Source organism: Pedobacter sp. (genome assembly GCF_041645105.1).
GTDB lineage: Bacteria > Bacteroidota > Bacteroidia > Sphingobacteriales > Sphingobacteriaceae > Pedobacter.
In genome coordinates this window covers 115,343-173,013 of sequence record NZ_JBAZQQ010000007.1, presented here as the reverse complement: position 1 = coordinate 173,013, position 57,671 = coordinate 115,343, and the positions used below count along the sequence as shown (strand labels likewise).

The 57,671-nt window shown below is 37.7% G+C and carries 39 protein-coding genes (2 of these 39 running past the window's edge); 17 read left to right on the top strand and 22 right to left on the bottom strand.

Annotation, left to right across the window (positions count from 1 at the left end; genetic code table 11):
* Together WC623_RS20425 and WC623_RS20420 are read left to right on the top strand one after the other, a co-directional pair.
* Positions 1-296: the end of a SusC/RagA family TonB-linked outer membrane protein gene (locus WC623_RS20425; protein ID WP_372854581.1), read on the top strand. It extends 3,022 nt beyond the left edge of the window; only the last 296 of its 3,318 coding nucleotides appear in the window; its start codon lies off the left edge, out of view; it ends in the stop codon at positions 294-296.
* A 61-nt stretch (positions 297-357) separates the two neighbouring features.
* Entirely contained in the window at positions 358-2,418 is a 2,061-nt protein-coding gene (locus WC623_RS20420) for a RagB/SusD family nutrient uptake outer membrane protein (RefSeq protein ID WP_372854579.1), read from the top strand.
* Between the two features lie 45 nt (positions 2,419-2,463).
* Here WC623_RS20420 and WC623_RS20415 read toward each other — a convergent pair whose 3' ends face one another.
* From WC623_RS20415 to WC623_RS20320, 20 genes are all read right to left on the bottom strand, one after another.
* Positions 2,464-3,477 carry a zinc-binding alcohol dehydrogenase family protein gene (locus WC623_RS20415; RefSeq protein WP_372854578.1) on the bottom strand — a complete coding sequence of 338 codons (1,014 nt, stop codon included), beginning with the start codon at positions 3,475-3,477 and terminating at the stop codon, positions 2,464-2,466.
* Positions 3,478-3,484: 7 nt separating this feature from the next.
* Positions 3,485-5,398 carry a glycoside hydrolase family 105 protein gene (locus WC623_RS20410; protein WP_372854576.1) on the bottom strand — a complete coding sequence of 638 codons (1,914 nt, stop codon included), beginning with the start codon at positions 5,396-5,398 and terminating at the stop codon, positions 3,485-3,487.
* A 98-nt stretch (positions 5,399-5,496) separates the two neighbouring features.
* A complete protein-coding gene (locus WC623_RS20405) occupies positions 5,497-7,803 on the bottom strand; it encodes a DUF5703 domain-containing protein (protein ID WP_372854574.1) in 2,307 nt (768 codons plus the stop codon).
* Between the two features lie 14 nt (positions 7,804-7,817).
* Complete coding sequence (locus WC623_RS20400) at positions 7,818-9,263, bottom strand: sialate O-acetylesterase (RefSeq protein ID WP_372854572.1); 1,446 nt, start codon at positions 9,261-9,263, stop codon at positions 7,818-7,820.
* A complete protein-coding gene (locus WC623_RS20395; RefSeq protein WP_372854570.1) occupies positions 9,250-10,563 on the bottom strand; it encodes a bile acid:sodium symporter family protein in 1,314 nt (437 codons plus the stop codon). Before WC623_RS20395 ends, WC623_RS20400 begins: the two co-directional genes overlap by 14 nt.
* A gap of 5 nt (positions 10,564-10,568) precedes the next feature.
* Positions 10,569-11,231: an aspartate/glutamate racemase family protein gene (locus WC623_RS20390; protein ID WP_372854568.1), complete on the bottom strand. Its 663-nt coding sequence runs from the start codon at positions 11,229-11,231 to the stop codon at positions 10,569-10,571.
* Positions 11,232-11,250: 19 nt separating this feature from the next.
* Complete coding sequence (locus WC623_RS20385; protein ID WP_372854566.1) at positions 11,251-12,648, bottom strand: four-carbon acid sugar kinase family protein; 1,398 nt, start codon at positions 12,646-12,648, stop codon at positions 11,251-11,253.
* A 5-nt stretch (positions 12,649-12,653) separates the two neighbouring features.
* On the bottom strand, positions 12,654-13,901 hold the full coding sequence (locus WC623_RS20380) for a ribulose-bisphosphate carboxylase large subunit family protein (protein ID WP_372854565.1): 1,248 nt from the start codon (positions 13,899-13,901) through the stop codon (positions 12,654-12,656).
* Positions 13,902-13,909: 8 nt separating this feature from the next.
* The gene (locus tag WC623_RS20375; protein WP_372854563.1) at positions 13,910-15,958 is read right to left on the bottom strand and encodes a glycoside hydrolase family 127 protein; all 2,049 of its coding nucleotides are present in this window, start codon (positions 15,956-15,958) and stop codon (positions 13,910-13,912) included.
* 46 nt (positions 15,959-16,004) lie between these two features.
* The gene (locus WC623_RS20370) at positions 16,005-19,397 is read right to left on the bottom strand and encodes a glycosyl hydrolase (protein ID WP_372854561.1); all 3,393 of its coding nucleotides are present in this window, start codon (positions 19,395-19,397) and stop codon (positions 16,005-16,007) included.
* A 9-nt stretch (positions 19,398-19,406) separates the two neighbouring features.
* Positions 19,407-20,699 carry an L-fucose:H+ symporter permease gene (gene fucP / locus WC623_RS20365; RefSeq protein WP_372854559.1) on the bottom strand — a complete coding sequence of 431 codons (1,293 nt, stop codon included), beginning with the start codon at positions 20,697-20,699 and terminating at the stop codon, positions 19,407-19,409.
* Between the two features lie 37 nt (positions 20,700-20,736).
* On the bottom strand, positions 20,737-21,180 hold the full coding sequence (locus tag WC623_RS20360; RefSeq protein WP_372854557.1) for a MaoC/PaaZ C-terminal domain-containing protein: 444 nt from the start codon (positions 21,178-21,180) through the stop codon (positions 20,737-20,739).
* Positions 21,181-21,217: 37 nt separating this feature from the next.
* Complete coding sequence (locus WC623_RS20355; RefSeq protein ID WP_372854555.1) at positions 21,218-22,297, bottom strand: Gfo/Idh/MocA family protein; 1,080 nt, start codon at positions 22,295-22,297, stop codon at positions 21,218-21,220.
* Positions 22,298-22,303: 6 nt separating this feature from the next.
* Positions 22,304-23,554: an extracellular solute-binding protein gene (locus WC623_RS20350; RefSeq protein ID WP_372854553.1), complete on the bottom strand. Its 1,251-nt coding sequence runs from the start codon at positions 23,552-23,554 to the stop codon at positions 22,304-22,306.
* On the bottom strand, positions 23,547-24,716 hold the full coding sequence (locus WC623_RS20345) for a CaiB/BaiF CoA transferase family protein (protein WP_372854551.1): 1,170 nt from the start codon (positions 24,714-24,716) through the stop codon (positions 23,547-23,549). Before WC623_RS20345 ends, WC623_RS20350 begins: the two co-directional genes overlap by 8 nt.
* 2 nt (positions 24,717-24,718) lie before the next feature.
* On the bottom strand, positions 24,719-25,870 hold the full coding sequence (locus WC623_RS20340) for a CaiB/BaiF CoA transferase family protein (RefSeq protein ID WP_372854549.1): 1,152 nt from the start codon (positions 25,868-25,870) through the stop codon (positions 24,719-24,721).
* Positions 25,867-27,027 carry an ABC transporter substrate-binding protein gene (locus tag WC623_RS20335; RefSeq protein WP_372854547.1) on the bottom strand — a complete coding sequence of 387 codons (1,161 nt, stop codon included), beginning with the start codon at positions 27,025-27,027 and terminating at the stop codon, positions 25,867-25,869. Before WC623_RS20335 ends, WC623_RS20340 begins: the two co-directional genes overlap by 4 nt.
* A 53-nt stretch (positions 27,028-27,080) precedes the next feature.
* A complete protein-coding gene (gene galB / locus WC623_RS20330) occupies positions 27,081-29,489 on the bottom strand; it encodes a beta-galactosidase GalB (protein WP_372854545.1) in 2,409 nt (802 codons plus the stop codon).
* Positions 29,490-29,504: 15 nt separating this feature from the next.
* A complete protein-coding gene (locus WC623_RS20325; RefSeq protein ID WP_372854543.1) occupies positions 29,505-30,620 on the bottom strand; it encodes a glycosylase in 1,116 nt (371 codons plus the stop codon).
* Positions 30,621-30,628: 8 nt separating this feature from the next.
* Positions 30,629-33,397 (bottom strand): glycoside hydrolase family 78 protein, encoded by a 2,769-nt coding sequence (locus WC623_RS20320; RefSeq protein WP_372854541.1) that lies wholly within the window; start codon positions 33,395-33,397, stop codon positions 30,629-30,631.
* Positions 33,398-33,608: 211 nt separating this feature from the next.
* Here WC623_RS20320 and WC623_RS20315 point away from each other — a divergent pair, with 211 nt between their 5' ends.
* From WC623_RS20315 to WC623_RS20265, 11 genes are all read left to right on the top strand, one after another.
* Positions 33,609-34,388 carry an IclR family transcriptional regulator gene (locus WC623_RS20315; RefSeq protein ID WP_372854539.1) on the top strand — a complete coding sequence of 260 codons (780 nt, stop codon included), beginning with the start codon at positions 33,609-33,611 and terminating at the stop codon, positions 34,386-34,388.
* A 323-nt stretch (positions 34,389-34,711) separates the two neighbouring features.
* Positions 34,712-36,892, top strand: coding sequence for a S46 family peptidase (locus WC623_RS20310; protein ID WP_372854537.1), 2,181 nt, complete (start codon positions 34,712-34,714; stop codon positions 36,890-36,892).
* A 55-nt stretch (positions 36,893-36,947) separates the two neighbouring features.
* Positions 36,948-37,199 carry a hypothetical protein gene (locus WC623_RS20305; RefSeq protein ID WP_372854535.1) on the top strand — a complete coding sequence of 84 codons (252 nt, stop codon included), beginning with the start codon at positions 36,948-36,950 and terminating at the stop codon, positions 37,197-37,199.
* A gap of 260 nt (positions 37,200-37,459) precedes the next feature.
* Complete coding sequence (locus WC623_RS20300; protein WP_372854533.1) at positions 37,460-38,038, top strand: hypothetical protein; 579 nt, start codon at positions 37,460-37,462, stop codon at positions 38,036-38,038.
* A 253-nt stretch (positions 38,039-38,291) separates the two neighbouring features.
* Positions 38,292-38,474, top strand: coding sequence for a hypothetical protein (locus WC623_RS20295; RefSeq protein ID WP_372854531.1), 183 nt, complete (start codon positions 38,292-38,294; stop codon positions 38,472-38,474).
* Between the two features lie 109 nt (positions 38,475-38,583).
* Positions 38,584-45,150, top strand: a complete 6,567-nt coding sequence (locus WC623_RS20290) for an amino acid adenylation domain-containing protein (protein ID WP_372854529.1) — start codon at positions 38,584-38,586, stop codon at positions 45,148-45,150.
* 17 nt (positions 45,151-45,167) lie between these two features.
* Positions 45,168-49,199, top strand: a complete 4,032-nt coding sequence (locus tag WC623_RS20285; RefSeq protein WP_372854527.1) for an amino acid adenylation domain-containing protein — start codon at positions 45,168-45,170, stop codon at positions 49,197-49,199.
* Positions 49,199-49,891, top strand: coding sequence for a 4'-phosphopantetheinyl transferase superfamily protein (locus WC623_RS20280; RefSeq protein WP_372854525.1), 693 nt, complete (start codon positions 49,199-49,201; stop codon positions 49,889-49,891). The genes WC623_RS20285 and WC623_RS20280 overlap by 1 nt, the downstream gene beginning before the upstream one ends.
* 168 nt (positions 49,892-50,059) lie before the next feature.
* Positions 50,060-50,893 (top strand): cupin-like domain-containing protein, encoded by an 834-nt coding sequence (locus WC623_RS20275; protein WP_372854523.1) that lies wholly within the window; start codon positions 50,060-50,062, stop codon positions 50,891-50,893.
* 31 nt (positions 50,894-50,924) lie between these two features.
* Complete coding sequence (locus WC623_RS20270; protein WP_372854521.1) at positions 50,925-51,827, top strand: cupin-like domain-containing protein; 903 nt, start codon at positions 50,925-50,927, stop codon at positions 51,825-51,827.
* A 35-nt stretch (positions 51,828-51,862) separates the two neighbouring features.
* The gene (locus WC623_RS20265) at positions 51,863-52,648 is read left to right on the top strand and encodes an FkbM family methyltransferase (RefSeq protein ID WP_372854519.1); all 786 of its coding nucleotides are present in this window, start codon (positions 51,863-51,865) and stop codon (positions 52,646-52,648) included.
* Positions 52,649-52,658: 10 nt separating this feature from the next.
* Here the strand turns inward: WC623_RS20265 and WC623_RS20260 are convergent, their stop codons facing one another.
* Together WC623_RS20260 and WC623_RS20255 are read right to left on the bottom strand one after the other, a co-directional pair.
* Positions 52,659-53,828 carry a glycosyltransferase family 2 protein gene (locus WC623_RS20260; RefSeq protein WP_372854517.1) on the bottom strand — a complete coding sequence of 390 codons (1,170 nt, stop codon included), beginning with the start codon at positions 53,826-53,828 and terminating at the stop codon, positions 52,659-52,661.
* 6 nt (positions 53,829-53,834) lie between these two features.
* A complete protein-coding gene (locus WC623_RS20255) occupies positions 53,835-54,746 on the bottom strand; it encodes a glycosyltransferase family 2 protein (RefSeq protein ID WP_372854515.1) in 912 nt (303 codons plus the stop codon).
* A gap of 172 nt (positions 54,747-54,918) precedes the next feature.
* Here WC623_RS20255 and WC623_RS20250 point away from each other — a divergent pair, with 172 nt between their 5' ends.
* The 4 genes in view from WC623_RS20250 to WC623_RS20235 are tightly spaced (at most 25 nt apart) and all read left to right on the top strand, a layout consistent with a single transcriptional unit that may run on beyond the window.
* On the top strand, positions 54,919-55,320 hold the full coding sequence (locus WC623_RS20250) for a hypothetical protein (protein WP_372854513.1): 402 nt from the start codon (positions 54,919-54,921) through the stop codon (positions 55,318-55,320).
* 4 nt (positions 55,321-55,324) lie between these two features.
* On the top strand, positions 55,325-56,074 hold the full coding sequence (locus WC623_RS20245) for a class I SAM-dependent methyltransferase (protein WP_372854511.1): 750 nt from the start codon (positions 55,325-55,327) through the stop codon (positions 56,072-56,074).
* Between the two features lie 25 nt (positions 56,075-56,099).
* The gene (locus WC623_RS20240; protein ID WP_372854509.1) at positions 56,100-57,215 is read left to right on the top strand and encodes a DegT/DnrJ/EryC1/StrS family aminotransferase; all 1,116 of its coding nucleotides are present in this window, start codon (positions 56,100-56,102) and stop codon (positions 57,213-57,215) included.
* Positions 57,208-57,671: the start of a glycosyltransferase family 4 protein gene (locus WC623_RS20235; RefSeq protein WP_372854507.1), read on the top strand. Its footprint extends 820 nt past the window's final position; the window shows 464 of its 1,284 coding nt (coding positions 1-464); its start codon is at positions 57,208-57,210; its stop codon lies off the right edge, out of view. Before WC623_RS20240 ends, WC623_RS20235 begins: the two co-directional genes overlap by 8 nt.

Genomic DNA, 57,671 nt, shown 5'->3' with positions numbered 1-57,671 from the left:
ATGACTTTCCTGTAATGAATATTCTTTCATCTCCTACAAGTATGACAGGATTTTCAGGATTGAGTTATGTAGACGGATCGTTCTTTAAAATCAAAAATATCACTGTGGGTTATACATTGCCTGAAAGTATTGCAAAAAAGATTGCTATGCAGAAAGTACGCTTTTACAGCACCCTGACCAATCCATTGGTGATTACTAAAAGTCATTTATTAAAAGACTATGATCCGGAAATGAATGGAGTGATGGATTATCCATTGACCAAACAGTTTGTGTTTGGCTTGAATGTGTCATTTTAATCGTTAAATAATAAATAGCGAGGAACTTTTTTCCTTAGCCATAACAAATAAAAAATTAGAGATGAAAAATCAATTTATAAAGAGAGTATTTTGTACATGTGGATTAGGCTTATTTATGATATTGAGCGTACCATCATGTAAGGTAGACGAATATAACCCTAATGCGCTGTCGGAAGAGGAGGTAATCAGAGATTTTAATGGTTTCAGATCATTTCAGTCTAACATTTATACAGGCCTTTGGGGTACATTGATCAGTATGCCTTACGGGGTCGTATCTGAAGCTGGCACCGATTTGTGGACATCACCTACAAATTCTGTAAGTAACAGACAGGTTATGGCCTATGAAGAATTTACCAATAATTTTAACCTGGTAACCAATGTTTGGGACTACGGCTGGGGTTCAATAAAGGATTGTAATAAAACCATACAGCTTGCACCACTGATAAAAGATGGAAATGCGGCAGATATTAAAATTCTGGTAGCAGAAGCACAGGTAATGAGGGCTTATTATTATTCGGTATTGGTAGCTCAATTTGGTCCAATTCCATTAATTACAACAGATGATCCGGTAAAAAACTTAAATCCTGTACGTAATAGCGTTGCTGAGATCTATACACAGATAATCGCTGATTTAACAACTGCGGCCCAGAATTTACCAGTGACACCTTACCAGGGCAATCTTCAACGCGTAACGAAAAAATCTGCACTCGGCCTGCTTGCCAGAGCTTATGCACAAGGAGGTGGCGAAGGATTAATGGAGGGAACAAAAAGTTACTGGTTGAGGGCAAAAGAAGTTGCTGAAGATCTGATTATAAATAAAGGAGCTTATGGTGCCAGCATGTATCCTGATTTTGCCCAGGTATTTGCTGCTGCTAACAATAGAAATAATGCTGAAGTTTTATTTACTGCATACGGATTAAATCCTTACAACGCTTCATACGATGCATTTACCGGTAATAATAAGCCCAACCTTTATTTGCTTTATTATCCTTCACTTGATAATACATTTGGTGCAGGCACAGATCTTTTCAGGAGAGCTGCCGGCTCAAATACATCCAATGCTTATTACGGACGCTTGAACCAATCGTTTAATGCACCTACAAAATACCTGATCAACTGCTTTAATGCCACTTACGATAAGCGCTGGGAAAATTCATTTGTTACAGCATTTACAAACTATTCAGGTGTACAGGCAAAAACAAGTATACCAGCAGGGCCGCCAAATCCTGCAAATGTAGCTTATGCTGATGCTACGGTTACACTTACGGCTGCAATATGTACCAAGTATGGTATTAATCCAGCATTCATTGGACAAAAGATCTATCCTTATGTGGATGTGGATGCCAAAAATGCTTCACAAAATGCAACCTGGCAATACATTCCTAAAATATGGCCAAAAGGCATAACAACGGGGTTAACATCAGCGTTGGTTGCTCCTGTCTCAAATGCCAATGTCCATCCATACCCGCTGGACGTTGATGAAGACAGATTTTTCGCCTTTTTAAGTAAAGACCCACTAACCCCTGCAGAGAAAGCGCTTCGCAAATATGCAGTGGTAAATATTGACGATCTTTTTGATCCCACAGATCCGACAGGTGCCAAATACAAAGATCCTACAGGTAATGGACTAACCCCTATCAGTATGGCAAACCTTTTCCCGGCTTTAAGTAAGTTTAATCACAATTTTGATGGTGGATGGTTAGGTGGTAACTTCCAACAAAAACTTGGTAATATCATGGTAATGCGTATGGCAGAGGTTTATTTGCTTGCGGCTGAAGCGACGCTTAAATCGGGTGGAAGTGGAGCTACTGCTGCCGAATATTTAAATGAATTGCGCAAGCGTGCTTGCCGTAATCCCTCAGACTTTAATGCTGGAACGGGAATGATGTTAGCATCAGCAACAATGAATGATGTATTTGATGAGTATGCTAGAGAGCTTTGTGGTGAGTTTAATCGCTGGGCACTTTTGAAACGTCATAAAGCATTCGAGACACGCCTAGCGCAATACAATCGTAGGGCTGCTGCAAGTTTTAACCCAGCAAAACATTATAACAGACCAATTCCTTTCTCTTTCCTGAATACAATTCAAAATGGAAATGATTTTGGAAACAATGGTTATTAAAATTAATGATCTTATTATTCCCCGCCTGAGCGCGGGGAATAATATTTATAATTCAACCATCGCCTTGATCACTCCATTCTTAGGATCTAACCAGCTTTGAAATTCATCTTTCACTTCTTCAAACTGAACTTTATGTGTAATGTAGGTTGTAGGTTCTACCTGTCCAGCTTTCATGGAAGCGATCACATGTTCAAAATCCTGTCTGGTCGCATTCCTGCTACTCATTAATGTAGCTTCACGTTTATGAAATTCGGGGTGACTAAAAGATATATTTTCTTTTTGTAATCCAATTAAAACAAACCTGGCGCCATGTGCCATATATTGAAACGCATTATTGATCGCTTTTAAGCTACCAGTAGCATCAATTACAACTGAAGGCATATCACCACCCGTGATGTCTTTTAATTGCTCTAACACATCCGGAGCCATAGCATTTACTACATATGGCACATTCAACTTATCCTTACAAAAAGTTAAGCGTTCATTATTAATATCTAGTGCGATTACCTTTGCACCGGCAATTCTCGCAAACTCCATTGTACCAAGGCCTATAGGCCCTGCACCAATCACTAATACAAACTCATCTTTTTGGATGTCAGCACGACGAACACCATGGGCACCAATTGCAAGTGGCTCAACTAATGCCAGTTCATCAAAGCTTAAGCCTTCTCCATGAATCAACATATGCGAAGGAACAGAAAGATATTCGACCATTCCGCCATCTACATGTACACCACAAACTTTAATATCGGTACAGCAATTTGGTTTACCACTACGACAAGCGATACATACGCCACAGTTAAAATACGGGATAAACGTAACGTTTTCTCCTTTTTCAAAACCTTCCGCCCCATCAAATTCCAGCAACTCACCAGAAAGTTCATGTCCTAATACCCTTGGATAGCTAAAAAATGGTTGAGTTCCTTCAAAAGCATGTAAATCGGTGCCGCAAATGCCTATTCTTTTGATCTTTATAATTGCGTTACCGGGAGTTAATACAGGCTTCTCCCCTGTGATATAATCAAATGTTCCCGGTGTAGTGCAAACTAATGTCTTCATTTTAATATTATTTCTTCAATTGTTTGCTGATCCAATAGATCAGATCCTGACCTGCATTAAAGTTATCGTATACTGCAGGCAATTTTCTTCCATTTACATACTCATCGTACAACCATGGATCGCCGATTGCAAACACCGTACCCTTGCCAATTTTAGCAACAGCCATCATGTTATCACCATCCTTATCTTTAAATACAGCTTTTGCTGGCGCTGCCAGTTTTAGAGTACTGTATTCCTTGATGTATAGTTGTTTTGCCGTCTTAAAAATCTCGTTATCTGCAGGAACTATCGCTTTCCCCATTTCAAACTGATTCCCCACTACCCTTCCTTTGCTGTCTTTATTGAACACTATTCCAAAGTTGGTAGCCAGTTGATTAAAATGATCAAATTCTGAGTTCCCTATGTCATTACCCATCAACACCAATACACCACCAGCTTTAACCCAGTTAGTGATATTTTTAATATCATTAGCCCCAATAAAATTAGGTTTTGGTGTTTCCTTTTCCGTATCAGGATCTACAATAATGTATACATCAGCATTTTTAAGATTTGAAGCAGTTGGAGCAGCATATAATGTTGAAGTTTTAAAACCTGCATTGTCAAATTGCTCTCCCCACATGGCAAAACCTGGGTTAGACTTTTCTTCCCATTTATAGTGCCATGAAACTTCATTTCCACTTTGGTCTTTTTTCATCTCATTGTTGAAATAAGAATCCAACATTACAGTTTTACCCAAACCCGGTTTAGGCATAGCTGCAATCTCCATTTCATTAATTGCTTTTAAAAATGCTCCAACACCTTTTGGATCATTGGTGATCACCTTTTCACTCATATAATAAGCAAAACTACCATCACGATATGGCTTACCACCTAAACCAGATACACTAACTGTACCTTTAAGGTTAATCATATTTTCAGCACGCTGTTCAACAAACTCCTGCTGCATTCCTTTATACGCTTTATCAGCCACTGCAAAAAAAGAAGCTGGTAAATACTGTTTTCTCACACCTTTAGCAATTGAATAAACAAACATGGCAGATGCCGATGATTCAAAATAATTCCCTTTCTCATTTGGAAGATCCAGAATATCATACCATACCCCTGTTTTGTTGTTCTGTACACTTTTAATGGCAACAGCTAAACGATTTAAAATATTAATCAGCTCTTTTCTCTTTGGATGATCTTTAGGAAAATAGTCAAGGGCATCAACCAATCCCATGGCATACCAGCCCATTGCTCTTGCCCAGATATGCGGTGACAATCCTGTTTTAGGATTAGCCCATTTTTGTTCTTTTGATTCGTCCCATCCATGATAAAGCAATCCGGTTTTAGGATCTCTGGAATGCTTTTCCATGTAGATAAACTGATTGGCAATATCATCAAAAGCGGCTTCGTTTTTGATCAATTTAGCGTACTCAGCATAAAATGGCTGTCCCATATATAAACCATCCAACCACATTTGATATGGATAAATTTGCTTATGCCAGAAACCACCCTCTTTTGTACGTGGATGTTTTTTCAACTGATCATAAAGCGAAGTTGCTGCTTTAAAATACTTAGGCTGTCCTGTCACTTTATAAAGCGACAATAATACAGTACCATTTTTTAAATGGTCAATATTATAATGATCCGTACTATAGGTATCAATTACACCATCATCAGAAATAAACTTATCCATTTGTCTCTGGACATATTTAAAATAATCTGCATTTCCGGTTCTTCTCCATATTTCAGTCATTCCATCCTGAACTACACCATCATCATAAGACCATTTTTTTGACCTTTCCTTCCACACTTCCATAACAGTTGCAGCCATTTGATCTGATAAAGGCTTTACATTAGTCGCAGGCGCTTGTGCATTAGACTGAAATACAGTTGTGAGCGCGAACAAGCTTAATATTAGGGATTTCGTTTTCATCATACTCGTTGTCTTATATTGGTTTAAATACAATTCTACACAGTTTTAAACAGTGTTTTTAGTAAAACGGACAAAATAAATACGCAATCGTTGCCGTAAATCTATTTCAATAGGTTTATTACATCTTTTCTTCTTGATTCCGGGCTTACCTTTAAACTTTCCAGCGTACCATTCTTAAATACCCCTTCAATCACCGTTTGTTGTGGGGCATGTAGTTTAAAATGTACGTCCCATTCCTTTGGCCATGCAGGAAACAAATAGACTTTATCCTCATGACTCTGTAAAAGCATTTCCTGTAATCCTATCATTCCAGATCCACCCCAGTTGTGATCAGGCACCCAGTCAAAACCTGGTCCCCAGAATGCTGGAAATCTCCTACCTGAATCTTTTAACTTCATTAAAATCAATTCTTTAGCGTCTTTAATTAAACCTAATCTTGCAGCAAAAATATTGTCCTGCTTCCAGCCCACATGGCTTCTAAATTTAAGTACATCCGTATCGTAATTGAAGGTATTGATAGCCGTATCCAATCCTGGTCTTCCTATCCCATATATTCCCCAGGGATAAACAGGATATAACTGCGGACTTTCGGTATTGTTTATTCTTTCCCAAAGCTTTGCCGGCGCAATTGTGGTATGCCCATTAAACTCCTGAAAACTCATTGGTGGAATCCGTTTCAGCATCGCTGTCCAGTTTTCCTTTTGACTTTGTGTGATATCCTTTTGTTTTAGTAAGCTACCTAATACTGTGTTTAAAGCTGCAATAGTTGAAGTTGCATTATAAGTCATTTTATAGGTTTCTGCAGCCGAACCTGGATACAAAACCAAATGACCATTAGCATCCAATGCTTTGCTTCCCCTCTTTTTTGCGAGGTAGGTATAATGTTCATCAAAGAAGCTTAAACAGCTTTCTATAAAGGGAATATACTCCTTCACTTCTTTACCTGCATAACTTCCAGTTTCCAGCATCATCTGACAAAACTCCAATACCGTATCCCACTCATATTCCAGCCAGGCATTGTATTCCATGCCCTTATCGTAATCAGCAGGTCTTTTCCAATTGTATTCTGCAGGATTAGGCAAAGCGAAATTTTCTAACTGCTCAGTAAAACTTGCACCCTTATGTCCCCAGTAAAACTCGCTTCTGATCTCTGCATTGCGCATTAAACGCGTGTAAAAATCGAACTGCGGACGCATCATATCGGTATCGCCACTCTTTAACATCGGCCAATACACCAGTCGTTGGTTCTGGGCAGTATGCGTACCACCACCCCAATTTCTAAAATCAGGTGTAAATTTTAAAGTAGAGTCTACATACACGGGATCATAGGTAAACAACCCTCCATTAAATTTAGTAGGGTAAGTACCAAAAGCATTTGCTCCTAACATGTATCGAAATAACTGGTAATTGCGACTAATTTCTGCTGCTAATGGTTCTTCAGTACTTTTGATATTGATAAAACTGCGGTTCCAATAGTTTTTCCACCAGTTTTTACTCTCTTCAAATGCATTCTTATTTTTAGCGGCAAGGGATGCAGATTGAAATAATTTGTGCTCCCAGTCTGCCAGACTAACCGTTTGCTCAGTATGCAGTGTGATAGAAAAAGCTGTTGTTTTTTCTGCTTTTTCAGTTTTAAACTTCCATCCTTTAAAAGGAGTTCCTGCGTAATTTCCAGTATAAGCGCCTGCTGGTACCAGACCTGTTCCTTGTAGCAAGCCTCCAAAAATCAAATGGCGTAAGGGATTAAACAATTCTCCTTTACGTTCTTCCAGACCTTGCTGCTTTACTGTAACATCAAATACACTATATTCTTTATTCTGATGAAAAAACACCAGCGCATTGTTTTTAACTGCAATACTATCCTTAAAGGTTTTTACTTCCCCCTGTGGAGCCCATTTATAAGAATTCTGATTGTTTTCTTTACCCTTGGTCAACCTGTCTTCATATCTCCAGGTTTCAAATCCAACTTCAGCAAAGGTCTTCTGATTACTCTTTATATCTAAGTGAACTAACGGGTTAAATACATCAACCCATACCTTTACTTCAGTATTCAATCCAGCTTTATTACCAGTAATTTTAACATAACCTTCTTTTAAAACCAGTTCTTGTTTAAAGTTACTTCCTTCTTCAAAAGGATTCGGACTCAGTTTTAATCTTACACGTCCAAGCTTCAATAAAGTATTGTTTTCATCAAAGGTTCCACTCCGAGAAATGTAAAACAAGACCTCTCCTTTTTCCACCCAAACATTTAACCCAATATCCCCCGCACCACAAGGCATAGATCCTGATGAATTCTCACTCTGACTTGTCCATACCACGTTCGCATCAAAATGCTTGTCCTGTCCAACTGCAGTCAACAAACAACCTGATAACAAAATGGCACAAAAACCGATAAACTTTTTCTTCAAAATATTCAAATTAACTACCAGTCATCCGTTCTAAAAGACGATACTGGTAAACCTTCACTGCTATACAAGTCACCTATTACAAAATCCTTAAAGGCATATCGCACTGCAACCGGAGTAGTTACTGCTTCAGCCGAAACGGTAATACTACTTCCTTTAATCACTGCTTTTGCTGGATGAAACACTTTATCGGCACCTGCAACTTCAAATAAAGTCAGTGGTTTCCCGAATGATGTTAATCCGTTCGGTACATGGTTAAACCTGATTTCAGCAACACCATCTTTCAGGTTCATCGACAAATAATCCGGACTGTTAAAGCTAAACCCTTTTATGCCATAAGTATTTCCTAATGCCAGATAAGCCAATCGATGTCCACCTTCAGCTTTATGAGATGGATGAATGTTATAGCTTTCGCCTATGTCCATTAATACCGCCATACCCGAGTTTGCAATTTTGGCTAAAGACTTTCTTTGTGCATCCCTGATATAAGCAGAATTTGACTTACCTGCAGTGGCTTCATCTTCAGGCTTTACATATATAAAAGGAGCAATTTGCGCATAGTAAAATGGAAAGTTGCCTATTCCCCATACGCTACGCCATTCCTTCACCATTGCCGGAAATAAATCCTCATAACGATCAGGACGATTCCGATTGCTTTCTCCCTGGTACCAGATGGCCCCACGGATCCCATACCCCATTACCGGATACAACATCCCATTGTATAAAGTAGTGGGTGTACGGCTTAGTTCTTTGATGGTATCCGTTTTCGCAGGGACTTTTACCTCTGGAAATGATTTCAGTAATTCTGGCGACATCCATGCTTCTATATTTGAACCTCCATAGCTATCATTGATCAATCCCACAGGAACATTTAGCATTTCAGTCAATAGCTTACCAAAGTAATAAGCAGTAGCGCTAAAATTAGCAACCGCTTCAGGTCCGGCAACTTTCCAATCTGAAGGCTTACTGTTGTCTTGTCTCTCTGTAATAGACGAACGTGGAACAGTATACAATCTAATCTGTGAATTGGCAGATTTTAAAATGGCTTCATTTGAACCCATAACCGGCTGACTTTTAAACCCTTTCATTGGCATTTCCATATTAGACTGCCCACCACAAAACCATACCTCACCAATCAAAATATCTTTTAGCGTCATGGCCTGGCCATCACTGATTGTAATTTCGTATGGACCGCCAGCCTTAGGTGTAGCTATCTTCAACTTCCACCGGCCAGTTTTGTCAGCTTTAATGCTGTATTTCTTTTTGTCCCATGAAGCGGTTAAACTAACCACACTATTTTTTTTAGCCCAACCCCATATCGCAACATCGGTTTGTTGCTGCAGTACCATATGATCCGTAAAAATAGAAGCTGGCTTGACTTCTGCAAAGGAATTACCTGTACAGAAAGCTATCAACAGTCCAGTTGCTATTGATCTTGAAATGATAGTTTTAAACTTCTTCATTTATTTTTTGAGTTGATTTTTCAAGTTCCTCTTCTTTTAATGCTTGCTTTCTCCAGTAGTTTGCCAGAATAGAGCCTGAAATGTTCATCCATGGACTAAACACAGCAGCAGCGAGACCTACAGTACCAAGTTTACCCATTGAACCGGCTAAACCAGAAGCCATCCCGCCATTTTGTAAACCTACCTCAAAAGCAATTGTTCTGGCCGAACGTTTATCTAAACCAAATACCCGACTCAGCACATATCCAAAAAAGTAACCAGCTCCATTGTGAATAACAGATGCAAGAAACAAAATAAATCCGACTTTTAACAGGTTATCCCTTCCTGCAGCAGTAGTAACTGTGGTAAAGTACACAATCCCAAACATAGAAATATACGGCATCATCTGATCCAGATTGGTAAACTTTGTGGCCAATAAGTGATAAATCAAACCAACCAGAAATGCACCAATAAAGAAACTAAAAATCTCTACCGATTCCATCCCATTCGTACTAAACACTTTTTCAAAACCAGACCATAAACCCAAAGGTAAGGCAAGCAGCCAAAGTATAGCTATTGTAGCAATCAATTTTGTAATCTTCCATCCTTTTGGTGATGCACTTTTCAGGTAATCATGTACCAGCGCTGCTCCAATAGGCACAATCATAATCTTGATGATTTCCATCATCATATTGAAAAACTTAATTTCTATCAATGTACCAGCCAGTAGTTTCATCAGCAATGGTGTCATAAAAGGCGCAACCAATGTGGCTAAAGCTGTAACAGCGACCGACAAAACCAGGTTTGCACGAGCTATATAGGTCATCACATTGGAAGCCAATCCACTCGAACAAGAGCCGATTAAAATAATTCCAGCAGCAATTTCGGTTTCAAAATGAAATACTCTGGTGAGCAGATACCCCATTAGAGGCATGATAGAAAAATGGCATAATAAACCAATGATTACCCCTTTTCCCGAACTTCCCAATCCTGTGAAATCGCGCATACTCATTTGTATTCCCATACCGAACATGACAAACTGTACGACTACCAGGATCAGCCATTTATTACGAAGATCAACACTTCCCCATTTCAAAAAGGCTGCTGGATATACCATGCCAGCAACCACCGCTGCAATAATCCAAGCGGTATATTGATAATTTTTTAAGGCGTCTAATGCACCTATTCCAATGGCCATCGTAACTGCCATCGCTACTGCTGCGGGTTGCCATAATGCTGCATCTGAAGTGAAAATTCCGATCAACAACACCACAAAAGCAATTAGCGCCAACAGCAGGCAAAACCTGCGTAACTTATACATAAAGCTTATTTAAGAAGGTCTGCAATATGATGAATAGCTAGCATTGGACTCGCAAGAATTGGAACCCTTTTCTCTGCTTCTGGCAAACTATCTACCACACGTGACATCGAAGCCTGTGCCAAAACAATCACATCTACTTCTGTCGATAGTTCAATAAGCGCTTTACTAACCATTTCATCGTGCTTTTCAGGTTGTCCACCCATCAATGCTTCAAAAGCACCTTCACACAATCTAGAGGTCAATTCAATTTCTTTTCCTGCAACTATAGCACGACGCTTTACCAAATCACTTGTCGGTCCCAATGTCGTTGGTAAGGTGGCTATTACACCAATCCTTTTTCCAGTTTGAACTGCCAAATCGGCCATCGGCTGATCAACCCTTAAAACAGGAACACTGGTTAAATCTGCTGCAGCCTCAATTGCTGCACCTATTGATGAACAGGTTACCAAAATAAAGTCTGCACCTGCAGCCTCAGCTGAAGATACATGATCTACCACCCTCTTTGAGGTTAACTTAGTTAATTCATTACGTGCGATAACATCTTTAATTAAACTGTCATCCACAATGTTAAATACATTTATACCCGGCAGATAATCACTACAAAGTTTTTGAAAAACGGGTACTAATGTTGCTGATGTATGGACAAGTCCGAGTGTTTTTGCTTTCATAATATGGATTATAGTTTGGTTATATAAGATTGTTATTAAAAAATTCTTCTTTTCCTACCTGCCCTCCTTTAAAGACAACTTGCAGATGGTTTATTGCAGATCCAGGTGCATAAGCAAGGCATAAAGGTGCACCAGGCGTTAAAGGAGCGATCATTTCTACGGCTTCAATACCCATTGCCCTTGCTGCGTAGCTAGAGGTATCTCCCCCAGCAATAATGATTCTTTTAAGCTCAGTTGCCTCTGCCGTTTGCTTCACAATCTGGCCCAATAACTGACCGTACAACTGTGCGGTAGCGGCTTTACCAAAACCTTTTGCTTTAAATATCAGATCCGTTTCGGCTACGCGTGGATCGTCATTACCCAAACTGGTATGAATTAAGGGATGTTTTCCCTCATTGATCAAGGCAATAGTTTGTTCGGCATATGTTTTAGCAGCTAAATGAATCAGTTCACTATCTGATAAAAGATCTGCTTCAGACACCTGATTAGCTAATAGTACTGTATCGATCGGCAATTCAGTAAAGCCATTAGACAAAGCATAACTGATTTGTCCTGCCGTTACAGCAGAACAACTTCCTGAGGCCACCAATACTGGTCCATCAGCTTTAATCGCTTTCCAGTCTGTCGCTCCTTGCAATACGCCTTTTTCTTTCCAATGATCACCTAAAGCCTTTTCAATGGCAGAGGAACCTGCAGAAAAGACAATCTGATCAATTTTAGCTTGTCCATCAATCAACTCCCCAATGCTTTTAAGTTCTTCAGCTGTCAACGCGTCAAAAAGTACAATTTCATGCGCTGAAAAATCAGGAATAAAAGATTGCTGCTGGTATTGATGTAATTCAAGAATATTGAACAATCCTATTTTCTTAGTCGTCTGCTTTCCCAGGTGCAAACGAATATCACTTTCATCTGCAGGTGTTGTAGGATGAAAGCGCATGGAAGGATGCCTGTCCAGGCGATAAATCTCACCCTCGCTTCCAATCCCCATGCGGGCAAAAAGGTTCCCAAATAAGCCATAACGTCCCAGATGAGGTGCCGCAGCCAGTAAAGGAACTGGTTTAGTTTTAAATATAGACACCCCTATATCAATCGCTTTACCTATACTACCTATAGTAGGAGATGAATCAAAAGTAGAACAAACTTTATAATGAACATGTCTCGGATTTAACTTCTTTAGAGCTATAAAAGTGGGGGTCAATGCTTCCTCCATTTCATCAGGAGAAAGTGCGCGACTCTTACCGGCCACACCTATTGCTTGCAAATCAGGATAACGCGCCAGCTGTTCTGCCGATGGGGATTCAATAAATAAAACCGTTTTAATTCCCGCTCTGCTTAAAAACTCAAGCGCATCTGTAGATCCAGTGAAATCATCTCCGTAAAAAGCAATCAGTAAGCGGTTATTATTCATGCTTTCCATAGCTGTTATTTAGGTTTTCCAAATACAGTTACCGAACGACCAAATTGAGGGTATTTAGCCGCTGCTTCCTCAACAGACAAACCGTCAACTGCCGCTTCCCAGGCTTGCTGTAAAGCATTAACACCTCCAGCGGGCCCATCGGGATGCGCCATAATCCCACCACCAGCCATATAAAGCAGGTCGACCGTTTTGGTTCTTCTATAAGTTTCCGGTGCTTGTCCACCCCATTGTCCGGATGACACCACTGGTAATACTGAGTAACCACCCAAAAGAGGTGTTAAGCAAGCTTCGATAGACTTTACTACCGAATCATCAGACTCCCAGAACTTGTTCTGAATACCATTTACATGAATCTGGTCTACCCCTGCCAGTCTCCATAATTTTTGATAGGCAGGAAATTCAATCCCCAACAAAGGATGACGGTTCAGCATCCCCCAACCATTACGGTGACCATGGATCGCCAATTCGCCCATATCACCTATTTTTTTAACGCCTGAAAGGCCTACACTATTCAAACTGATCATGACCGAAGTACCACCAGACTTTAGTACTTTTTCATAATTACGCTGCATCTGATCTATATCATCGCTGATGTTAAAAGCATACATCACCTTTTTACCTGTACGATCTGCATGTTTGTTAATCACCTCCATCACCGCATCAACACGCTTATCAAATGGAGAATTGGCAGATGAACCCAATAACTCATCATCCTTTACAAAGTCGATCCCCGCTGTAGCAAGTGTATCAACCAGGGCAGCTGTCTGCTCTGGTGTCATCCCAATACTTGGTTTGATGATCGTTCCGATCAATGGTCTGCCATATACACCAGTCAATTTCCTACAGCCTTCAATACCAAATGCGGGTCCTTTAAATGCCTTTGCATAAGATGCAGGCAGTTCCAGGTCCATTAACTTTAAACCTGTAAACTGGGTTAACTCATACAAGTTTCCTTGTAAGGTCGATACCAATACCGGTAAGTTATACCCAAAATTCTCGACCGACCATGATACTTCTATCATGGCACGTTGGTATTTTCCTCCAGATGAAACTACACCTGGAATAGCAGGAGCATCAGCTACATCTAAAGTCGTAATATTTTCTACTCTGGCAGCGAAACGCTTTTTCAGTTCGGCTGTTTCACCGGGAACAGCAATAAACGTTCCCGACGACTGTTCACCAGCCAATACCTGCGCTGACTTTTCAAGGTCAAGTGGTGTTTCTATATAATATTTTGCTGTTACTCTTTCCATTTCTATACTTATCTGCTAACTGGTAACCAAACTGACATTTCTGAATGCCCACGATTGCCCCAGGCAAAATAAGGTACCAATCTGATTGGTGTAACTGTATTTACCTGGTTAAGCGGACGATAAAGCACATTCTTCCAATCCTTATTTTCAATCAGCTGTGCATTACCTTCCAGACTCATCATATCTGCACCATCAATTTTTATCGGACTTGCCTTTAAACTGATTTGTGAAGGGATTAATACGTTAAAGATGCGCTTACCTGGCAAATCAGGAGATTCCAGACAATAAACTACCGGACCACGTTTAACTGCAACCTGGTTTCTGTTTTCTTCTACAAGTGGATTTGATTCCAATAACTGAGCATCCATCGGTAATACCAATTCAATTTGATCACCCGATTTCCACTTACGGTTCAGTTCAGCATACGTACCCGGTGTTGCCACTACATTTTCAACTTTTCCATTTACTTTTATAACTGCACTTGATGCCCATCCAGGAATACGTAGGAACATCGAATAAGGCTTATTACCTGTTGATTTAATACTGATTTTAATGTTGCCATCCCATGGATAATTAGTTTCCTGAGCAAGGCTAACTTTCGATCCATCCTCTAAAGTAGTCTGAATAGTATTGCCACCATACAAATTGAACCACAAACCTTTATCAGAAATGCTATAAGCATAATCACTCACCTCAGCAATGGTACGTACTACATTAGGTGGACAACAGTTTGACAAGCCGATATAAGGAACACGGTCTTTAGACCAGCGTTGCTGAAATGGTAGGTCATCCGAATAACTTAAAGGATTGGTATATAAGAAATTCTTCCCATCCAGACTAATGCCTGAAAGCACACTATTATACAATGCCAGCTCCATCACATCAGCATACTTTGCATTACCACTGATCTGCAACATTCTCCAGTTCCATAAAACGTTACCGATGTTGGCACAAGTTTCATTATGAGCTGTAAAGTTTGGCAACTGAAAATCTCTGCCAAAGGCCTGGTGTATCTTCTGAACATCTGCCGGATTGTATGATGTACCATCAGGAGACGTACCATCATATAAAGAACCACAACCACCTGTTACATACATTTTATGTTGGTTCACATCATCCCACATCAAATTGAGTGTGTTCATTAATGAATCATTCCCTGTTTCAGCATATAAGTCAGCTACACCTGCATATAAATAATTAGCTCTTACAGCATGCCCCATAGCTTTTGTTTGCTGTAAAAAAGGAATTCTGTCCTGGTTATCATCAGTTCCATCGTCAATTTTACCTTTGATAGCGATCAGGTGTTTGGCCAATTCCAGATAACGAGGTTCTTTTGTAGTACGGTACATTTCTATTGTACCCATATAGTGAGAAGGACAAATTGCATTTCTGGCTAATGCAGGTGATGCTTTCTGGTAAAAGTTATACAGGTATTCAGTAGCTCTTTTAGCCACATCCAGCAAATTGGTTTTACCAGTAGCCCTATAATGAACACATGCAGCCGTCATCAGGTGACCAATATTATAAGCTTCAAAGCTCAGCCGATCCTGGAATTGATTGTTTGAACCGGTTTTACGCTGCTCAATCATTGCTTTAGTATAGATGTAACCATCTTCACGCTGTGATTTTGCAATCACTCCAATGGCCTGATCCATCTTCACCAATAATTTCTTATCATTTGTAGAGGCATAAATGCTGGCCATTGCCTCTAATGTTTTATAATAATCACCATCATGAAAAGAAGGGCCTTTATGTGATCCTGTATCAAGTCCGGCAGCAATTTCAAAGTTTTTGAAAGCATGGCTGATGTGTTCATCATTATAGATATTCCACATATTCGGCACCATAGTTTCCTTTGCCACTTTAAAGCGGTCTGCCCAAAAACCCTTTGTCCAGTTAACATCTTTCATATTCGGGCTATGCAATTTAGCATGACTACTTTCTTTTGTGTTTACCAAACTTTTCTCCTGCGCACTGGTATTCAACACTGGAAAAAGCAATGCCGTGCATGTACTATAAAATAAAGCTCTACCCAGATGTACTTTGATCCTTTTCATGTTTATATGTGGTTTTATTAGTTTTAGTTAATGCTGTTTTTTTGGTTTACTTTATAGTTTGAATGCTTACTGGTCCCAATAGACCTGCTTCCAGTAGAGGCTTTCCTTCTAAGCGGAAAGGTGCATTGGTTTGGGTGATTCGTTTATCTTGTGGTAAACGCTGATCACCAATAATTCTATTTGCCCAGGTATTACTCACTTCAATACTTAACTCATTGTCTCCCGATTTAAGCGCTTTGGTAATGTCTACCCTGTAAGGCGCAGTCCATACCGTTCCACAATCCACTCCGTTTACTTTTACAGTGGCCATGTTGGCTACTTTAGCCAGATCCAAAAAGATTTGCTCTTGTCCATTCTCTTTTACTTTTTTTCCTTTATGCTTAAAAGTCTTGGTATAGATAGCTGTTCCTGAATAATATTTAACCAAAGTATCAGTGCTCTTGCTCCAATCCTGCAATACTGGAAAAATTAATGGTTTTGTTGGCCCACCATAGCTGGCATCAAAGCTAACTTTCCAATCACCGGTTAAGACTTGAGCAGTACTGAATGACTCATAGTTTGCTTTACCCGCAATTGGAGTTGCAACCGGCGCATTGCGGTTAAAGGTTACAAATACGGAAGCATTAGCTTCTAATTTTATTTGCATTTCCAATCGGCCATCCTTTAATTTCCAATCGTTCGCTTTCCAGCTTTTCCCTGTAACCGCATCATAAAACTCGGGGGCAGACTTCAGATCATTTACTCGGAATGAAAAGTTTAACAAACGATCATTATCCAATTGATTTGCAATGAAATAAATATCTTTATCATTAGTTAACCGATGAGTATAAGCTATGTATTTGGCATAAGAATCCTTTCCTGCATCTGCGATAATCAAATCCCTTTCCAGTCCCAGTTCATCAAACGATTCTGCTTGATATGGGCCTATAACGACCCTTCCTTCACCTAATTTACCTGGCTTCCACAACTCCTCTACTAAAGTTTTAAATTCAGCTTCTGAAACTTGTTTCAATCCAGATTGATAAAGTGGCTTTTCGTTCAACAATACTGTTGCACCTGATTTCACCAATGTCAGTAATTGCTTTAAAGTCTCGAAATTCATATACTGATAATTCGGATTCATTGCAGTTTTACCAGGAATTACCAGTATAGCATAACTAGCACCGCTACTAAACACTACTCTTTTATCCTTTACAACAGCCGTACTCAATACATCCGGATTAAAAGAATCATAAGCATAACCACGTAAAGGGTTTACCCAATTTTCCGGATCAGCCATATTTGCAGAGTGATTCACTCCCATTGGCTTAATTCTTAGTGGTTGCCCTTCATTTAACAGCCTGATACGCTCAGCTTCTACCACATCTTTTCCGAATATCCCAGGTAAAAATGGCACCAAACGATCAGGGAGTATAGATCTTCTTGGGATTTCATCACCAATAAATACTGCTACATCAGCTACAGGTTTCCCTTGTTGCAATAAGCCTTGTGCACGTTCAGCATATTCAACCCAGGCCTTACCCGGCTTCCACCAGGTCTGGTCACGTTGGAAATAAAGTCCTATACCGTCTAAGGTCATTCCAGGCTTTCTGTCCATCCATGGGTTATGAACATATACGTGGTAAACCAATTTATTGATCCCTAATGCATAGTTCCTGTCTTGCAGCGTTTTCATATTACCAGGATGTTCCGCCCAGTCCATACGTATGGATGTAAAAGCTTCGGCCTGTACAATATTCTTCCCGTAAATATGTGCACCTGAAATCGCATCCAGGATATCATTCAGCTTATCATGGGTAGGACTATTCAACCAGAATTCGCCCATTGGAACATCTACGGCTTTAAAGTGTAACAAACCATCACTAGTCATGGTTGGTGCTACACTTTCTGCTACTAGTGTGATACCTTTTTCTTTAGTAAGTCGTGCCAGTGTATTATAAAACTGATCTATAATCAGTTCTGAAACAGTTTTACGCAGATCATATAAAAAGCCTTCTGAAGCAGCAGCACTTTGCACAGGTATGCCGATTATAGCAGGTAAATAAGGCATCATATCATAACCCCTGCGTTTTTTAAACTCAGCTGCAATTAATGGCGACCAATTTTGGCTACCACATTCCCAACTTTCCACAAACATATCAGCCAATACTTTGGAAGCAATTTCTGGCCCTCCACGTTTTAAAGCTTCACCATACCAGCTATCAAACTGTAATTTTACGGCCGCAGGATTAAACTTATCAATTTCAAGTCCCTTACCACCACCACCAGTAGCATTGGTATGTCCTGTTGAAGTATGTCCGATTCTTAATATTGTCCAGTTTCCCTTTGGCGCTTTCCAGTTTAGACTACCATCAGAATTTAATTTAGCCGTCAGATCTATCATTTTGTGTACAGGTATACAAAACTGATCAGGTATCTCTGTGGCTGTACTGCGCGGACTGATACGCCATACAGCAGCTGATTTTCCTTCAAACTGATTGATTCTGGCTTCAGAAGACAGTTCCAGGCCAGCCAGTTTTAAAGAAGGCTTCCATTTGGCAGCATCTAAATCTTCAGCTCCAGGTTCTGTTCCTGTTTTATAGTATACAAAACGGTAATACTTTGCTGTTACCGCTTTAATAGAATGCGTCACAGCAGCATCAGAATCCTGCCATCCATGGCGTGGCGGTACAAGACGACCAATAGAACGGAATACCTTTCCATCATCACTCACTTGTATTTCCAAACGATGTGCCTGGTAATTGTTACCTTCAATTCTAATGGTTATGCTCCTGGTGGTAAAAGGCTGGTCAAAAGCGTATTGAATCCAGCAAGGCTCATTACTACCAAAATTCTTTTTATTTCCAGGAACGACCAGTACACTTGCATCGTTACCATTACTACTGCTTACTTTAGGTACAACACTACGGGTAGAAATGCCTGCACCTTCAACCGAAGGGTAAGCATATACTGCAATATCTTTATAATAATTCTCTAATGCATGAGGCTGTTGCAGTTTCACTACCGCAGATGTTCCACCTTTGATATTCAACTGTGTAGACACCACCTTTTGCATAGATATGTCGGGTGTAACCCAAGGACCGCCAGCTAAAGCAAAGCCATCACTAACGTGCATGCCTAGCTTTAAATCCAATCGCTTAGCTTCCTGCATGGCAAAGGTTACCATATCCCACCAATATGGAGTTAATTGTTGTGCAGGCGGACTAAATAATGGAGGATTATCTGCACCTTTAATTGACATCAGGTAAGCACCTCCAATACCAGAGGCTTTCATGGCTTCAAGATCGGCAGTAATACCAGGTTTAGAAACACCAGCTTTCACCCAGTGCCATAATACCCATGGTTTAGTGGTATCATATTGCTGAGCACGTGCAGGCAATGCTAAAATGCTGTAACAAATCATTAAACCTAATAAAACCCCTTTTCCTTTAAAACTCATAATCAATCTTTATTTGTGGGCAACTTTATAACCCCTCAATCCGAAATATAAAATGATGAGATAGCACACCAATGGAATGCTATAACCAATCTGAATGTTATCGTTATTTAAATCAATCAATGTACCCATTGCGTATGGAAGGATCGCTCCACCAACAATAGACATGATCAACCATGATGAGCCTGGTTTGGTGTCATCACCAATTCCTTCAATTCCTAATGCAAATATTGTAGGGAACATGATCGACATGAAGAAGCCAATAGCACCTAAAGCATATACCACATAAGCACCGTTACCAAAAATAGCCACCATACTCAACAACACTGCTATAGCTGCATAAATAGACAATAATTTATGAGATGAAATGAATTGCAATATCGCTGTTCCGGCAAAACGACCAACTGTAAATAATAAACCATAAATCGCCAAATAATAAGCTGCGGTCTTTTCGTCAAAACCACCCCCCTGCTGAGCCATCCTGATAAAGAAACTGGTTACACAAACCTGTGCTCCAACATAAAAGAATTGTGCAATTACGGCCCATCTTAAATGCTTGTGGCGCAAAGCACCGAAAAAACTACCTTTAGCTTCACCATCCGTACTTTTGGTCTTTACTTCTGGAAGGTTTACAAAATAAAAAATGATGGCAATCACCAACAATACCACTCCTAAAATGATGTAAGGCATCTTTACAGAAGCCGCTTCTTCCATAAAATAGCTATTACGAGAAACATCTGTCATTGCTGCCAGTTCTTCCTGCGTATATGATTTCCCTGAAAGGATAAACATGGAACCAATAAAGGGAGCAACCATTGCCGCTAGTCCATTAAAAGATGCAGCGAGATTTAATCTGCTGGTTGCCTTTGCAGGATCTCCTAAAACCGCAGCGTATGGATTGGCTGAGGTTTCCAAAATGGTTAATCCGCATCCAATAATGAACAATGCAACCAGAAAAGTAGTATAAGACAACTGATTTGCAGCCGGAACAAATAAGAATGCACCAATTGCAAATACCAATAAACCAATGATCATACTCGCTTTATAACCCCATTTTTTAAGGATTATCCCAGCAGGAATGGCCATTAGAAAATAAGCCATAAATACAGAAGTGTCGATTAAAGTAGACTGTCTGTTGTTGAGATCACAAGCTTTTTTCAAATGTGGGATCAATATCGAATCCAGGTTATGCGCCATTCCCCAAAGGAAAAATAAGCACACCACCAAAATAAATGGCACTAAATATTTTTTACCCGCTGAAGGATCTCCACTGTTGATTACTTCCGGCTCTGTTGTATGGTTCATACGAAATGTGTATTAGGTTTTGGTCAATACTTTATTTTTATACTTTCTTCTTTACCAGTAGCAAATGATCACATACCAAAACGACTTCACCATGTTGGTTTTTTATTTCTACATGCTCAGTCACCGTCCCGTATTCTGGTTTCTTCGCTTCCCCTTTTTCTGAAATGGTAATTTCAGAATGAATGGTATCACCAATAAATACTGGCTTAACAAAACGTAAACGGTCATAACCTTTTGAAAAAGCTTCTGGATTGATTTCAGAAGCGGTTAAACCGATCCCTATACTAAAAATCATCGTTCCATGTGCTATCCTCTGCTTAAAAGGTTGTGTTTTACACCATTCTGCGTCCATATGATGAGGAAAGAAATCACCTGTATGACCTGCATGAACTACAAAATCTGTTTCTGTAATGGTTCTTCCCAATGTTACTCGTTTTTCTTCTAACAGGTAATCTTCAAAAAATATCGATCTGAAATACATATGTTAAATGTGTTCTTTTATGTTTATTATAGGTATACTAATTATTTTTCAACTGTTCGCTAACTTTTATGCCACCTTTATCGCTGGAGATGTAAGCGCTCTCCACCACAGCCATTGTCTTAATCACATCTTCAACACTTGTATACAAGACATCCGATGATCCTTCCCTATAACGCATTAAATTGGCCATTGTACCAATAAATGCTTCAGGAAACCAGGAACCTTCCAATTCAACCTGCTTCCATTGCGGAAGTGATTTTTCATCTGTCAGACAGTACTCAAACACATCTGGTATACCATGCGGATAATCCATCAATAAACCGACATTGGCTTTTATTGCTCCTTTTGTCCCTTCCCATTTGATGAAACACTCTTGATTATGAGCACCAAAATCATGGTCATGATTGGTATTGATTACTGCGTGCATAGTATCTCCGTAATCCAGTAAAATAGTTGAGCGAGACGATGACAAAGTTTTTGCCGGGTGTTTTAATGTTTTGGCCATCACTGTTTCCGGGTCGCCTAAAAACGAACGTAACATGTCTACATAATGGATGCTATGGTAAAGTATTTCCAATCTTGGATGCACCATCACATGCGGAAATATCTCCCAGGGTGTTTTAATCGTTACCCGCACTTCCATATCGTACAATTCACCAATCATTCCCTGGTCAATCATATACCTCGCTGCACTTACAAATGGTGCAAAACGCAATTGAAAGTTAATGGCAGCTACTAATTTCTTCTTCCTGCAGAGTTGCAAAATCTCTTTTGCCTCTTCAAAGGAATCGCCCATAGGTTTTTGAATCAATACTGCGACCCCATCTGGCAGTTGCTCCAACGTCTCAATGTATTGCTCTGGCATAATGGTTAAATCATACACTGCATTTTCAGGTGCTTTGGCTACTGCTTCAGCAACTGATTCATAAACATTTGGAATATTGAATGCTGCAGCTAATTTCTCTGCCTTTGCTTTAGTACGGTTTACAATCCCATGCACCATAAAACCTGCTTTTTTATATGCAGGAAGATGGGCATCAGCAACGATACCACCAGCTCCGATTATAATAATGGGTTGTATGGTTTCTGGTAAAGTGGGTTTATATATAATATCCATAAAGCTCTACTTATCAATTAAATTAATCTTATCCTGTGCTGCTTTTACAATAACCTCGACCTCAATTTCTGAATGTAATGCAGTCAACACCATCTCATCGATTAGCGTTGCAATTTCTGCCCAGTTACTTTTTTGAGGTAAGGTCTTGGCACCTTCATGTAATTGCTCCAACTTGTGGTAATAAGGTACGATCTGATTAATCTCCTCATCTTTCCAGGTTGAAATACGACAACCGATACCGCCTTCAAGTGTTAGCAGTTTATCATTAGCTTCATTTACTGCAAAACGGATAAAGTCGTATGCTGTTTGTTTGTGTAGACTCCCCGCACCAATTGTGTACAGCCAATAAACATTTAATGAGGCAGACTTACAGCCTTGTGATGCGGGTAATAAGGCGACTTCTACTTTCCCTTTTACCTTTGATGAAGAGTCAACCTCACAGACTGAAGCAAAACCAAACCAATTGATCATCATAGCTGCTTCTCCATTTGCAAATGCTGCACCTGCCCTTACCGAATCGAAATCAGCCGAATCAGGATGTACTGCTTTTTGATCTTTAACAGCTGTTCTATAAAACTCAAGTCCTTCGATAGCAGCAGCAGAATTTACCTTCACTTTTCCTGTCTCATCTGTCAATGTGCCACCACGACTCCACAATTGCAAACAAAAATCAAATACAGTATTGTGTCCATCTGGATAGCAGGCAAATACAGTTCCGTACAAATTCTGCTCTGGACGGTTAAAAAACCGTGCTACCTGTATAAAATCTTCCCATGTTTGGGGAACAGTAAGTGCTTTTCCGTATTGCGCAAAATAGCGCTCCTGCTCTGTTTGATCTTCAAATAAATCTTTCCTGTAAATCAGGCATTCCGGTCCATCATGGAAAGGCAAACCTATAATCTGATCAGTAAACTGTTGTGAAGCCAAAAGAGAATTGCTCCATCCCTCCGGGAAAGCAACAGGAGCTTCTTTGTTGATCAAGGGTTTCAAATCCTCAAATGCGGCGTCGGTATAACCTTCAAATAACCAATCGGTATTGATATGAGCAACATCCCAGTCACCATTTTTGAGTCCTTTTTTGATCAGTGTACTTTCATGAAGCTCATGCAAATCCATAGGCACCATCTCCGCTTTTAAGCTACAGCCTGATGTAAGACAGTATTGATCCCATATCTTTTGCATAGCAGATTCGAAAGGACCAAACTTTCGTACAGCTATTCTGAATACTTCATTTTTATCCACTGGCTTATTATCCATCGACATTTGATTTTAGTTTGATAAACTGGCTCATGATTTTTTCATTATCCTGCCCTAATTTAGGGGAACCTTTGGAAGAAACCATCAATTCTCCGTCAATCCTTATTGGACAACGGGTAGTCTGATAACGATAACCATCTGTCATTTCTACTTCCTGGATCATGTTTAAGGCTTTAAATCCATCATGGTCCATCAGTTGTTTCCAGTTGAGCACATCAGAACACCAGATATCCGCTGGTTCCAATACTGCCAACCAGCTTTCTGTTGTTCTGGTCAATAAATGATCGGCCAGGATCGCTTTGATCTCGTCTCTTTTATCAAATGCTTCTGCAGGATCGGAAAAATGTTCCATAGCAGTACATTCCAACAAGCGTGCAAGTACAGGAATTGAACCCATGGCTAAGGCAATATGGCCATTGTCCGTTTGATAAATACCATAAGGTGCACCTAAATAAGCATTTGCATTATTTTGTACGGTACGTTCCGGAAGTGCTCCACCATCATTCATAAAAGTAGTGATGGTTTCAAATTGAAAATCATAAGCCGATTCGATCATACTGACCTGTACCAATGCACTTTCGGTCTGCTCTCCCATCGTGACTTTACGAAACAGGCAGGCAAGAATCCCTTGTGCCAAATGCGAACCAGCTAGCATATCAACAATGGAAAGTCCCATTGCTACCGGACCGCCAGCATTTCCTGTTAGCCAGGTTAACCCTGTTACCGACTGTAAAAGTAAATCCTGACCAGGTTTACCTTTTCCTTCTCCTTCTGTACCATAGCCTGAAAGCTCGGCATAGATAATATTTTTGTTTAATTCTTGTACTGTCTCGTAATCGAAACCTAGTCTTTCCATTACACCAGGGCGAAAATTATGGATCATCACGTCTGCCTTTTTTAACAGCTCACGTACCATTTTACAATCATCCTCATTTTTAAGGTCTACCTCAAAGCTCTCCTTATTTCTGTTGATGGCGTGAAAAACGGAAGATTCTCCGTTCATAATCACATTGGAAGTGTACAGCGTGCGACAAATATCGCCAGTCCCTGTACGCTCTATTTTAATCACCCTTGCGCCCATGTCGGCCAACCGCAAACTTGCCGAAGGACCTGACAAAAACTGGCTAAAATCTACCACTAAATAATCTTCCAGGGGCCTCATATCTATTTCAAATCAAATTCTTTATTAATCTTTTCATTATCTGCACCTATTTTTGGTGCTGCTTTAGTGGCATAAAGTTTATGTCCATCTATACGGATTGGCGCTCTTGTAGTATCTATAGTACGTCCATTACCTAAATCCAATTGTTGTCTGATCTTCTGATTTTTAAAAACATCCAGCTCAATAGCTTCTTTATAGTTTAACACCTCGGTACACCATATTTCTGCTGGTTCCAACAGATCTAACCAGTATTGGGTAGTCTGGTTAATAAAAGTTTGTCCTAATAATTTCAGTATAACATCTCTATTATCAAAAGAAGCAGAAGAATCCGTATAGTATTCAGAAATATCACAACCGATCAACTGGCTAATTTTACTCAGGTTCCCCATGGCCAATGCCAGAAAACCATCTTTAGTCTGATAGGTGCCATAAGGTGCACTCAAATAAGCATGTGCACTTCCCTTTACCTCACTTCTTTGAGGTAATTGCCCACCATCATTAAAATAAGTAGTCAAAACCTCAAATTGTATGTCCAAGGCTGATTCCAGTAAACTCACTTCAATCAGCACACTCTTTTTTGTTTTAGCACGCTTTATTAATGCGGCTATAATTCCTTGCGTAAGATGATTACCACACATGATATCAGTAACCGAAAGTCCGAAAGGCACGGGGCCGTCTTCATTACTTCCCGAAAGTTGCGTTAAACCCGAAACAGACTGTACCAGTAAATCTTGTCCTGGTTTCGCAGCCCACGGTCCTTCATTTCCATATCCCGTAACCGCGGCATATACAATTTTTGAATTGATGCTTTGTACCGATCCATAATCCAACCCAATTTTCTCCATTACTCCTGGTCTGAAATTATGGGTCATCACATCAGCTTTTGCAATAAGTTTTTTAAGCAGTTCCAGATCTTCTGGATTCTTCAGATCTGCTGCATAAGATTCCTTATTCCTATTGATGGTATGAAAAAGTAAACTATCTCCATCTACAAATAGGTTTTTAATAGCTAATTGTCTGCAAGCATCTCCTTTTATGGGACGCTCAATTTTAATGACACGTGCACCGAGGTCAGCTAGTTTTAAACCCGCAGAAGGTCCCGCCAGAAACTGGCAAAACTCTAAGACCAATATTCCTTCCAGTGGTTTCCTCATGACAGTACCAGACTTCTTGATTCAAGGTATAAACTATTCATTTTTTCCAGAACCGCTAATTCGTTTCCACCATTCATCAGGTAATCCCTTACGATATCACCAGCATGATCCTGAAAAAACATATGTCCGTGGTAACGAGGGCGCAGAAATGCACGTTGTAAGGCAGGTAAAGTATTAGCAAAGAAATTGCTTGATTTTCGATTTACCTCAGCATCCTTCCAGGCCTTTAAATGCCCTGGCTGACCACCATTTTCAAAGAATACAGTCTGCTGACAAGCAGCAGATCCTACATAATCTGCATATTTTACTGCCATATCGATATGAGCAGAACTAGATGATATAGCCAGACCTGTTCCACCTAAAGTACTGCGTAGGTTCGTTTTTCCATCTAAAGAAATCATATCATGGAAATGCAAAAGTTTAGCTGCATATCCAGGTCTTGAATAATTAGAGTAACCATAAGCAAAAGGACAATAAGCGATATCATCAGTTAAAGTCATCGCTTCATAAACCTGTATCGGATTCCTTTTAAAATTATCCTGATGAATTTTCGCAGCCAGTTCACGGTACATCTGTAATGCCTTTACACCAGTTTCTTTAGAAATAACAGCATCTTCCTGCTGGCATGGATCTTCTCCTAATGAACAGCAAAAAGTATAGAAGTTCATCAATACATCAATTGGAATACCAGCAAAAGCAACCAAACCTTTATCTGCAAGCAACAACAAATCCTCGAAACTTGCAGGCAATCGAGTTTCATTCTTTTCTAACAAATCCGGTCTGCTAGAGGCTACAGGAGTTGCTGCATCAATAGGTAAAGCCCATTGATGACCATCATATGAATAACTTTCAAACGAATGACCTACAGTATTTAACCGCTGATCTTCTATATAAAATTCAGATAAATAATGATCTAATGGAAGTATAGATTTCGTTTTAGCTGCAAATCCAGCCCATGGATGATCTATCACCAGTAAATCAAAACGCGCCGCCAATTCCTGAATAGAAAAATCAGCAAATTGTTGTAAACTTCTTTTTTCCCAGGTTATTTCTACCTGTGGATTTAATTCTGAAAATCTTTGTGCGGTGGCCACCATAGGAACAAAACCCCTACTGTGGTTCCATGTTATGCCTTTTAAAATTATTTTGTCACTCATGACCTATATCTCTGTCTTAATATTCGCTTTTCTCTTTCCTTTATTGACTCAGATCACTTCACGGTAATCACTATCGAAGCTTCCTTTAAACCTTCAGCTGTAGCTGTCAGTTTTAATTTACCAGCTTTGTCTTTTGCTTGTATAATGGCCAAACACAAGCCACGGTATGCTTTACGGTAATCTGCTTTAAATGGCTCAAGGCTTGCCTGAAAACCGTTATCTACCCCTGCGATTGTACCAGCTCCCTCTAATTTAAATTGAACCAGGTTATCAGCATTGGGTACTAAATTCCCATCTTCATCTAAAATCCTAACGGTTACAAAAGAGAGATCCTTAGCATCCGCCCTAATCTTTGATCTATCAGCTAACAGTTCAATTTTAGCCGGTTTACCAGCAGTTTTAATTTCCCTGGTTAAAACAACCTGCCCATTTTTCTTTGAAACTGCTTTTAAAACACCTGGCTCATATTTTACAGGCCATTCTATATGTAGTTCCTCACCTTTTCTGGCTTTTGTACCTAATGATTTACCATTCAGGAACAACTCAACTTCATCAGCATTGTTATAGTAAACCCAAACGTCTACGATTTTACCAGCCTCCCAGTTCCAATGAGGAAATACATGCAATACGGGTTTATTGGTCCACTCGCTCTGATACATGTAATAAGCATCCTTAGGAAAACCTGCTAAATCTACAATTCCGAAGTACGAACTTCTTGCTGGCCACGGATATGGTAATGGCTCGCCTAAATAATCAAAACCAGTCCACACAAACAAACCTGATACATGTGGATATTTTTTAGCCTCTTTCCAGGTTTCTGCATGTGTAGACCCCCAATAAGCAGAAACATTATCATAAGAAGATGCTGCAAATTCTGCGTTACCTCCTGTAAATTTGGTTCTGCCGTCTTTTGGCCAGCGACGAATACTATCGGCTTTATCATAGAAACCTCTTGTATCTAAAGAAGAAGTTGTTTCTGTGGCCAGGAACTTTTGTCCGGGATAATTTTTTGGAAAGTCTTTATACAGTTTATGTTTGTAATTCTGGCCATAGATATCCAATACCCCCGCCTTATATATGTTATTCTTTGTCGAATCAGTTTCTGTCAATGCAGATGAAACCAGACGTGATGTATCCAGGTCTTTTACAAGTTTTACCAATTCTTTGGTAAGGGCAATACCGCTAGGGTCAAACTGCTCAGGAATCTCGTTTCCGATGCTCCATAAAATAATAGAGGGATGGTTCCTGTCGCGCTTCACCATATCCTGTAAATCTGCAACATGCCATTCTTCGAAATTCAAATGATAATCTTTTGAGTTTTTCTTTTTCTTCCACATATCAAAAGCCTCATCCATAACCAAAAATCCCATTTTATCACATAAATCAAGCAGTTCTGGTGCAGGTGGGTTATGCGCAGTACGGATTGCATTACAGCCCATTTCTTTTAAGATTTCCAACTGACGCTCCATAGCTCTGATATTGATGGCTGCACCTAAAGCACCTAAATCATGGTGCATACATACCCCGAGAATTTTCATGTAATCGCCATTCAAAGTAAAGCCCTTTGCCGCATCAAAATTAAAATAACGAATGCCCAGTGGAGTTTCATAGCTATCTACCAATTTTTTATTGGAATAGATATTGGTTACAACTTTATAAAGATGAGGATTGTTAACCGACCATAGTTCCGGTTGGTTAACAGTGGCCGACTGCTCTACCTCAAAAACATTTGTTTTTAAACTGATCTGGTTGGTTCTAACTGAAGTGATCAACTTTCCTTTAGCATTATACACTTGCGACTGAACATCTATTTGTCCATTCAATCCAGTTTTATTTCTGATCTGCGCTTTAATGTTCACCTTTGCAGATGATTTGGTTACAGATGGTGTACTTACAAAAGTTCCCCATTGATCTATGGCTATATTATTGGTTGATGTTAACCATACATTTCTGTAAATCCCTGATCCAGAATACCAACGTGAATCTGGTTGAGCAGAATTGTCGACCCTTACAGCGATTACGTTTTTACCAGGCTTTAAATATTTTGTAAGCTCATAATGAAAAGAAGAATAGCCAAATGGACGCAAGCCCAATAACTGACCATTGATCCATACTTCAGAATTTTTATATACTCCATCAAACTCAATATATACGGTCTTTTTCTGTAAGGAAGTGGGAAGTATAAATGTCTTTCTGTACCAGGCTACACCTGTAGGTAATCCTCCACCTTCTGGTTTAGCAGGATTTTTAATATCAAATTTCCCCTCGATACTCCAATCGTGAGGTAAAGAAAGTGATCTCCAATTTGCATCATTAAAGTCTGCCGACTTTGCAGCAGCAGCATCTCCCAAATAGAATTTCCATCCATTGTTAAAACTCTGACGTAAACGTGGTTGGGTGTAAGCAGATTGTATACCTACCCATATTAACAACAATAAAACCAAGCTCTTTTTTAAAATCATAACGGTATCTTTATCTTATTTACTTGCCGGTGTTACAAATCCGACATTACTTTTTCCTAAATCTTTTGATGTAGCTACAGCAATACCACGTTGGTCTTTCTTATTTACTGCACAATAAAAATGATACACTATCCCCTTATGCTTTATAACAAATGACTTATGTGCATACAATTCATCATAAGGTTCAGATGATTCAATCAGGTTATCACCAGTCCAATCTGTCCAGTTCACTAAATCTTTTGATGCTGCAAACCGGTTAAAGCCTCCTTTTCTATCCTGCCAAAAGGCACCAAAATAAAACATTACCCATGTATCCTTAATTTTCTGAATTACCCCATCACCAGTAATACCTACTGGTTGGTGTACTACAGGTTCCGTTTTAAATCGCTTCCAATGTTGCATATCATCAGAAACTGCCATACCGATCCGTTCATACCATCTTGTTTTTTTATTGTTTTCCAAAGAATCGCCTACAGCATTATAATACATCACAAATCTATGCCCCGTAAGCTTCTTTTTATCTTCTATTACAGAACTTTTAAAAAGCTTATGCCGATTTTCCCACCATCTTACATCTTTATCAAGTGCACTTAACACAGGTTCAGGCATTCTTGTCCACTCATGTACAACCCACGGTTGTTTATCAGTATATGCCATACCGATCGACAGAGGTTCCGTTTCATATCCCTTTTCTTTACCTCCGAAATAAGACATCCAGTATTTACCGTCAAATTTGCCTAGTTTATAATTACCTCCCCATTTCATGGAAGTTAAAGCATTATATCCAGCCTTTTGGTTGTCATCCCATTTTCCTGCGTCGCCGAAAGACATCAAACGGCCCATATTTTCCCAGTTCAGCAAGTCTTTGCTTTTAGATAACCAGGTTTCATATCCCCTCCCACTATAAATCAAATAGGTCATGTACCAATACTTACCTTCTCGGAATACAGTTGGACAATCCATTTTATGTTGCTCATCCTGAGGCACCATGACCAAACCATATTTATAGGGCGTTTTTACCTCTTCATATATTTCCTGCATTTTAGCTACCGAAATACCAGTATTCTTCGATTGCGCAAACACAGCCGATGAAAAAAAGAAAGTAAAACTCAAAACCTTTATCAATCTCATGTTTAATTCTATTGAACTTTAAATGTATAATCCCCTGAACCTATTTGTAATATTGCTCTTCCATCATCATATCCCATTAATTTAATTCCGGTTTTATCCTTAACCGAAATGTTACCTTCAGTAAGCTCTTGTTTTTCAGTAGCAGGAATATAAACCGTTGCATTCGTATTTACAGGTATAGATACAGACAAGTCAAATGATTGACCCGACTTTTTCCATGCTGAGCTAATCAAGCCATACGGTGAAGCATAGCTGCCTTTTGCTGCAGTCAAATCACCAACAGGTTGTGGATAAATCTTTATATTTTTAAAAGCTACTGAACTTTCTTCCTGTCGGATTCCAGCAAGACCACTATAAAACCATTCCATAATATGTCCCAGCATGAAGTGGTTATTTGACACTTCCGGTAATGCTGCCCATGATTCTGTTAATGCTGTGGCACCGTGTGCCAATTGATAGCCGTAACCCGGAACATCACTCCGGCTATTCATATCAAATATGACATCAGATTGGTTCTCCTGTTCCAAGACTCTTAAAACATAACGATAACCAATATCTCCGGCAGTCAAACTATTATTCCTATCACGGATGTCCTTGATCAGATTAGCCAACACTTTAGCCTTATTTTCTGGCTCTACTAATTCCATATAAATTGCCATTGCGTTTGCTGCCTGACTACCAGTAGCATACTGTCCGCTTTCCTTGTTATAGAAACTAGCATTGAATGCTTGCTTAACAGTTACAGCAAGCTTAGCATAATCATCAGCATCTTCAGGTTTTCCTAACAATGCTGCCATCTTCTGCATCAGCCTCAAGTTATAGTAATAGATAGCCGTCCCAGTAACCCCTTTAGGAGTTTGCTGCGAAACTCCTGGACGCTCAGGACCTATATCGTACCAATCACCCAAACCTTGTTTTAATATATTATTTTCAGCTTTAGTTTGCAAATAAGCAATATAACGCTGCATAGTTGGATAAGCTGTTTTAATCACTTCTGAATTCCCATACCATTTGTATAAATACCATGGCAGGATAATCCCTGTACTTCCCCATTCTGGTGAATCACGAAACATCTCGCCACCCCAGGTAAACTGAATATACTCAGGTGCAATTTCAGGAATTAACCCATTATCAAGTTGTGAAGTAATTACATCATTAACTACTTTATTTGCTAATGTTGCTACATCATAATTATACATTACTGAGGAAATCATTAAATGAGATTGTTCTAACCATCCCAGTTTCTCACGATGTGGACAATCAGTAAATACACTTGCCATATTACTTTTTATCGCCCAATCGATCAGTACATCTGTTTTATTAAAAAGCTCATTCGAAGATGTGAATTCACCAACCCTCTTTGCGGCATTCCGAGTATGAAGGCCTTTCAATTCCAATAACTCTGGCAAATTACCATCTGTACTTTTTCCGGATGGCACAGCACCTCTTACTTCAAGATATCTGAAGCCATAATAAGTAAAACGTGGCTGCCAGATTTCCGTACCTTCACCATTTAATACATATTCGAAATAAAACGGACTACCTGTGGGCTTTTGATTAACTTTTCCATTTTTAAGCAGCTCCCCAGGATATACTCTTATCGTATCCCCCTTCTTCCCCTTTACCTTGAGGCTAATAATCCCAGAAGCATTTTGCCCCAAGTCATAAACCCAATCTTTCTCAGACAGCTTACTAATATTTATTGCACTAAAATTTTCAAATACTTTTAGCGGCTCAGCCTGTTGAGATCTTATTGCCGGAGGCCCACTTACTATTAACACGTTTTTCCATTGCTTATCATCAAAAGACGAAGAATCCCAACCTTTCTGAACTAAACGCGCATCATAATCTTCTCCACCATATATACTTGAAAAAGTAATCGGTCCGGAAGACGTTTTCCAACTTTTATCACTGATTATATTTTCTGTTGTACCATCTTTATATTCAATAAGCAGTCTACATATCATTTTTGGCAAACCAAAAGCTGGTTTTGATTTTCTAAACCGCCCCTTTACTGGTGGTACATAATAAAATCCATTACCAAGCATTACTCCAATCGTGTTTTCACCGCTCAGCAAGCTCTCCGTTACATCAAAACTTACATACAAACCTTCTTTATCATATTTTACCCAACCTGCATCTAAAAAATGATCACCCTGTTTTTTTCCGTTCAAACTTAATTCAAAATGACCTAATCCGCTGATAAACATGCTGGCTTTAGCTATCGCTTTCTTTACTGTAAAATCTTTACGCAAAAGAGGTAACACATTACTCCCTACATAAGTATCCTTTTTATTGTCTTTAGGTAAAACATTTACATTTGAATCTGCTAGTTTCTCATACGCAATCCAACTTGCATTTTTCCAGTCGGCACTTGTTAACAATCCCATTTGCCAGTTTGATACCGTTGCCCATTTTGATGCTTTACCTTTATTATCCCATACCCTTACTTTCCAGTAATAAGTTTTCCCTCCAACCAGAGTCTGACCTTTATAAGAAACCTGGATAGATTTACCTGAAGGAGTTTTTTTAGAGTCCCATATGTTACCTGTGTTTTTTGATAAATCCTTTAAGTTATCTGCAACCAGAATCTGATAGGCAGATTGAAATACATTTCTTTCAGTTGATTTCAACTCCCAACTAAGCACGGGTGAGACAGACTCTACTCCTCGTGGGTTTGTTTTATACTCGCAACGCAATGCATCCACATTTAATCCCTGGGAGTACACAGGGACTGTAAGTAGTAATAAACCAAATAAATATAGTAGTTTGCTCATTTAAATTGATAGATTAACACCTCCTTATAACTAAATTAGTTCTTAGTTTAAAATAACGAGGTATCTCGGTTTACAAATGGTTGTTAATTCAAATATAAATATTTATTTCAAATATGAAAGTATATCTTTAGGTAAATTCATACATCAATTTATTGAATGATGATTAAAAAGCATTTAGTATGTTTGTTTAATAAACCATGTTTAAGTTTTTATGAAGGATAAAGAAGTGAAATATCAAGCACCTGCATTAGACAAAGGTCTTGATATTCTTGAATACCTGTCTTCCCAATCGATACCACTTTCTCAAACAGAGATCGCTACAGGAATAGACAAAAGCCCAAATGAGATTTACCGTATGCTGATGAGCCTTGAAAGTAGAGGTTATATTTTACGTGATGAAGTTTCTGGGAAATACAGACTTTCACTAAAACTCTTTCATCTATCTCACCGTCACTCTCCTGTTGATGAACTTCGTAAGGCTTCACAATATCCACTGGAAGAACTGGCTAATACAATAATGCAATCCTGTCACCTCAGTATATTATATATGAACCAGGTAATGGTAGTTCTTCATGCCAAAAGTCCGGGTCCCATCGCCCTATCTATTGAAGAAGGAAATCTTTTCCCTTTACCTTTAACTGCTTCTGGCAAGGTTTTACTATCTTATTTACCTGATATAGAACAAACTATAGCCCTAAACGGGAATACCATTTTTCAAGCTTTCAGCGATAAGGAAAAGGCTAAATTCATGAAATCTTTAATAGAAATTAAAGATAAGGGAGCTTATATCCGCACAAGTGACCTTGCTGCCGGAGTAATTGATATTTCTGTACCAATCGGTAAAGGAAGTACGGGAATTATTGCCTGTCTAACAGTCTCTAGCTTAACAGCATTAAATATCAATAAGGATATTAATAACGAAGACATTCTTGCAGAAGCAATCAAATGTGCTGAGAAAATAGAACAAAGAATAGGGATCAGCAAAAATTGATAAAACTCATATTGTCACCAATTCCTTTAGTGTTACAAAAACGCACTTTAAATGCATTTTAAATGACTTTTACTCATACAGAGTCATACAAGACTCATAAGAGACTCATAGGAGACTCATATAAGTCGTAGACCAACACACCACTACACACTGACTATCAATAAGTTAAAATCAAAAAAAAATCCACAAATCAACAGTAACAGCTATACTTAAGCTTTTTCTGCTTCAAACAACTTATTTGCTTAAATTTGGTGTTTTTAAAATTCGTTCAGCTAAAATTGAACAATTATTTGCAACTAACTTATAATAAATATCAATTACAAATGAATAAGAAAACCGTAGTAACCTCCTTACTAACCTGCGCGTTGCTTTCAGTGGGTATCTTGCAGTCTGGTTATAAACCATGGGAAGAAGGAATGTTCCCTTTAAGCGAAATCCATAAAGTTGATTTAAAAAAAGCAGGACTTAAGATCAGTCAGAATGAAATATATAATCCTAAAGGCACCAGTCTTGTTGACGCGCTTGTCAATGTAGGTGGATGTACAGGTTCATTTATATCTGATCAGGGATTAATTATCACCAATCATCATTGTTCTTTTAGTGCTGTTCAACAAGCAAGTACGCCTGAGCACGACTACCTTACAAATGGTTTTGTTGCAGAAACAAAGGAAAAAGAAATCCAGGCGAAAGGTTTAACATGCCGCATTACAGATAGCTATGAAGATGTATCAGATAAGGTGTTAGGTGCTGTTGCACAAATCACTGACCCTTCATCAAGATTAAAACTGATTAACGATGCCATGAAAAACATTGCTTTGGAAGCAGAACTAAAAGACCCAAGCATACAAGCAGAAGTATCAGAAATGTTTATTGGAAAATCTTATGTCTTGTTTAGATATAAAACAATACAAGATGTAAGACTTGTATATGTTCCAAATCGTCAAATTGGAGAATATGGTGGGGAAACCGATAACTGGGTATGGCCACGTCATACTGGAGATTTTGCTTTTATGCGTGCTTACGTAGCGCCTGATGGTACTCCGGCTAAATACGCTAAGAACAACTTGCCATATAAACCTAAAAAGTTTCTTAAAGTAAATCCTAAAGGAACTAACGAAGAAGATTTTGTATTTATATTAGGATATCCAGGTAGAACTTTCCGTCATCGTCCAGCTCAATTCATTGAATACCAACAGCAATATGTATTACCTTACACTTCCAATCTGTATGATTTCCAAAACACTACCATGGAAAATGCAGGCAAAAAAGATAAGGCTACTGAAATAAAACTGGCAACCAGAATTAAGAGAAATGCTAATGTAATGAAAAATTACAGAGGCAAATTACAAGGGCTTAAAGGCATTGACCTTATTTCACAAAAAAAGACTGAAGATGCAGCACTTGCAAAGTTCATCAATGGTAATGTTGACGTTAAAGCTCGTTACGGGACATTAATGGAAGACATTGACAACCTTTATAAATTGATTAATGGTGATGCAAAAAGAGATCTTTGGTTAACTCAGATATACAACTCTACCAGTCTGTTAGGTATATCAAGAAATATCAATGTATTTAAAACTGCAATGGAGGCCCAACCAGAAAACCAAAGAGCAGCATTTCTAACTCAAAATAAATCGAGATTAAAACAGTTCCTTTCAGGAATTTATGACGCTTACGATCTTGATGCAGATAAAAAGATCTTTAAAAAGATGCTTACAGATGCATCTGAATTTTCAACAGATCAACCTTTGAATGCGTTGGATAGAATTATTGGAAAATCTGCCGAGAAAGAGCAGGCAATTAACCATTTCATTAACAAAGCATTTGCCAGTTCTAAGCTTACAGACACCAACTATGTGTACAATGTATTAATTTCATCTCCTAAATCTATTTCTGCTTATAACGACGAGCTTCTTGCCTTTGAAAAAGGTATATCTACTCAAATAGCACAATTAAAACCTGAAAAAGACAGACGTGATGGTGTTTTGAATAAGCTTATGGGAGATTATGTAAATGTGAAAGAGAAGTTTTTAAAGAAAGATTTTATCCCAGACGCAAATAGTACACTGCGACTTACTTATGGTCATGTAAGAGGATATTGGGCTGCTGATGCGACCTATATGCATCCTTACACCACAATTAAAGGAATATTAGAGAAAGGTACTACAGACAATCCAGAGTTTGATTATCCTGCTCAGATAAGACAACTTTGGGAAGCTAAAGATTTTGGACCTTTTGCAAAAAAAGAATTAAATGATGTTCCAGTTGGACTTCTATATAACATGGATACCACCGGTGGCAACTCTGGTTCACCAATTATGAATGCATATGGTGAACTGATCGGAGTAAATTTTGACCGTGCTTATGGTGCAACAATTAATGACTATGCATGGAATGAAAGCTATAGCAGATCGATTGGTGTAGACATCCGTTACGTATTATGGGTAGCTGCGAAAATTGACAAAGCAAATTTCTTATTGAAAGAAATAGGCGTTAAAATTTAATAAAAAACGATACAAGGGAGCTGTAATAACAGCTCCTTTTTTTAACATAAAACACATGAGAGTAATAGCAGAATTACCACACCCGGATTGCAAAATCACTTTGTTTCATATGAACCAAAAGTATATTATAAAGTTTGAACAAGGAACATTGGAACAGAGTTATAAGTTATCGGAACTTGACCTTACAGGAGGGGGAGCCAATGAAGTTTTTCAGATCATTGATGAGGAATTTATTGCTACTGTTGTGGAGCGTTTTAAGAACATGAGAGCAGATTTCAAGGTCGCTTATGACAAACAGCAGTATTGATTCATATAAACAACCATAAACAACTGAAAAACAGAGCAAATAAAATAAGAAAAGATCATAACAAAACTATATTCTGCTAGTTAGCTTATGAACTGAGTTGAAAAACCAAAAAACATAAAGAATAGGTTAAACAAAACACAAATAACATAACTGTAAATCAATAATTTAAAAAACACAACAAAATATAATTCTGAATCATAAAAACACCAAATTTAATATAAGTTGAGTATTTTTAACAGATATAACCTACCTTGCAAATCATGAAAAACACAGCCCTAAATATAGTTTTATTTTTTATTGTTATCACATGTATATCCTGCAGTAAAATATCAGAAAATATTCAGCAAGATATCATAGTTAATGATACTGCTTTTTTTGATATCCCTGTATTAAATAGCATCACCAACACCACCCCTATTCAAGGAATTCCTTTTACACTTAACCTGGAAGAAGAAGTAAAAAGCGGATTAAATAAATATACTATTGATCAGATTAAATCTACTAAACTCAGGAGCATGAATATGTCATTGGCGTTTATAGGAAAGGACACTTCAGGAAAGGACTCGATTGACACGAAAAATAACTTTGGAAATTTAGAATACCTAAGACTCAGAATTGCTGCAAATGGCAATTTTGCAAATCTGGCAAATACTACAATTACATCAAGTGGAACTGTTGGTGCATTGGCTTTAAATCCGGTTATTGTGCCCGACAGCTTAAGAACTTTCTTAACTAATCCTATAAAGACCTACGAAGTAATTGTTAAAGCGAAAACAGTTACTACCCTACCTATTCGAGTAAGAGCTACTTCAACTTACATAATCACCTTAGCTAAATAGCTTTTTAAGTTTAAATTGCTTATATTTGTAAAAAACGGGATATTCATTATACTATTCTCTTAATTTACTTGCCAATTAATCCTTTGATTGGGTTTCATATTCTATAGGTTGCTGATCCGTTGCCAACCAGGAATTAATTACACTTCGCCCCGATGATTATCGATCATACCGCAGGCTACAACAGGTAAGAACAGAGAAAAGTTATTTTTTTAACTAATACATTGAATTTATGGCTAAATCTCAAGCTACCTTCATGAAGAAGCAACTAGAAAAGAATAGACAAAAGAAAAAAGAAGAAAAAGAACAACGTAAATTGGAACGTCAGCAGAATTCCACAGGTGGTGATCTAGAAAACATGATGGCTTGGGTAAACGAATTTGGAGAAATTGTAGACACACCTCCTGAAAAAAAAATAACACCACCAGAAAAGAAATAAATTAGTAGAATAAAGCTACCCAAGAGGTAGCTTTATTTATTTTAGATCAAATATTATTCTTATTTTTGAAGAAGGGCTAACCAAAAACAATTTACATCAAGACTCTCGTATGATGACAGGTAAAATCTCCTACCAACAGATTCAATCAGTTCAATTTGTACACAAGCTTTTTGAAAGGGCAGTTCATGAATATCCAGAGGCAATTGCTGTAATCTCTGCAGGTCAATCATTGACCTATGATGAGTTACATACTAAATCTACCACATTAGCAAACTTGATTATTAATCATACCTCTGATGAAGAAATCATTGGTATCAGCACAGTACGGTCAATAGATATGATTGTTACCTTGCTAGCTATTCTTAAGGCCGGAAAAGCGTATCTACCTTTGGATCCCACCTATCCGGAGCATCGTCTAAAACAGATCATTAAAGATTCTAAAATTAAATCCTGCATATCAGGAGGAGATTTAAATGAGTTCTTCACATCATTAGGCTTAAAAGTTTTGAAAACTTCTGAGTCGCCTGAAACAGAGGCAACAATAGCGCCATCACAAAACCCTAACATCTACGTATTATACACTTCGGGCTCTACAGGTACTCCTAAAGGAGTTTATATGACTCATAAAGCCATGGTAAACCTAATCAATTGGCAATATGAAAATTCTTTAGCGAGACCTGATACCAGGACACTTCAATTTGCACCACTTACTTTCGATGTTTCTTTCCAGGAGATTTTTACTACTCTAACCAGTGGTGCAACTTTAATCATGATTAACGATGATTTAAGACTAGACCCGGTAAACCTGCTTAAACATATTGAAACATTTAACATTGATCGTATTTTTTTACCATTTGTTGCACTTCAGTTTTTAGCTGAAGCGGCAACCAGTACAAAAGTATATCCACGATGTTTAAGAGAGGTAATGACCGCCGGTGAGCAATTGAAAATTACGCCTCAGATAAAAGAGTTCTTTAAGGAATTAGCCAATTGTAAACTTTATAACCAATACGGACCAACCGAATGCCACGTGGTTACTCAATTGGCCCTGGAGGGGCCTAGTAGTAATTGGCCATTGTTACCAAATATTGGTACCCCCATATGGAATACCAGCATTTATATCGTTGATCAGGATAAAAATATTTTACCCAATGGTGAAACAGGGGAACTAGCTATAGGTGGATTTGGTTTAGCTGCAGGATACCTTAACAAGCCGGACTTAACTAATGAAAAATTTACCAATATTTTGGTAGAAGGAGAAGATACTCGGGTTTATTTGACCGGAGATCTGGCTCGTTATGAAGAAAACGGCACTATAGAATTTTTAGGAAGACGCGACGATCAGGTTAAAATCAGAGGTTACAGGATTGAACTGGGTGAAATAGAAGTATTGTTAAATGCAATTGATGGTGTAAAACAAGCTGTCGTAACAGCCAAAAATGATTTAGCTGGTCAGAGTAAATTATTAGCTTATCTTCTAGCCGCTAATCCAGAAATTAGCACCCCAATTGTTAGAAAACAACTGGAAGAACAGCTTCCAGATTATATGATTCCCTCCTCTTTTGTTTGGCTGGATGACTTTCCTAAAACCACTAGTGGCAAAATAGATAAAAAAGCTCTTCCGGCGCCTGAACAAAAGCGACCAGATATTTCTGTTATATATACTCCCCCATCTTCTGTTGAAGAAAAAAAGATTGCAGCAATATGGGCCAATGTATTAGAACTAGATACAGTTGGTATTCATGACAACTTTTTTGAACTTGGTGGTAATTCTTTATTAGCCTTAAAAACGGTATCCCTTTTACGTTCTGCCGAAAGTATCGAACTACCAATTACAAAATTATATCAGTTTCCTACCATCGATGCACTATTGGAGTATTTACATGCTGGAAATTCTTCTCAAAATAAAAAGAGAAAATATACTACTGTAGCAGATACAGCACAACCTATAGCTATTATAGGCATGGCAGGAAGGTTTCCTGGAGCTGATACCATAGCTGAATTATGGAATGTATTGAAACAGGGTGAAGAAACCATATCTTTTTTTGAGGATAGTGAATTGGATATTTCCATTTCAACAGAAACTAAAAACGACCCTCTTTATGTAAAAGCAAGGGGAATAATTAAAGATCCTGCTTTTTTTGATGCTTCTTTTTTCGGCATCAATCCAAAACTTGCAGAAGCAATGGATCCTCAACAACGGGTATTTCTGGAAATCAGCCGGGATGTATTAGAGAAAACTGGTCATTTGCCAGCAGTATATGATGGCTTGATTGGTGTATTTGCAGGATCTGGCAATAACAGTTACTATCCGAACAATGTTTACGGGAATACTGATCTGCAAACCCAACTGGGCAACTTTCAGGTAATGACCGTTAATGAGAAGGACTATATATCATCGAGAACAGCTTACCAGCTAGACCTAAAGGGTCCTGCTGTCAGCGTATTTTCCGCATGCTCAACCTCCCTTCTTGCTGTTGCACAGGCTGTAGAAAGCCTTAGAAAGAACCAATGTGATGTCGCCATTGCGGGGGGAGCTAGTATAACGTCGCCCATTAAAAGTGGTCATCTGTATCAAGAGGGAGCTATGCTAAGTAAAGATGGGCACTGTCGCTCATTCGACGAAAAAGCAACAGGTACAGTGTTTAGTGACGGTGCTGGTGTTGTTTTGTTAAAAACACTGACTAATGCGATTGAAGATAATGATGTTATATATGGTATAATTAAGGGCATTGGAGTAAATAATGATGGCAGTCAAAAGGGAAGTTTTACAGCACCTAGTACAAATGGACAGGCTTCTGCAATTGCTATGGCTATTTCTGATGCAAATATCGATCCTGCTTCTATTTCATACATTGAAACACATGGCACTGCAACTCCAATTGGAGACCCAATAGAAATCGAGGGGCTTAAACAAGCATTTGGTCCGCAGTCACGTGAAGCTTATTGTGCCATTGGTTCAATAAAAAGTAATATGGGACATATGACAGCTGCAGCAGGTGTTGCAGGACTCATTAAAACAACATTAGCCTTATACCATAAAGAAATACCTCCTTCTATCAATTTTGATCGTCCAAATCCTAATATTGGTTTTGAGGGTTCTCCATTCTATGTGAATGATAAATTAAGTAATTGGGAGACTGAAGGCCCTAGAAGAGCCGGGATTAGTTCTTTTGGTGTTGGAGGAACAAATGTACATGTGATTATGGAAGAACATGACCATAATCAGATAATTGAGCCTGTATCGGATGATTCGATGCATCTCTTCACCTGGTCAGCCAAATCATTACCAAGTTTACAGAAATATGGTGATAGCTTAAAAAATTATATAAACCAGTCCGGGGTTAACCTTGCTGATCTAGCCTATACACTCCAAACCACACGAGAAGATTTCAATTATCGAACTTTTGTAATAGCCGACAATCTAAATGAACTAAGTACCTCTTTGGAATGGGCTACCGGCCTTGAAGTGCCTCAATTAAACCAATTACCAGGAGAAACTGTTTTTCTATTTCCTGGACAGGGTGCTCAATATATCAATATGGGCAGGTCATTGTATAACAATGAACCAGTTTATCGTCAAGCTATAGATGAATGTGCTGATTTATTAGTTGATTTATTAGACAAAGATATCAGGAAGGTTCTCTTTGCCGAAGAAAACAATGATCAGGCGATAGCAGATCTTAATAATACAAAGTATACACAACCAGCTCTTTTTGTAACAGAATATGCATTGGCTAAATTATGGATGAGTTGGGGAATAACTCCATCTGTATTATGCGGGCACAGCATAGGAGAATATGTTGCAGCTCATTTAGCCGGAATATTTTCACTAGCTGACGCTATAAAACTGGTTGCATTTCGTGGTTTACTGATCAGTCAACTACCTTCTGGAAGCATGATAAGTATAAGGGCAGCAATTACTGATATTAGTATACCTGCCGGATTATCAATAGCAGCTATTAATAGTGACAGTCTATTTGTCGCATCTGGAACGGATGAAGACATTGCTGCTTTCCAATTGGTTTTAGATGGCAAGGAAGTTTTAAATAAGAAACTATTTACTAGTCATGCTTTCCATTCAGCAATGATGGATCCGGTTTTGGAAGATTTTGCTAAAATAGTTTCTGAAGTAAAGTTAAACAGACCTCAAAAACCAATTGTTTCTACTGTTACTGGTCAGTTTTTAACTGATCTCGAAGCACAAAGCCCTGCATACTGGGCGAACCACCTCCGCCAAACCGTTCAATTCTCTGCGGCAGTAAAAACTATAATGGAAATGAATAATCCTGTTTTTATAGAAACAGGTCCGGGGACTGTATGTACCACTCTGGTTTATCAGCAGGGTATTAAAACCCCTTTTTCTGCAGTTGCCAGTCTGGATAATAAGAAAACACCTGACTCACTTCGCTCTATCCTGCTTGCATTAGGCAGAACCTGGCAACTAGGCTTAAAACCAAACTGGAAGTCGCTTAATAATACGGCTGCTAGAAAAAAAATAGATATACCAACTTATAACTACCATAAGAAGAGGTATTGGTCAGAAATTATCATACCCCCTACTGAGAACATCATAATACCAATTGAAAATAATAACAAAATGAGGAAAGATACTTTACTTGAGAAAATAAAACAAGTGCTGGAAAATGCTTCCGGCATTGAAATGGCTGGAGTTAATTCACAACAAAGCTTTCTTGAAATAGGCTTTGACTCTTTACTGCTTACTCAGGTTGCCATCTCTCTGAAGAATGAATTTAAGCTACCTATCACTTTTAGAAAATTACACGAAGAGTTTCCAAATTTAGATTTGCTAACGACTTATATAGATCAGAATACTGCACCTGATCCAACAAGCACTGCTAACGTAAATGGACAACAAAACCACCAAACAACAATCCAAACATCCTTCCAACAATCGACATTCCCAGTAACATCAAATAATCTTCCTGGGAATGATACGGCATTAGGATTAATAGCACAACAATTAGAGATTTTATCAAAACAAGTGATGCTGATGCATGGCCAACAACCTGGCCCACCTGTTGTTCAAGCTAACCATTCGGCCCCTGCAATGGTGCAACAAACAGCCGAAAATGAGGAGATCAGTGTTTCAGAAAAAAAAGAACTACTAAAACCATTTGGGGCCACACCTAAAATAGAACGTAATACTGATTCACTGAATGCTGTACAATTGAGTTTTATTAAAGAATTAACAGAACATTATAATGCTAAAACAGCGAAGAGTAAAGCTTATGCTGCAGAAAGCAGAAGTTATATGTCAGACCCCAGAGTTGTTTCTGGTTTCAGAATACAAACAAAGGAATTAGTATATCCAATTGTTATCAATAAATCAGATGGCAGCAAATTGTGGGATATTGACGGAAATGAATATATAGATGCTTTAAACGGATTTGGGTCCAATATGCTCGGTTATCAGCACCCTGTTATCAAAAAAGCAATGCATGATCAAATTGACAAAGGTTATGAAGTAGGCCCTCAGCATGAGCTTGCTGCCGAGGTCAGCAAATTAGTTTGCGAACTAACAGGATTTGACCGCGCTGCACTTTGTAGTACAGGATCGGAAGCTGTTCTTGGCTGTATCAGGATTGCTCGTACAGCAACAGGAAGATCATTAATTGTTGCATTTACAGGTTCTTATCACGGCATAATTGATGAAGTACTTGTTCGTGGAACTAAGAAATTAAAATCTTTCCCTGCTGTTGCCGGGGTAATGCCAGAAGCGGTTCAAAATATATTGGTGCTTGACTATGGAACCGAAGAAACACTCTCTATCATTAAAGAACGCGCACATGAGATTGCAGCGGTTTTGGTAGAGCCTATACAAAGCAGAAGACCAGAGTTTGTACCGATTGATTTTGTAAAGGAACTCAGGGAAATAACGCTTAATTCGGGCACTGCATTGATTTTTGATGAAGTGATAACAGGATTCAGGATGCATCCGGGAGGTGCACAAGCCTTATTTGGTATCCGTGCGGATCTTGCTTCTTATGGGAAAGTAGTTGGTGCAGGTGTTCCAATTGGAGTTATTGGTGGAAAAAGAGAATTCATGGACGCATTAGATGGTGGGATGTGGCAATATGGCGACAACTCTTTTCCGCAAGTCGGTGTAACCTATTTTGCAGGTACATTTGTAAGGCATCCTTTAGCACTGGCTTCTGCAAAAGCAGCTCTTGAATATATGAAAGAAAAGGGGCCTGCTTTTCAGGAAGAGCTGAATAAGAAAGGTAAATACTTAGCTGATAATTTAAATGTTGAGATTGAAAAAAGAGGCTTGCCATTCTTTGCAGCGAACTATGGATCACTTTGGAAGATTAAATTCCATGATGATGTACCTTATGCTGAACTGATGTTTACTTTAATGCGTCAAAAAGGCATTCATGTATTGGATGGCTTCCCTTGCTTTATTACAGAGGCAATGACTTATGCTGACATTGATGAAATCAATAAATGTTTCGTAGAAAGTATGGATGCAATGATAGATGCAGGTTTTTTCAGTAGAGGAGTTAATAGTTCAAAGATAGAAAGAGCAGCAGTAATAGATGCTTCTAAGCCTCCTGTTACAGGCGCAAAAATAGGAAAGGACAGCAATGGAAATCCAGCCTGGTTTGTTCAGGATGATAAGAATCCAGGAAAGTTTTTACAAGTACAGCTTTAGAATCAAGCAATTTAAAGATGCATAACAATTATAATCTTGTAGCTGTTGATTTCAATCCTTTTGAAGGTAATGAAATTGAAAAAATTGCCATTACCAACGAACCTCAGCGTGAAGTCTGGCTATCTTGTATTTTAGGTGGAGAAGAAGCGAGTTTGGCCTATAATGAATCAGTCTCACTGGAGCTTAAAGGAGATTTTAATGAATTAGCTTTTGAAAAAGCAATTCATGATTTAATTGCCAGACACGAGGGTTTGAGAGCTGTATTAAGTAAAAATGGTGAAGACTTAATCATCTATAAAGCAATATCATTTGATATTATAAAATCAGAAGACTTTTCTGAAACCAGTCTGACTGAAAAGGAATTGAACCTTAAATCTTTCATTCAGGTTGAAATGGGAAAATCATTTGATTTATATGAGGGCCCACTTTTTAGAATTTACCTTCATAAGCTTGATCAGAACCTACACTACTTCACCATCATAATTCACCATTTAATCGGAGATGGCTGGTCTTTAGGAGTAATTCTTGAAGACTTAAGCCTGTTGTATAATGCTCATTCAGCAGGCAAGCAAGCTATATTGCCCAAAGCTGAACAAATTAGTGATTATGCAAGGCAGCAAATGGATTTCGTAAAGACAGAAGAATATAAATCTACCGCTGATTTCTGGCTTAATAAATATAAGGATAACGTTCCTGTTGTAAATTTACCCCTTGATTTTAACCGTCCTGCCTTACGGACTTATAAAGGAAAAAGAAATGACTACCAACTTGCTGAGGACCTGCTTTCTCAAATCCAGGCACTATCAAAACAAACAGGAAGCAGTTTAGTAGTTACACTTGTTGCTGTGTTTGAAGTCCTGTTATACCATCGTACAGGACAGCAAGATCTGGTGGTGGGCTTACCTTCTGCCGGACAACTTGCTACTGAGAACTTGAGGTTAGTTGGGCACTGCGTAAATTTATTACCACTTCTAAGTAAAATTGATCCAGAACAACCTTTCATAGATTATCTAAAGAAAAGAAGGTCTGAAATATATGATGCTTACGACCATCAACGATTAACATTTAGTGAGCTGATCAGGAAATTAAACCTAAAACGAGATAAAGCACTTGTGCCCCTGGTACCAGTTGTATTTAACGTTGATATGGGAATGGATGAGAAAGTTGAATTTACAGGACTGAATCATCGACTGATATCTAATCCCAGAGTTTCTCAAACTTTTGAGATTTCTTTGAATGTAAATGGCTCTAAAAAAGCTTTAACATTTGAATGGGCTTACAATAGTCAGCTTTTCACATCAGAAACAATTGACGTGATGATGCAGGAATTTGAGTTGCTCTTAAGAAAACTTACCTCTGAGCCTCGTACACCTATCCATGATGCCATCATCCATCAATCACCTTTCCCTGAAATTGCTATTCAGTATTGTAATTATCCAAAGGATAAGACCTTTGTTGATCTCTTTTATGAACAAGCTGCAAAAGTTCCCGATCATAATGCCATTGTTTTTGAGGGCAAAAAGTTAAGCTATTCAAATCTGAATGCTCAATCTAACAAGTTAGCTAATCATCTGATTAGCAAAGGTGTAAAATCAGGAACATTAATTCCAATTTGCCTCAAGCCATCTATAGAAATGATTGTAGGTATATTAGGAATTTTAAAAAGTGGTGCTGCATACTTACCTATTGATGTCGAGTTTCCGATTAAAAGAATAAGCTTCATGCTCAGCGAGTCTAACATTGACTTCATCATTACTGATAATGAAACAGCTAAAATACTGTCTAAAACAACAGAAAAAGAAGTCATTTGTCTGGATGATTCCGAAATTAATGTTTGGAAAGCGAGTTATGAACGTCCTAAGGTTACAATATCCCCTTCTAGCCTTCTTTATGTTATATATACTTCAGGCTCTACCGGAAATCCAAAAGGTGTAATGATAGGGCATAGCTCTTTGGTCGATTACCTTTTTGGTCTAAAAGCGAATTTGCCTATTCTTGAAAACTGCAAAAGCTTTGCTTTGGGCTCTACAATAGCTACTGACCTTGGGAACACGATATTGTACAGTGCTTTGTCAATAGGGAGTGAATTACATATTTTTAGTAAAAACAAGTTTAACGATACGGTATATATTCACGACTATTTTAATAAACATCATATTGATTGTTTAAAAATTGTCCCATCCCAATGGAAGTTCTTAAATGAGGGTGAAAAAGCCTTATACCCTGAAAAGCTTTTGATGTTTGGCGGAGAGTCTCTACCTGGTGAATTCATTAAAGAGATTGATGCATCAGGGGTGAAATGTGAGGTTGTAAACCACTATGGTCCAACAGAGACAACTATTGGAAAACTATTGTTCAGAGTGGATAAGAACTCGACTTACCCAGTAACCGTTCCTATTGGAAGACCATTTTCTAACGCATCTATATTTGTACTCAACTCCAACTTAAGATCATGTCCAGCCGGCATTCCAGGTGAACTTTATATAGGTGGAATTGGCGTAGCTCAGGGTTATCTAAACAATCCGGAACTTACAGATAAAGTATTTGTTAAAAATTTGCCAGAAGATAAAAGCAATAGCATTTTTTATAAAACTGGTGATTTAGTGAGATGGTTACCTGATGGTAATATTGAATATTTAGGTCGTATTGATGACCAGATAAAAATAAGAGGCAACAGAATAGAGCTCGGAGAAATTCAGAATGTTTTACAAAAACATAAGGATATTAAGCAATGTACTATAACTGTAGAAGAACATTCAAAATCGGGAAAAACACTTGCAGCTTATGTAGTTACAGAGGGAGAGTTTAATAAAGAAGCTATTATATCCTATTTGAGAGAAAGCTTGCCTGATTATATGGTTCCTCGAATCTTAATCCCATTAGAGCAAATCCCACTTACTGCGAACGGAAAAGTTGATCGTAAAGCTTTGCCTAAATATGATCTATTTACAGAAGATGATGAGAAAACTTTTGTAGCCCCTAAAAATAAAGAGCAAAAATTAATTGCTGAAATATGGGCTAAACATCTTTCTCTAGAAAAAATTAGTATTAATGATGATTTCTTTGAATTAGGTGGGCACTCTATGATTGCTATAAAAATAATGGTTGAAATTGAAAAACAAACAGGTATAAGGTTACCTCTAGCTGTTCTTTTTGACAATTCAACTATAGAGAAACTGGCCCTTAATTTAAGCAAACCCGATCAGGAAAAGAATTGGAAATTACTTATTCCTATAAAAAACTCAGGAAACAAGCCTCCACTCTACATCATTCACGGTCAGGGAATGAATATTATCATTTTCAAAAGTCTTGTGCATGAAATTGATAATGACCAACCTATTTTGGGTCTGCAACCTCTAGGCCTAAATCCCCAAGATGAGCCTGCAGAAAGTGTTGAAGAGATCGCTGAAGGCTATGTTAATGAAATCATTAGAAATAATCCAGAAGGTCCATACCTGCTAATGGGATATTCTTCAGGTGGTACAATTGCTTTAGAGATGTCAGAACAGTTTAGAAAGTTAGGAAAAAGAGTATCATTTTTAGGTCTTCTTGATACCTATTATGATGGCGATAGTTATTCCAGACTGCTAAAAGAGGCTAAATTTGGACAAATCTTTAATCAATCAATAAAGACATTAGGCTATGCTTTTGTTTATTTTTTCAGGTATCCGAAAGACTTTATTCTGCATAAGAAAAACTTTACTTTGGGCAGTCTTTATAATTATTATAAAAAATTTAACCCAATTAAAGAAGATCCATCTAACCCCCTATATGTTATAGATAAGATTCAGAAAACTCATAAAAGAGCATTTGAACGCTATAAATTAAAAAAATATCACGAAGATGTTGTACTATTCAGAGCGAATGATAAAAAAATGACTTACATTCCTAATATGGAAAGCAATGGCTTTGCTCCATATATTGGAGGAAAACTAACTTTAGTTGATATCCCTTTAGAGCATTTAAAATTTTTCGCTCCTGATCATGTTCACATCTTTGCTCAGAAACTACAATCGGAATTAAACAAGAGTCATTTAACTCATAATTGATGAAAGTGATAGATTTCACTCTTCCTCAGGTTGAATGGCAAGACTATAATTCAAATGTAGAATTGAGTAAAGGCATTACCCATATTTTTAAAATAAACATAGTCCTTTATGAAAGCATAAAGCCTGAATATTTATCTGTTCTTGATCAAAAGGAAATTACAAAAGCAAATCGTTTTAAAAATGAAGATGATAAAAAAAGGTATGTGATTGGTAAATACTTTTCAAGAATTATCCTTTCCAGCTTTTTAAACCTTGAACCAAAAGACATCCTTTTTTCCTTTACAGGAAATAAAAAACCTTATATCGAAGGGGCACATTTTAATATTAGCCATAGTGGTAGATTTACTATCATCGCTATCAGCCCGGTAGCTATTGGAATTGATATTGAATATATAAATGCGAAGTTTGATTTTAGCCCATTATTAAATATTTGTTTCAAAGAATCTGAGTTAAATAGCATACATGATATAGTTGATTTTTATACCTTATGGACAAGAAAAGAAGCTATACTCAAAGCGAGTGGAGAAGGTCTGATTGACAACTTACACGACATCGATTGCTTAAAAAATGTTGTTAAAAGAAATCACATCAACTTCAGTATTTCTAGCAAGAAACTTGAAGACGATCACATTATAAGTTTGGCAATTAACACATTACACCCCAATCTCAATTACTGGGATTTTACCGTCTAGCGAAAACAATTGACCTAAAACTTTATTAGTAAAAATTAATTAATTACAAAAAAATAATTTTTATTGCAGTTAAAGCCTTAATTATTTGATGTTTTTATTTTATATTTATATATCAGTATATACAATTTATATGTTGGTATACAATTAGGGATATTAAAACTTTCATTCATGGAAATTCAAAGAGTTGATGATATTTCTCATCAAGAATTTATGACTCGCTTTTACGAGCCTGGCATTCCTGTAGTTTTTAAAAATGCATCAAAGGTCTGGAAAGCCAAAGGACTATTTAGTCCAGATTGGTTTAGGGAAAATTATGGCGAAAAGACCACAGAAAAGAATGGTCAAATTTATTCCATGAAAGAAATAATGGATCTTGTGGAGAATAGCAATGAAAATAATCCGGCTCCTTATCCTTTGATATTTAATATTCCGAATCAATTGCCAGAATTACTTCCATTAATTGACCCGTTGAGTTTAAATTATGCTCGTCCAAATTGGTTAGAAAGTAAATGGTTTAAAAAAGGCTATTGGGGGAGTGCAACTGAACTTTTTATAGGTGGTCCTGGAGGTAAGTTCCCTTATTTACACTTGGATTATTATCATCTAAATGCATGGATTACACAGTTATATGGTGAAAAACGTTTTACAGTGTTCCCTAGAGGTCAGGAAGATTTATTGTATCCTAAACCCGACGATCAATGGCGCTCAGAAGTAAATATTTTTGAGCCCAATTACGAGAAGCATCCAAAATATAAAGAGGCCACCCCTATTCATTTTACTGTTGGTCCTGGTGAAACCCTTTTTATTCCTTTTGGTACCTGGCATTCTGCCTATTCACTTACCCCTACTATATCTGTAGCTTTTGATCAGTTAAATTACAAAAATAGCAAGGATTTTCTCAAGGATGTATGGTCATTTAAGCGTCGAGAGGGACTGATGAAGGCCGTAACAATGTATAGCTATGCCTGGCTAGGTTGTCAAATGGGCGATATGCTAAAATAATAGTTTCACATAACCTTCACAATCTATAGTTATGAACGAAATGACCCCAAGAAGGAATATTGACCCAGAACAAATAACTACGATAGATAAACGTAGCAACATTTCGAAACAGGAACTCCTAAAGGAATATATTGAGCCAGAAATTCCAGTAATTATTACTGATGCGGCAAAAAAATGGCCAGCAATGGGAAAATTCACTCCGGATTTTTTTAAAACAAATTATGCAGGACTAACAAAAGAGATCAAGGGAAAACGCTATGAAATGGGGGAATTTATTGATTTGATGCTCAATTCAACTCCAGAAAATCCAGCTCCTTATCCATTTAATCTGAACATTAAAAGGATTTTTCCTGAACTTCTTGCTGATATCAAACCCGAAGTTGTATATGGAAAGCTAGATAGGATTAATCATCCATTACTTCCTCAATTTCTATTGAATGGAACTGAAGTTTATGAACTCTTTTTTGGAGGTAAGGGGGCAGGCTTCCCATTTTTACATTATGATGCATTGTATATGCATACGCAAATTACCCAGGTTTATGGTGCAAAAGAGTTTATTTTCTATTCACCAGGTCAGTCCCATTTACTATATCCAAAACCTGACCGACCAAAAGCTTCACAGGTTGATGTTCTCAATCCTGATTACGAAAAATTCCCTCTCTTTAAGCAGGCTCGCCAAGTAAGATGCGTTGTTCAAGAAGGTGAAACACTTTTATTTCCTTCTGGATGGTGGCATACCACTCAGATTCATGGCCCAAGCATAACTATGGGTAGGGCTCAGTTAAACAAGTCAAATTGGAAAAATTTCAGCAATGACAACTATGAGCAATGGAAATTACTTCATCCTAATTATTCTTATCTAGGAATAGCTGCTTTAATGTATACAAAAGCATTAGGTAAGATAATGGATATTCAAGAAGCATTAAAATCATAAGCAGATAACATTAACTAATTTAACAAACTTAGAATATGAGGGTAGTAAAAGATTTAGTAAAGAGTACACTTAGGTTAAAACCTCAGTACGGGGTTAAACCTCTTAAAAACTTAATTCACATCGGTTCAAAATATCATGGATATGAGCTTCCTGAAGGCTTTTTTAATAAAGATTCTATTTGTTATTGTGTAGGTGCTGGAGAGGACATTTCTTTCGACACAGAACTAAAGGTGCTTTATGATTCTAAAATTTTCATTTTTGATCCCATGCCAGAGGGCATAAACTATTTTATAAAATTAAAGGAATATACAGCAAGAGGAGAAACATTTGGTGTTGAAGGTGATGATGTGTTCAGATATCGTATCAATTCTAAACAACTTGAAGAAATAACCTATGTAAATAAAGGAGTTTGGAATGAAAAAACCGTTTTAAAATTTTATGCTCCTAAATTAGATAACTATGTATCTCACTCTGTGTATCTATTCAAAGATTCGGATGAACATATTGAAGCTCCTGTAGATCGTCTGTCTGCCTTTATGAAAGAGTTTAACCATAAAGCCCTTGATCTAGTAAAACTAGAAATTGAAGGTGCTGAATATGCTGTAATAGATTCGATAGTTAAAGACAAAATTGACGTCAAAATAATAGCCGTTGAGTTTGATGAATTTTTTCACGCACAAGGTCTCGGCTTTCATTTAAGAATAAAAAAAGCAACCAATCAACTCAAAAAAGCCGGGTATGTTTTGGCACATTCAACAGACAAATTTAAACGAACATTTATTAGAGAAGATGTTTACAACCAGTTAAAAGCAATGGAATAGCATTTAGATATTATATTTTTCTCTTCGATTTTTCCCATGCTGCACTTTGATTATTTCTAAAGTACCTAAATATTCCGGCTATAACTGCGTAATTCATTACGCAGAAATAATAAGGAATAAAAAAAGCTTTTACCCGTATATTTTTGCTTTCAAAAAACATCCCCACAAGGCTTAATATATAAAACAAAACCTGTCCGGCAAATAATAAATGGTATAGAAGAGAAGCCCCATTTAGTACAATTAAAATATTTAATATAAAAACAGAAATTAACAAGAAAGGTGTAATTGTCCATCTTAATACCCTATGACTAATGTATTGAAATGTAAGTACCGGGTAATAAAATGGATTTGCAGCTTTCCTTAGCCTAAGAATAGACTGCATCCCCCCTGCTGCAATTCTTATCTTTCTTTTCAATTCTTCCTTAGTATTTGCTGATGCTGTCTCCATCGCGTAAGCATTTGGCTCATAAGCAATAATATATCCATTTTCCGCAATCCTCATAGCAATCATATGATCATCTATAATGGTATCTGATTCAACAGGCTGATATAAACCTGTTCTGATACTAAACAACTCTCCCGCTGCTCCAACATTAGAATACAACTCATAATCCCATTTTTTAAGTTTTGATTCATACTTCCAGTAAAAACCTTCTCCTGCCGAACTCGCATCAGCAGATTCTTCTACATGAATTCTTTTTTCACCAGCTACCGCACCAACTTTGGGATTTTGATAATGTTTCACCAATTCCAGGACTGCATTCTTATTTAAGAAAGTATTGGCATCAGTAAAAACTGTGATATTACCATTTATAAAAGGAATTGCCCTTTTAATAGCTGCCATTTTTCCTGATCGTCCATCCTGATGTAATAAAGTAACCTGATTATACCTTCTTATCCTATCAGCCGTCTGATCAGTTGAGCCATCTGTAATAAATATTATTTCGAGCTTCTCTTTAGGATAATTGAGATCCAAACTATTATTTATTTTGCCTACAATAAGATCCTCTTCGTTATACGCAGCAATAAGTAAAGTAACAGTTGGCAGATCTATAGCTTTATCAAACTTAGATGCTTTAACAAGGAGCTTCTTTAACTTTACTAAAATATACAAAACCAGTCCATAACCTACAAAAGTATAAACAACCAGAAACAGGCAGATCCAAAAAGCTACAGCCATTTAATTTTATATTTTAAAACCCAGTTTACTACTATTCTTTGAATTTGTTAAATTCCAAAATACACCTTTAAATACCCATTTAATGAGATCTGTACGACCTTTTAAAAGATAAAGGAAAATTTGTTTGGTACAAGCGAACAAAATATAATATACACTAAAGAACAAAGAGTTCATTACGCTAGTATTTCTTCGGATAAAAAGCATTCTATTTCTAGTCATAAAATAAGTTTTAATACTACTTTCTTTCCCGACACTTATTGACTCTTTATGATATATTTTTGTTCTTCCGGTAAACCAAATATGTTTACCCGCTTTTCTAAACTTCTCACACCAATCCAATTCTTCATAATATAAGAAAAAATGCTCTGCCATTAGACCAACAGATTCAAGGTCACTTCTGCGACACATCATTGCTGCACCATGACAATAACCTGTCTCCCTGCTATCCATATTATACTGTCCATTATCCACTTCCATTTGTCCTATACCTTTATTCCTACAGGTTAGATAATTCATTTCTGTAAAGCCGGCATATTGAATAATGTCTGGTTGATCATAATACAAAATCAAAGGTGATAATATACCTATCTCAGGACGCTGATTCATCTCCTCTTTTAACACTTCAACAGTATCATTAAAAATTTCAGTATCATTATTCAAAAACAAGAGAAATTCTCCTTTAGCAGCTTTAATTCCAAGATTGTTCCCCCCTGCAAACCCCAGATTTACATCAGATCTGATATAAATCAATTTAGGGTAAATTTCCTTATAGGTAACTACATGATTTTCCCGGCTCCCATTATCAACGACAATTACCTCAACAGCATCTTCTTTAGTATTAGCTTTTACTGATTTAAGGAAAGCGATTGTAACTTCCGGCTGATTGAAGTTTACAGTGATTATAGATGTAATTTGCATTTAGAAATAAATGTAATTCTTTTGTTCGTAAAACAACAATGAAATCTTTATCAATTTTAATCAAAAACTGTAACAGTTATGATGAATTTCACTTAATAGGTGGTGGTTTGTGTATAAAACCTTAAATTGCAATCGGATAATTAAATTACGACTTACCTCTTATTGAACTATAATGATTGACAGAATTGAGCATGATGGTGTTTTGCTTTCCATTATTATACGTGCTGATTACAAAAAAGAAGGAATATCATTTTTCACACCTAGTGATTTTTCTCAACAGCTCGGTTATATGAATCGTCCTAAGGGATATGTCATAGATCCGCATGTACATAAACTGGTTGAGCGTAAAGTAACCTTAACACAAGAAGTGCTTTATATAAAATCAGGAAAAGTGCTGATTAACTTCTATGATGATGAAAGGAATTACCTTGAAAATAGAACACTAAATGCCGGTGATGTAATTCTATTAGCACATGGAGGGCATGGTTTTGAGATGCTGGAAGATGCTGAAATGATAGAAGTTAAACAAGGACCATACGTAGGTGACGAAGATAAAGTGAGATTTACCCCCTGAGCTTATGAAAAAAGTTTTTAATGTTTTAAGCAATTATTATGATTTGATTTATGAGCAGAAAGACTATGCTGGTGAAGCTGCCTATATTGTTCAACTTATCAAATCCTATAGCCCTAAGGCTAAAAACCTTATTGAATTTGGCACGGGTACCGGAAAACATGCCTTTCATTTTTGTAACAGTGGATTTACTGTAAAAGGTGTAGAACCGAGTGCTGAAATGCTTAAAGCTGTAAAGGAACATCACCCCAAACTTTCCTTACAACAAGATAGTATTACTTCGTTTAAGTCTGACGAGCTGTTTGATGTAGCCACAGCGCTTTTTCATGTAATTAGTTATCTTAATTCTAATTCAGAACTGATTGCTTCTTTCAAAAATGTGCATAAACACTTAAAAAATGATGGATTGTTTATTTTTGATGTATGGTATAGTGCCGCTGTACTTACCCAGATTCCAGAAGAACGCATAAAAACTGTTCAAAATGATTACATAGAAGTAATCCGAAAAGCCAAGCCAATAAACTATTGGAACAGAAATGTAATTGAAGTAGCTTATGATATTAATGTTCTGGAAAAAGCTACTGGAAAAACCCACAATTTCTTAGAGCAACACGAAATGCGACATTTTAGTATTCCGGAAATAGAATTACTTGCAGATATCACTGGATTTAAACTCTTAAAAGCTGAAGAGTTCGGAACGGCGAAGATTCCCGGACCAGATACCTGGGGAGTTAATTTCGTACTTCGTAAAAAATAGCATAACTTTAAGTTTAATTTTTTAAATGAAACCAATCTCAGTTAACACCCCTCTACTTGCTGGAAACGAGCTTAAATATATATCTGAATGTATCACTACAGGTTGGATAAGTAGCGAAGGCCCCTTTATTACAGAATTTGAAGAAAAATTTGCAGCCTACATTGGACAAGATCATGGAATAGCAGTAAGCAATGGTTCAGCAGCATTAGACATCGCGATTAGGGCCTTAAATATAGGGGCAGGTGACGAAGTTATTATGCCAAGTTTTACTATTATTTCTCCTGCACAATCAGTAGTTACAGCGGGTGCAATACCAGTTCTAGTGGATAGTAATTTAGACACCTGGAATATGGATGTAAATCAAATAGAAGCTAAAATAACATCTAATACAAAAGCTATTCTAGTAGTTCATATCTATGGTTTACCTGTAGATATGGAACCTATATTACAATTGGCAAAAAAATATAATCTTAAAGTTATTGAAGATGCTGCAGAGATGCATGGTCAAACATATCATGGAAAAATGTGTGGCGCTATTGGAGACATCAGTATTTTCAGCTTTTATCCCAACAAACATATCACTACAGGTGAGGGGGGAATGATTTTAACTAATGATTTAGATTTATCAAGACGTTGTAAAAAATTAAGAAACCTTTGTTTCGAGCCAGACGGACCAAGATTTATTCACTATGAACTAGGCTGGAATTACAGGATGACAAATATGCAGGCAGCACTTGGTTTGGCACAGCTTGAACAAATTCAAAGTTTTCTTGAAAAAAAGCGAACAATGGGTAAAGCTTACCAAAATGGCCTTAAACATTTAATTTCCAAAGGTTACCAACTACCTTTAGAAAGAACTGCTTATGCAGATAATATATATTGGGTTTTTGGATTATTGGCGCCTACTGAAGAAGAAAAAAATAGAATATTAGATGTCCTTCAGCAAAATAAAATTGCAACTAGACCATTTTTTTGGTGTATCCACGAACAACCTGTTTTTCAAAGAATGGGCTTTTTTAAAGATGAAGCGTACCCGAATGCAGAAAAAATGGCAAGAAATGGTTTTTATCTACCATCAGGTTTAGGCCTTGAAGATGAAGATTTACAAAGAGTGATCAGTGTTATTGAAGGTTATGAATAAGTTAAAAATTGGCGTTCTATTAAAAGATTATAAAAAACAGGAAGGCGGTGCATATTCATATTATAATGCACTTGTTGAAGGAATTGAAAGTTACAAGTTTCATGAAGATCTAGAATTTGTATTTATTGTTATTGGTAATTCAATTGACCCCTCTACTCCAAAAAACAGCTATTTATTTGACCAGGAAAAGTTAGTAAGAGAAAAACACGGACTATTTTACTTTTTAAACCGCTTCGTCAAAACAAAAGTCATTAACTATTTACCTATTTCTGCTAAAATCCAGGCTTCTTATCAAAAAAAATCCTGGGAATGTATAAGAGAACAGCTAATTGAAAAGGAAATAGATATAGTATATTCATTAACTCCTTTTTATTCAGATATAGACTACCCTACTGTAATTACACATTGGGATATTGGTCATAAGAGTACATATACGTTACCTGAAACAATTTATAA

What these genes read in the sequence shown, in the direction of transcription:
- WC623_RS20275 (WP_372854523.1), top strand. Translation starts at nt 50,060, where the DNA reads ATGGAAATTCAAAGAGTTGATGATATTTCTCATCAAGAATTTATGACT.
- WC623_RS20300 (WP_372854533.1), top strand. Translation starts at nt 37,460, where the DNA reads ATGAAAAACACAGCCCTAAATATAGTTTTATTTTTTATTGTTATCACA.
- WC623_RS20380 (WP_372854565.1), bottom strand. Translation starts at nt 13,901, where the DNA reads ATGGAAAGAGTAACAGCAAAATATTATATAGAAACACCACTTGACCTT.
- WC623_RS20290 (WP_372854529.1), top strand. Translation starts at nt 38,584, where the DNA reads ATGATGACAGGTAAAATCTCCTACCAACAGATTCAATCAGTTCAATTT.
- WC623_RS20260 (WP_372854517.1), bottom strand. Translation starts at nt 53,828, where the DNA reads ATGGCTGTAGCTTTTTGGATCTGCCTGTTTCTGGTTGTTTATACTTTT.
- WC623_RS20245 (WP_372854511.1), top strand. Translation starts at nt 55,325, where the DNA reads ATGAAAAAAGTTTTTAATGTTTTAAGCAATTATTATGATTTGATTTAT.
- WC623_RS20345 (WP_372854551.1), bottom strand. Translation starts at nt 24,716, where the DNA reads ATGAGGCCCCTGGAAGATTATTTAGTGGTAGATTTTAGCCAGTTTTTG.
- WC623_RS20350 (WP_372854553.1), bottom strand. Translation starts at nt 23,554, where the DNA reads ATGGATAATAAGCCAGTGGATAAAAATGAAGTATTCAGAATAGCTGTA.
- WC623_RS20390 (WP_372854568.1), bottom strand. Translation starts at nt 11,231, where the DNA reads ATGAAAGCAAAAACACTCGGACTTGTCCATACATCAGCAACATTAGTA.
- WC623_RS20410 (WP_372854576.1), bottom strand. Translation starts at nt 5,398, where the DNA reads ATGATGAAAACGAAATCCCTAATATTAAGCTTGTTCGCGCTCACAACT.
- WC623_RS20285 (WP_372854527.1), top strand. Translation starts at nt 45,168, where the DNA reads ATGCATAACAATTATAATCTTGTAGCTGTTGATTTCAATCCTTTTGAA.
- WC623_RS20310 (WP_372854537.1), top strand. Translation starts at nt 34,712, where the DNA reads ATGAATAAGAAAACCGTAGTAACCTCCTTACTAACCTGCGCGTTGCTT.
- WC623_RS20270 (WP_372854521.1), top strand. Translation starts at nt 50,925, where the DNA reads ATGAACGAAATGACCCCAAGAAGGAATATTGACCCAGAACAAATAACT.
- WC623_RS20400 (WP_372854572.1), bottom strand. Translation starts at nt 9,263, where the DNA reads ATGAAGAAGTTTAAAACTATCATTTCAAGATCAATAGCAACTGGACTG.
- WC623_RS20335 (WP_372854547.1), bottom strand. Translation starts at nt 27,027, where the DNA reads ATGAGTGACAAAATAATTTTAAAAGGCATAACATGGAACCACAGTAGG.
- WC623_RS20415 (WP_372854578.1), bottom strand. Translation starts at nt 3,477, where the DNA reads ATGAAGACATTAGTTTGCACTACACCGGGAACATTTGATTATATCACA.
- WC623_RS20250 (WP_372854513.1), top strand. Translation starts at nt 54,919, where the DNA reads ATGATTGACAGAATTGAGCATGATGGTGTTTTGCTTTCCATTATTATA.
- WC623_RS20305 (WP_372854535.1), top strand. Translation starts at nt 36,948, where the DNA reads ATGAGAGTAATAGCAGAATTACCACACCCGGATTGCAAAATCACTTTG.
- galB (WP_372854545.1), bottom strand. Translation starts at nt 29,489, where the DNA reads ATGATTTTAAAAAAGAGCTTGGTTTTATTGTTGTTAATATGGGTAGGT.
- WC623_RS20370 (WP_372854561.1), bottom strand. Translation starts at nt 19,397, where the DNA reads ATGAGTTTTAAAGGAAAAGGGGTTTTATTAGGTTTAATGATTTGTTAC.
- WC623_RS20395 (WP_372854570.1), bottom strand. Translation starts at nt 10,563, where the DNA reads ATGTATAAGTTACGCAGGTTTTGCCTGCTGTTGGCGCTAATTGCTTTT.
- WC623_RS20375 (WP_372854563.1), bottom strand. Translation starts at nt 15,958, where the DNA reads ATGAAAAGGATCAAAGTACATCTGGGTAGAGCTTTATTTTATAGTACA.
- WC623_RS20385 (WP_372854566.1), bottom strand. Translation starts at nt 12,648, where the DNA reads ATGGAAAGCATGAATAATAACCGCTTACTGATTGCTTTTTACGGAGAT.
- WC623_RS20240 (WP_372854509.1), top strand. Translation starts at nt 56,100, where the DNA reads ATGAAACCAATCTCAGTTAACACCCCTCTACTTGCTGGAAACGAGCTT.
- WC623_RS20280 (WP_372854525.1), top strand. Translation starts at nt 49,199, where the DNA reads ATGAAAGTGATAGATTTCACTCTTCCTCAGGTTGAATGGCAAGACTAT.
- fucP (WP_372854559.1), bottom strand. Translation starts at nt 20,699, where the DNA reads ATGAACCATACAACAGAGCCGGAAGTAATCAACAGTGGAGATCCTTCA.
- WC623_RS20325 (WP_372854543.1), bottom strand. Translation starts at nt 30,620, where the DNA reads ATGAGATTGATAAAGGTTTTGAGTTTTACTTTCTTTTTTTCATCGGCT.
- WC623_RS20420 (WP_372854579.1), top strand. Translation starts at nt 358, where the DNA reads ATGAAAAATCAATTTATAAAGAGAGTATTTTGTACATGTGGATTAGGC.
- WC623_RS20315 (WP_372854539.1), top strand. Translation starts at nt 33,609, where the DNA reads ATGAAGGATAAAGAAGTGAAATATCAAGCACCTGCATTAGACAAAGGT.
- WC623_RS20340 (WP_372854549.1), bottom strand. Translation starts at nt 25,870, where the DNA reads ATGAGGAAACCACTGGAAGGAATATTGGTCTTAGAGTTTTGCCAGTTT.
- WC623_RS20320 (WP_372854541.1), bottom strand. Translation starts at nt 33,397, where the DNA reads ATGAGCAAACTACTATATTTATTTGGTTTATTACTACTTACAGTCCCT.
- WC623_RS20265 (WP_372854519.1), top strand. Translation starts at nt 51,863, where the DNA reads ATGAGGGTAGTAAAAGATTTAGTAAAGAGTACACTTAGGTTAAAACCT.
- WC623_RS20355 (WP_372854555.1), bottom strand. Translation starts at nt 22,297, where the DNA reads ATGGATATTATATATAAACCCACTTTACCAGAAACCATACAACCCATT.
- WC623_RS20360 (WP_372854557.1), bottom strand. Translation starts at nt 21,180, where the DNA reads ATGTATTTCAGATCGATATTTTTTGAAGATTACCTGTTAGAAGAAAAA.
- WC623_RS20255 (WP_372854515.1), bottom strand. Translation starts at nt 54,746, where the DNA reads ATGCAAATTACATCTATAATCACTGTAAACTTCAATCAGCCGGAAGTT.
- WC623_RS20295 (WP_372854531.1), top strand. Translation starts at nt 38,292, where the DNA reads ATGAAGAAGCAACTAGAAAAGAATAGACAAAAGAAAAAAGAAGAAAAA.